Below are 56,314 nucleotides of genomic sequence, written 5' to 3'. Positions count from 1 at the left end.
TGTGGTTCATCACATAGGCCGCCTGATAGTCGGGATCGTCGCGGGTCACGCCGGGCAGTCCCAGCAGGATCGTCGTCTGGGGAACCGGGAGGTTCTTGAACACGTCCTTGCCATGCTCCGGCTCCAGATCGGCGATCTCGACCAGTGTGCCCGTTTCGGGAAGCGGTGCGAAGACATCGTCGAGAAGGGATTTGAGCGTCTGCGCATCGATCGCGCCGACGACGCCGATGGTGAGACCGTTTCTGGCCACGATCCTGTCGTGTTGCGCGGCGAGGTCTTCGGGGCTCAGGGCCGCGATCGTCTCGGCCGTTCCAAGAGTGGGGCGGGCATAGGGATGGTCTGCGAACATGGCTTCGGCAAGCGCGCGGCCGGCGATCGCATCCGGGTCGCTTTCGTTCCGCCGGGCCTGGGCCGACAGCTGGGTCTTCATCCGCTCGACCGCGACGTCATCGAAGCGCGGCTCGTTGAGCGCCAGCGCCAGCAATTGCGCAGCTTCCGGCAGGGTCGGGGTGAGGGTTCGCAGGCTGCCGTAGAACCGGTCCTTTCCGGTGCTGAAGCTGATGCTGACCGCCAGTTCCTCCATCCGTGCCTGGAAGGCCTCGGACTCCAGGTCGCCGGCGCCTTCATCCAGGGTCGCCGAGAGCAGCCGGGTGAGGCCTTCCTTGCCTTCGGGATCCTGTGCTGACCCGCCTTCGAAGGAAAAGTTCAGCGCTATGATGGGCACCGTGTGGTCTTCCACCAGCCAGGCTTCAATGCCCCTGGAACTGGTGACCTTCTGGATCTCCACGGCCGCTGCGAGCCGGGTCAGCCCCAGCATGACGGCCAGCGCCAGGACCAGGGTGGAAAGGGAATGCCGGAAAACGGTTGTCATGGTCATGGATCAGGACTTGTCCTTGAGGGGCGTTGTTTCGCTGAGGGCGGCGGCCGGTTCGTCCGGTGCGGTACGCAATTCCCCGACGACCGGCGGCGCGGTCAGATAGGCGCGGGCAGCCTCCAGCACATCCTCCGCTGTCACGGCCTTCACCTGCGACGGCCAGCTCTGGATGTCCTCGATGGTCTGGCCGGTGGCCAGGGCGCCGCCGAAAAGGCGGGCCAGTCCGGACTGGCTGTCCTGGGCGTAGATCGCGCTGGCAATCATGCTGTTCTTGGCGCGTTCGACTTCCTCTTCGCTCACGCCCGTTTCCAGAAGCAGCTGAATTTCCCGGGAGATGAGCTGTTCCATGTCCTCCAGCGTGTGGCCCGGGCGGGGAGTGGCATAGACCCCGAACCGGCCGTCATCCAGCGCGGTGCTTTGGTAGAAGGCTCCGGCACTGATGGCCGCTTTCTGATCCAGGACCAGGGATTTGTGCAGGCGGCTGGAGGGACCTTCGCCAAGGATATAGGAAAGCACATCGAGAGCTTCCGGCGTATGACCGGCGCCGGTGTTGCGGCTTGGCACGACCCAGGTTTCCGAGACGGACTCCTGCCGCACCCTGGCATCGGAAACCGCGATGCGCCGTTCGCCGGCAAGTGGCGGCTCCACCGGCCGGACGCGCGCGCCCGGTTCCGCCCGTCGGGCAACCTTGCCGTAGGTATCGGCGGCCAGCCTGCGCACTTCGTCGATATCGACATCCCCGGCAATGATCACCACGGCGTTGTTGGGGGTATAGAACCGGTCGTAGAACGCGATCGCCGAGTCCTTGTTCAACGCTTCGATCTCGCTTTGCCAGCCGATGACCGGAGAGCCGTAAGGATGGTTGACGAAGGTGATGGCGTTCATTGCCTCGCGCAGTTGCGAGCCGGGATTGCTGTCGACCCTCATGCGCCGCTCTTCGAGAACCACGTCACGTTCCGGGTCAACGACCGCATCGCTCAATACCAGATTCTCCATCCGGTCGGCTTCCAGTTCCATCATCAGCGGCAGGTGCTGTTTCGCGACCCGCTGGAAATAGGCCGTGTAGTCCGTGCTGGTGAAGGCATTCTCCTGACCGCCGCGTTCGGAGATGATTTTCGAAAATTCGCCGTTGGGATGTTTCTTCGTGCCCTTGAACATCAGGTGTTCGAGAAAATGGGCGACGCCGGACTGGCCTTCCGGCTCGTCTGCCGACCCGGCCTTGTACCAGATCATGTGGGTGACGACGGGAGCCCGCCGGTCGGGGATGACCACGACCTGCAGCCCGTTGTCCAGGGTGAAGCTTTCCAGGTTGGGAGCGATGATCAGCGGGCCATCCGCAGCGATCTCTGCGCGCGCCGTATCGGCCGGAAACAGGGGAACGGCTCCCAGCAGCATGGCCGGGAGCAGCAGCAGGGCTGCGGATCGTTTCAGCCGGGTGCGAAGGGAGGGGCGACACATCTTGTTGGGCAGGGTCACGTGCAGCTTCCGTTTCTTGTCTTTGTGCCCGCTGCTGTCCGGAACAGATGCGGCAGCAGCAGGTCTGGGGTCTTCGAATTCGGCGGCGTCGGCGGATCCGATTTTCCTGTTTGCAGCCGGTGGCCGGTCTTCAGCAGATCAAATGCAAAAAAGACCTCCGGGCTCCCCCTTCCATATAGGAAGGCGAGCCCGAAGGTCTCATTACAATTTCGTCATGAAAGGCCGGCGGGTCAGTTGCAGTATTCGGTATCGCCTTCCAGACACCGCGGATCCAGCGGTTTGGAATCGTAAATGTCGCGATTGCCCGCACGTTTGCTTTTCTTCACCACTTCCGGCATCGGCGCATCCGGCGAGGGCGTGCTGTAGTCGGTGGGCGGTTCCGTCAGGAATTTGCGTGTGGCAAGGCCATTCTGGTCAAGACCGGCCTGTTGCGCCTTCAGTTTCTGAAGACGCTCCCATTCCTCTTGCTGTTCGGCACGGGTGAGCTTGCTGCCCTCGGAGATATATGCGTCACGGCGCTCCGCTTCCACGTCCCGAGGCTGACCGGTGACGCCGGTGATCTTGAAACCGCGCATCTGCTCGGGCGACAGGGGCTCGCTGTTCATGCTGCCCACCTTGCCCGAACTGGCATAGAGCTCCTGAATTTCGGTGAGCTGCTGGTTTTCGCGCTGCTTCGGCCAGTCGGCGGAATTGACGCCGGCGACATTCGTCTCCGGTTCCGGAAGCTTCGTGGGCTCGGACGGCATCGCCAGAGGCGCGCGGGGTTTGTAGTCGATCGGCTTTTCATTCGGATCGACGGCACCCAGGCCCTTCATCACCGAATTGACAATGGCCACGTCGGGGGCTTGGCTTGTTCCGTCCGCAGCCTGACAGGCGGCCAGTCCGGCAAGAATTGCCAGCACCGCAGATTTCTTCACCAAAGCAACATTCGCCCGCAGCACGGCAGACTCCCCGAATTCTCGTTCACATACCGGCAGAGCTCTGCCGACAAACCGTCAATCCTGCCATAAACCGCTATTTTGCGGCTGAATTAGGACCACTTCGGACACTGTCATACAGGAGACCGGCCACACCCGCAACGATCCACACATCTGCCAGGTTGAAGACATACCAGGAAAAGCTGCCGAGGTGGAAATGCACGAAGTCGACGACGGCGCCGAATGCCAGCCGGTCGATGCCGTTGCCGAGGGCTCCGCCGATGACCAGTGCCAGGGAAAGAGCCACCAGCCTGCTGTGACAACGGCTGGACCAGACCCACAGTCCCACGGTAACGACCACCGTCAGTCCGGCGAGCAGCCAGCGCCCCAGATCGCTGTGCTGCTGGAACAGCCCGTAGGAGATGCCGCGGTTCCATACCAGAACGATATCGACGGCCGGCAGGAGCTGAACCGGACCGTTTTCCGCCAGTCCGAAACCATGCACGAGCCACAGTTTCGTTGCCTGGTCGAGAACGAGACCGGCCAGCGCGACCAGCAGCACAAGGTAACTGAAGCGGCCCCACAAGAGGGGCTGCTTCGGCTGTTGTTCAGGTGTTCCGTGCGGTTCACTCATCCCGGGGCGCCGGTCTGACGCCTCATGCGGCGCCATGGGCCGCGTCCCATTCCCGCAGGGCCTCGGCGTCGCGCAGGGTCACGTCCGGATAGTCCGGATCCGATCCGACTTCCGGCAGGATCTTCCAGGAACGGGCGCATTTGCGTCCTTCCGCCAGACCCGGAACGACGGCAACGCCCTTGGTGTCGTCCAGCGTGAAGGCACCTTCCGGAGCGGGGTCGGCCGACAGTGTCAGCTGGCTGGTGATGGCGATATCCGCCATGTCCCTGCCTTCGAGTGCCGCCATCAGGTCCGGATCGGTGACATGCACGACCGGATGGGCCTCGAGGGACGAGCCGATCCGCTTTTCCCGGCGTTCGATTTCCAGCGCGCCGGTGATCACCCGGCGCACGGTCTTGATCTTCGCCCATTTGGCCGCCAGCGCGTCGTCCTTCCACTGTGCCGGAACGACAGGGAACTGCTCCAGATGGACGCAGCTGTCGTCCCCGTAGCGCGAGGTCCATGTCTCGTCCATCGTGAAGGGCAGCATCGGCGCGAGCCAGGTAACGAGGCAGTCGAATATCTTGCCGATCACGAAAAGCGAGGCCTGACGGCGTACCGAGGAGGCCGCGTCGCAATAGAGCGCATCCTTGCGGATATCGAAATAGAAGGCCGACAGTTCCACCGTCATGAAGGTGAAGAGCTGATGGAAGATCTTCTTGTAGTCGAACTCCCGATAGGCGTCGCGGACCATGGCGTCGAGTTCCACCAGCCGGTGCAGCATCAGCCGTTCCAGCTCGGGCATGTCGGCATGGGCGACCTCTTCGCCGGTTGCATGAGCCAGGGAGCCGAGCATCCAGCGCAGCGTGTTGCGCAGCTTCCGGTAGCTGTCCACATTGGTCTTGATGATTTCCTGACCGAGGCGCTGGTCTTCCCAGTAGTCGGTCGATGCCACCCACAGGCGCAGGATATCCGCGCCGTATTGCTTGATGATGTCCTGCGGAAACACCTGGTTGCCGAGCGACTTGGACATCTTGCGTCCGTCTTCGGCCATGGTGAAGCCGTGGGTCAGCACCGCATCGTAGGGGGCGTGACCCCGGGTGCCGCAGCTTTCCAGCAGCGAGGAATGGAACCAGCCGCGGTGCTGGTCGGAGCCCTCCAGGTAGAGCACGTAGTCATTGCCGCCCGCGGGCTTGCGTTTCGGGTTCAGGTCTTCACGCTGTTCCAGAACGAAGGCATGGGTTGAGCCGGAATCGAACCACACATCGAGAATATCGGTGACCATGTCCCAGTCGGCTCCGGAATAGTCCTTGCCGAGGAAGCGCTCCTTCGCGCCCTCCGCGAACCAGGCATCCGCGCCTTCGCTGGCGATCGCATCCTGAATGCGGGCGTTGACCGCCTCGTCCTTCAGGATCTCACCGCTCTCCTTGTGGATGAAGACCGTGATCGGCACGCCCCAGGCCCGCTGGCGCGACAGCACCCAGTCCGGGCGGTTCTCGATCATCGACCGCAGGCGGTTCTGGCCGCTTCCGGGAACGAACCGTGTCTCGTCGATGGCTTTCAGCGCGCGGGTCCGCAATGTGTCGCCTTCGCCGCTCAGCGCCTTGTCCATATGGACGAACCATTGCGGCGTGTTGCGGAAGATCACCGGTTTCTTCGACCGCCAGGAGTGCGGATAGGAGTGGTTGAGGCGGCCGAGGCCGATCAGGTTGCCGCTTTCCTTCAGCTTCTCGATCACAGCCTTGTTGGCCTTGCCCTTCTCCCCCTTGTGGGTGATGACTTCGCAGCCCTCGAACCCCGGCGCGTCCTTTGTATAGAACCCGTCATCGGCGACCGTGAAGGGGATGGCCGTGTCGATTCCGCGCGCTTCCAGTGCGGCGCGGTTGTCCATCCAGATCTCGAAATCGTCCGTACCGTGGCCCGGCGCGGTGTGCACGAAGCCTGTGCCGGCATCGTCCGTGACGTGATCGCCGTCGAGCAGGGGAATGTCGAATTCATAGCCGCCAAGGTCCATGCCCGCCAGAGGATGGGCACAGGTCAGCGTTGCCAGTTCGTCGGCGGTGACGGCGCGCACACGGGCAAAGTCGGTGATCCGGGCATTCTTGAAGACATCGCCGGCAAGTGCGTCGGACAGGATCAGCTTGTCGCCCTGCTGAACCCAGTTGTCGTCCGGAAGGCCTTCCTGCGTCACTTCGTAGAGACTGTAGGCGATGCGCGAGGAATAGCTGATCGCCCGGTTGCCGGGGATGGTCCAGGGCGTCGTCGTCCAGATGACGACGGCGGCGTCCAGAAGCTCTTCGACGGCCGCGTCATCGCTGCCCCCCGCCGTGACCACCGGAAACTTCACCCAGATCGTGTCGGACTTGTAGTCCTGGTACTCGATTTCCGCTTCGGCGAGGGCGGTCTTTTCCACCACCGACCACATCACCGGCTTGGACCCCCGGTAAAGCTGGCCGGACATGGCGAACTTCATCAGCTCCTGCGCGATGATCGCCTCGCTCTCGAAACGCATGGTCAGATAAGGATTGTCCCAGTCGCCCTCGATACCGAGCCGCTTGAATTCCTTGCGCTGGACATCGACCCAGTGCTCGGCGAATTCACGGCATTCCTTGCGGAATTCGTTGATCGGCACCTCGTCCTTGTTCTTGCCCTTGGCGCGATACTGTTCTTCGATCTTCCATTCGATCGGCAGGCCGTGGCAGTCCCAGCCGGGAACATAGTTGCTCTCGTAGCCCATCATCTGCATGGACCGGGTCACGATGTCCTTCAGCGTCTTGTTGAGGGCGTGGCCGATATGGATGTTGCCGTTCGCATAGGGAGGGCCGTCGTGCAGGATGAACTTGTCCCGGCCCTTTCCCTGTTCGCGCAGCTTTTTGTAGATGCCCTGCTTTTCCCAGCGCGCCAGGATCTCCGGCTCTTTCTTGGGAAGACCGGCCCGCATGGGAAATTCGGTCTGCGGCAGGTTGAGGGTTTTTGAATAGTCGCGTTTGTCTGTCTCGGTCATCGTCAATTCGATCCGGTCGTCCGGGCATGGGGCCCGTGAGCTGTCTGCGGATGGGTGCCGGCCCGACGTCAGGCGGCATCGTGAAACTGGAGGAACCCGGTCCCTGGCGCCGCGCAGGCCGCGTCAGCCGAAGGCCGGGCAGGTAATTCGCGAAATTGCGGTCACCGTTGGTCCGGTGGCTATGAGAGCTTTGTTCTGCATGGCATGGGACATAGCAGCACTTCGCCGATGAATAAAGATGTTCCGGAACATCGGCGGCGGATTGTCCTGCCCGGGTGCGAAGGTGGACGCGCAGCCGGGCGCACGGGTAACCGAATGTGAATGTCTGTCGGGCAGGGTCGCGGCGAGGCGAACGGTATGACGGACGAAAACTGGCAGCTCATGGCATCTTCCCCCAAAGACACCCCGGACACCGCTGTGGCGGTGATGCGCACCGGCATCTGGCACCGGGTCGTGCGGTCCGGAGACCTGTTCACGTGGGACCGGATCGGCTTTGCCTGCCTGTGTTCGGCGATCGGTCTTGCCGCCGGCCTCGTGTGGATGCTGGCCATGCCCAACACCTTTGGCGCGCCGAACGGCACACTGCTGATGGATTATCTGAGTTTCTGGCTGGCTGGCGGACAGGCTCTGAAAGGCACGCCTGAACTGGCCTACATCCCGTCACGGTTCGCGGCCATCCAGCAGGCGTTTACCGGTTCCGACACGGTGTTCGGCTTCTTCTACCCGCCGACCTTTCAGCTTCTTCAGAGCGTTTTTGCCCTGTTGCCCTACAAGGCCGCCTTCGCCGCCTTCGTCGGCCTGACCTCCGCACTGCTGTGTCTGGCCTGCCGGATGATCGCCGGCCGCTGGCTTCTGGCCGCCTGTCTCATTCTCATTCCGGCTTGCGTCAACAATGCCTTTCACGGTCAGAACGCAGCCCTGATCGCAGCTCTTTATGCCTTTTTCCTGACAGGCGTGGAGCGGCAGAAAATGATCCTGGCCGGCATGGCGCTCGGCCTTCTGACCATCAAGCCGCAACTGGGCATTCTTGCGCCGGTTGCCCTGATCGCAAGCGGGAACTGGCGGACCTTCGTGAGCGCGTCGCTGACCACGCTGGTCTTCGCCGGCGCCAGCGCGGCGGTCCTGGGTGTCGGTGTCTGGCAGGCGTTCTGGCAACAGGCGCCGGTGGCGGCCGAGATGATGGAGCTGGGAGGTGTGGAATGGGGCAAGATGATTTCCGTTTACGGCGCCTTGCGCGTGCTCGGGTTTGCTCATGTCCCGGCGATGGTGGTGCAGGCGGTTGCGGGGCTCGCTGCGCTGGTGTGCGTCTGGCTCAGCTGGCGCCGGTCGCAGGCCATGGCCGTGCGTGCACCGGTCCTGGTCGGCGGCACCCTGCTGGTGACGCCCTTTGCCCTGTCCTATGACCTCACGCTCCTGGTGGTGCCCTGCGCCTTTGTGATCCGGGACGGTCTGAAATCCGGTTTCCTGCCGTATGACAAGGCCGTGCTCGCGCTGGTCATCGTGCTGTCCGCTTCCACCAGCCCATTGGCGATCTGGTTGGGGCTGCCCCTGGCGCCGCTGCTGCCGTTGATGGTGCTCTGGCTCGGAATACGCCGGCTGGACCCGCAAGCGCGCGCCCTCCGCGGTCAGGGCCGCTCTTCTCACACGTCCGCGACCGCGGGCTGAACCCTGGAATTCCGCTTGCGTTCCCGATGGGCGATATAGAGCCCGCTGCCGATGATCAGGGCGATGCCGATCCAGGTGGGGCCGTCCGGAAAATCCGAAAACACCAGATAGCCGAACAGGGTCGCGCTGACGATCTCGATATATTGCAGAGGGGCCAGCAGACTGGCGCTGCCGCGCTGAAAGGCGGCCACGACCAATCCATGCGCGCCGAAGGAGATGAGCCCGATCAGCACCAGAAGGCCGCTCTGACCACCGGAAGGCATCAGGAATTCCATGCCTTCGATCCCGGCCAGATTCGCGGCCAGGAGCGCGGTGCCGAGCAGCAGCGAACCGGACAGTCCGGCGCTGAACTGAATGGTCAGCAGACCGTCGGTCACGGGATAGAGCCGGTTGATGAGCAGATAGAAGGAAAACAGGAACGCCGTGACCACGGGCAGCAGGCTGACGAGGCCGATCTCGGCGAGATTGGGCCGCAGGATGATCACGGCGCCTACAAGGCCGACCAGAATGGCGGAAATCCGGCGGATGCCGACCTGCTCCTTCAGGATCAGGGCGGCGAGGATGGTCAGCACCATCGGTTCGATGAAGAAGATCGAGATTGCCGTGGCAACGGACATGAATTTCACGGCGGTGAAAAAACACAGGGATGCCGCGGCGAGAAAGATGCCGCGCAGGTAGTTGATCACCGGCTGCTGTCCGCGCAGATGTGCCAGTCGCCCGGTCACGACGGCCAGAACAAGGCTGATCAGGAACTGGAAGAAGAACCGGCCGAAGGTCACTTCAAGCGGCGGCAGGTCCTGCGACAGATATTTGGCGGTAATGTCCATGACCGGAAGGATCAGCATGGCGGAACTCATCAGCGCGATGGCCAGAAGCGGGTTCTGGTCGACGGGCAGGGAGGCTGCGGGCCGCGTCACGCAGTATCCCCCAGCAGCCGGGTATCGATTTCGGACAGAGGGCGAAGCGAGGCGAGGGCCGCCCGGGCTTCTGCGCTGTCCTGATCCATCTGGACGATCAGCGCCTCGGCACTGTCGAACTTTTCCTCGCCGCGCAGGTAGGACACCAGGTGAACCCGGAGCGTCTGTCCGTAAAGATCGCCGGAAAAGTCGAACAGGTGCACTTCGAACAGCGGCGCGCCGTTGTCGAATGTCGGACGGCGACCGTAGCTTGCCACGCCGTCATGCCAGTGTCCGCCGGCCCTGACCCTGACGGCGTAGATGCCGTGTTTGAGCGGGCAATCGTCTGCGAGCGCGAGATTGGCGGTCGGATAGCCCAGGTCCCGGCCGCGCTTGTCACCCTGCCGGACCTCCGTCTCGAAAAACCAGCGATACCCCAGAAGACCGTTCGCCTGCGCGACGTCGCCATGTGCCAGACAGTCGCGGATGCGGGTCGAGGAAATGATATCGGCGCCTTCATCCTCCTCGCGCTGGACGATGGTGACGCCGAAACCCCGGGTCGCGCCGGCTGTGCGCAGATAGTCCGGAGTTCCCTGGCGGGCCCGGCCGAAGTGAAAGTCGTATCCGGTGACCGCATGCGAAATGCCGAGGGTGTCGATCAGGATATCCTGGACAAAGGCATTCGCCTCGATCCCGGCGAATTCCTTTGTGAAAGGCAGTATCAGGACGCCGTCCAGACCGCACACGCGCAGCAATTCGATCTTTATGTCGCGCGGTGTCAGGCGGAACACGGGCTTCGACGGGTTGAAGACAGTCCGCGGATGCGGCTCGAAACTCATGGCGTAGACCGGATGGTGCGTGCCGTGACCGAGCCCCTGGGCCGCATCCAGCACGGCCCGGTGTCCCCGGTGGACACCATCGAAATTTCCGATGGCGACAATGCCGCCCTTCAGCTCAACGGGAAAACTGTCCAGCTTGTCGACAACCAGGAATTCGGAGGAACTGGACGGACTCATGCAGCAAACCTTCGCGCAAGTTGCCGGGCAGGAAGGCCGGGCGGGATCAGCAGGGCAAACGCGTCCGAGCGGTCACGCGCTCACGCTGGCGTGGAACCTGCCGTCAAGAAGAGAAAAGGTCAAGTTCAGCCATGCCGTGCAGGCCCGGGGAATCTGATCCGGTCCACGAGGCCTTCCCCTGAGGCAAGATGTCCATGACCTATCGCTGGTAGGACGGATCCGAGTCGCGGCTGGGGACCTTGACCAGCGCTTCCCCTTCCAGCACCACCGTCTCGCCCACGCTGCAAACGCAGGAAAGCCGGGCACGGTTTCCGCGCTCCATCAGTTCCTCCACCGTGACAACGACCTTCACGTCGTCGCCGATCTTGACCGGCGCCTTGAAATTCAGGGTCTGGGACATATAAATGGCGCCCGGCCCGGGGAGCCGCGTGCCCAGTACCGCCGATATCAGGCTGGCGGTATAAAGACCGTGCGCGATCCGCGTTTTGAACGGAGTTCTGGCCGCGAAATGTTCCGAAAGGTGAACCGGATTGCGATCGCCGGATACTTCCGCGAAGCCGACAACATCAGAAGAACTCACATGTTTGACCAGTTCTTCACTCATTCCCGTTTTCAGATCTTCAAAACAGAGTTTCTGTAGTTCCAGCATCGCGAATTCCGCCCTGACCTGTCATTTCCAAGCTCCGCGAACGCTAGGCATCACAAGGTTTTCTGGCAATTGTGCTTTGGGTGAAGAAAAAAGTGCTTGTTATTAACGGTCTTTTCAGGGGCTGCCGTTAGATTGCGTTGAGTGTGGGGAGGTGAGGACACAAATGGATGTGTCACTCTCCTTCAAAAGTCATAACGCGTTTCCACCGGCCCACGGCCAGGGGCCGCGCCAGTTGACAGTATGGAGTAGACAATGGCCCTTGATCTTCAGATGCCGGTCCTCGTGGTCGATGACTACAAAACGATGATTCGCATCATTCGGAACCTTCTGAAACAGCTCGGTTTCGAGGATATCGACGATGCTGCGGACGGCACCGAAGCTTTGGAAAAAATGAAACAGCGCCGTTACGGCCTGGTGATTTCCGACTGGAACATGGAACCGATGACCGGTTACGAACTGCTCAAGCAGGTTCGTTCCGACAGCGGCCTGAGCAAAACGCCATTCATCATGGTGACTGCCGAATCCAAAACGGAAAATGTTATCGCCGCCAAAAAGGCCGGCGTGAACAACTACATCGTGAAACCCTTCAATGCGCAGACGCTGAAGGGCAAGATCGAAGCCGTCTTCTCCGATTAACTTCTTGCGCCGGGCGGAGACTGGCCTTCGGGACACTCTCCGCCGGCGTCAGACGATTGTTCTGGATGGGCACGATCCTGTCGGGTCGGTCTTGGTGTTTCCGCAAGCTTTTAGCGGGCTTGACGATCGGTTCCGCAAGTCGGAGGACGCATTCAAAATGGAAAGGCTGGACCTCATGGCCAAGATGAAGCAGGAAAACGTCGCCAGGATAATCGACTTCCTGCAGGAAAACAAGAATCGGCAAGGCGAGGTTTCCCTGACCGACGTGATGCATCTCGCCGAGGTGATGTCGGGCTCGATGTTCGATTTCCTGTCGACCGTGCAGCCTGCTGTCACGGAAGAGCTGACGGCGATTGCCAGACAGATCACGCGCATGAAGGAGGAAATCTCCCAACTGCGCGCGAACGACATGACCACCAGCAAGATCCCCGATGCGGGCCGCGAGCTGGATGCCATCGTCGAGGCGACGGAAAACGCCACGAACACGATCATGGAAACGGCCGAGGAAATCATGGGGGCCGACACCAGCGATCCGGTCGCCTATCAGGAGCTGGTCAGCAACAAGATGATCAACATCTTCGAGGCCTGCACGTTCCAGGACATCACCGGTCAGCGGATCTCGAAGGTCGTGGAAACGCTTCGCTTCATTGACGAGCGGGTGTCGTCCTTCATCTCGCAGTTGCGGATCCCGGAAGATCTGGAAGCCGCGATGGAAGAAAGTGCCGATGAACGCCGCAAGCGCGAACTCATCCTGCACGGACCGCAACACACTGGGGAAGGCGTTTCCCAGGACGATATCGACGCCCTGCTCGGAGACGCGCAGTCGGACATCGACAAGCTGTTCGACTGATCGCACGTCGGTTGCATCAGGGGCAGACAGCCCCGGACATCAAGAATTCGAAACGGCTGCCGAACGGCAGCCGTTTTTATTTGCCGGCCGGTATCACCACACCAGTCGGGGCAGGGCGGCGCGCGCCCGCAGACCTTCTTCCGTCAGCCGGCTGCGGATCAGATGCTCTTCCGGCGCATCGCTCGGGCCGAAGTCCGAGGCGTGGATGCCCGCGGTGATGAAAAGGACATCGATATCCTGGGACACGGCCCCGCGGATATCCGTCGGCAGGCCGTCGCCGATTGCCAGCACGTCTTCCTTGCCGATCCCGTCGCCCCCGAGGGTCTCCAGGCGCTTCATCGCGGCCTGATAGATCGGCGCGTGCGGCTTGCCCAGAATGGTGACCTCACCGCCCAGATCCTCGTAAAGCCGCGCCAGGGCGCCTGCACACCAGACCAGCCGGTCGCCACGCTCGACGACAATGTCCGGATTGGCGCAGATCATCGGCAGTTTGCGGTCGGCCAGTTTCTGCAGGCGTTCGCGATAGTCGTCGGGTGTTTCCGTCTCGTCGTCGGCCAGGCCTGTGCAGCTGATCGCTTCGGCCTCGTCGTCATTGGCGGTGAAGGTCGCTTCCAGACCCCGGTAGAGCGGCTGGTCCCGGTTGGGGCCGATATGCAGCAGCGTCTTGCGGCCCTGTTCTATCAGAACATCCCTGGTAACATCTCCCGAGGTGACAATGCTGTCATAGGTCTGCGCCGGAACCCCCATGGAGGCGAGCATCTCGCCCACCTCCTTGGCCGGCCGTGGTGCATTGGTGATCAGGACGACCTTGCCTCCGGCTTCCTCGCGGTAGGCCCTCAGCGCCTTGTGTGCATCCTCGAAGGCCGTCACACCATTGTGCAGAACGCCCCAGACATCGCACAGGATGCCCTTGTAGGAGGGGGCGAGAGCACGGAGCCCGTCAGTCAGAAGTGGTGCAGAAGCGGTCATGGAGGGTCACCCGGATCACGAAAGGTCTGATAAGCTTTGCAAAGAATCGCAGCAAACTCGGCGCGGACCATATAGGAACATGTCGCAGTGCGAAACCGAGTAGAGAGAGTTTCATGCAGGTCAGGCAGCTTGGCGAACAGGTGATCAACCAGATTGCCGCCGGCGAGGTGATCGAACGTCCCGCCAGCGTGATCAAGGAACTGGTCGAGAACGCGGTGGATGCCGGGGCGTCGAACATCGAAATCGTGACGGCGGCCGGGGGCAAGACCCTGATGCGGGTGGCGGACGATGGCGAAGGCATGCGCCGGGACGACCTGATACTGGCGATCCGCCGCCACTGCACCTCGAAAATCTCCGACGACGACCTGTTCGACATCCGCACACTCGGTTTTCGCGGCGAGGCCCTGCCTTCCATCGGGTCGGTCGCGCGCCTTGCCATCCAGACCCGTCACCGGGACGAAGACCACGCTTGGGCAATTGCGGTCGAGGGGGGCAGGGAACAGCAGGCCATTCCGGCGGCACGCACCAGGGGCACCCAGGTCGAGGTGCGGGACCTGTTCTTTGCAACGCCCGCCAGATTGAAATTCCTCAAGTCCGACCGGGCGGAAGCTGCCGCGATCACCGAAATCGTCAAGCGCATCGCCCTTGCCTACCCGCGGATCGGATTCTCGCTCTCGGGCGCCGACCGTCAGCCGCAAAGCTGGCCGGCAGCCCGGGGCGACGAGCCGCATCTGGCGCGGATCGCGCAAATCCTCGGCCAGGATTTCGTCGACAACGCCATGGACATCGATGCCGAACGCGAAGGGGTTCGTCTGACCGGATTCGCGGGGCTGCCTACCCATCATCGCGGCAATGCGCAGAACCAGTTCTTCTATGTCAACGGTCGTCCGGTGAAGGACAAGCTGCTGCTGTCGGGCCTGCGCGGGGCCTATGCCGATGTGCTGGCGCGGGACCGCCACCCGGTTGTCGTCCTGTTTCTCGATCTCGATCCGGTGCAGGTGGATGTGAACGTCCATCCGGCCAAGGCGGATGTGCGCTTCCGCGATTCCCAGCTGGTGCGTGGGCTTCTCGTGGGGTCCATCAAACATGCCCTGGTCCGGGCCGGCCACCGCTCGTCCACCTCGAACGCTGCCGTCGCGCTCGATGCGCTGCGGGCGCAGCCGCCGGGCTATCGCGGGCCGGCTTCTGCGGGAAACCCTGTCTACGGGGCAGGAAACACCGCCGGACCGGCTTACGGCCAGACCGCCGGCGCCGCGCACTGGGATCCGCAGGCCTTCCGCCCGCTGGACGCAGCGGCTGCACCGGGCGCGGGAATGGCCGAACAGCCTCAGGCACCCTTTGCCGGGTCGGCCGGTTTCGACGCCTTCGGCGCGCCGTCGGCCGATGCCCGCGCCCATGAGGTGCCGGTGGAGATCGAAAAAACCCGGTTGCCGCTCGGTGCCGCGCGCGCCCAGGTGCACGAGACATACATCATTGCCCAGACCGGGGATGGGGTTGTCATCGTGGATCAGCACGCTGCGCATGAACGTCTCGTCTACGAACGTCTGAAGGAAGCGCTGGCGAAGAAGGAGGTCGCCCGGCAGATCCTCCTGATCCCTGAAATCGTCGAACTGCCGGAAGAAGACGCCGCCCGCCTGGCCGAGCGGTCGGAAGATCTTGAGAAGGTCGGGCTCTGCCTGGAGGCTTTCGGTCCCGGCGCAGTCGCGGTCCGGGAAACACCGGCGATGCTGGGCGACATGGACATTCAGGGCATGGTCAGGAATCTGGCCGACGAACTTGCCGAATGGGACACTGCCGAAGGTCTGAAGGAAAAGCTCGATCACGTGGCCGCCACCATGGCCTGCCACGGGTCGGTCCGCGCCGGCCGCCGCATGCGCCCGGAGGAAATGGATGCGCTGCTGCGCGACATGGAGGCGACGCCGCTCTCCGGCCAGTGCAATCACGGGCGCCCCACCTGGGTCGAGCTGAAACTGACGGACATCGAGAAGCTGTTCGGCCGAAAATAGACCGTTGGGAAGGCCGGCCACAGGGTTCCGACCGCACCATCAGCAGGAGACCGGATTTTGGCAAGCCGATCCGACAAACGGACAGCAGGGAGGTGGAAGTCCCTTGCCGGTCTGGCTGCCGTCCTGGCCATCGCCTACGCCATGGCTGCCGGATACATGTATCTCAACCAGCGCAGCTTCGTTTTTGTGCCTTCGGGAACTCTCGCCGATCCGGCCGAAAAGGGACTGGAAGAGGTCACGGTCGAAACCGTCGCCATGGCGGACGGGACGCCCGTGACCGTCTGGCGCGCGGAACCGGCGCGCGACGGCGCACCCACAGTGCTGTATTTTCACGGAAATTCCGGCAATGTCTCAACCCGGTGGGCCCGTTTCAGGCAGATCCTGGACAGCGGCTTCGGGCTCTACGCGCCTGCCTACCGGGGGTATGCCGGCAGCGGCGGAAGCCCGTCGGAAGCCGCGTTCATATCCGATGGACTGGAGCACTTCGACCGGTTGTCGGCGTCGCGAACGCCCATCGTCCTGCATGGCGAGAGCCTGGGAACCGGTGTCGCGACAGCGGTCGCCGCCCAACGCCCGCAGGCTGAACTTGTGGTTCTGGAAGCGCCCTATACGGCCCTCGTCGATCTGGCGTTGGAGAGCTATCCCTGGCTGCCGGTGAACCTGCTGATGAAGGACCCCATGCCCAGCCGCGAGCGCATCGGCGCCGTTGCCGCACCGGTGCTGATCGTTCACGGCACGGCGGATGGGCTCATTTCCGTCGAGCACGGCAGGGAGCTGTTCGAGCGGGCCACGGACCCCAGGCAGATCGTCATCCTGGAAGGGGCCGGACACGGAAACCTGTGGGACAACGGCCTGTGGTCCGCCGTCCTGAAAGCCCTGGGCCGGAAGGGATGACGGCGTTCCGCCAAAAGGCTTGAGCGCGGGCTCGGCCGACGAAAAAGCCCCGGACCGGCCGGTCCGGGGCTTTTGCACCCATCTTTCGGGAAGACTCAGAACGTGCGCTGTACGCGGAACGTCCCGTAAAGTTCATAGGTGTCGTCGAGACCGGAGGACTGGCTGAAGTCCAGATCGCGGTACTGCAGTTCCGGGCCCATGATGAAGCCGGACACCGGTTCCCAGACCACGTTCGCGGTTGCGTCCCACTGTGTGAAATCATAGGCGCCGGTACCGCCTTCCACGCTGTGGTAGCCGCCCTCGATATTGGCTTCGATGGTGTTGGTCAGCCCCAGATTGACACCGCCGAAGACGTTCCATGTCTTGGTGGTGTCTGTTCCGGTGCCGGTGTAGACCGCGTCGGTGATCCGGCTGTTCCAGCCGGTCGAGCCGTAGCCGCTGGCTCCGTCCGTATAGACACCCTGCAAGGCAATGCTGCCGCCGTTGGCCAGACCGCCGAAATTGACCTGGACACCGCCGCCGACGGCCCATCCGAGTTCATCTTCGCTGCCCACGGTGACACCGTTATAGGTCGCATTCGGGTAGACCTGATGCAAGGCGCCCATGACCTGGGCCTTGCCCCAACCCTGCTTGAGCCCGAATGCGGCGACAAAGTCCGGCATGCGGGTGCCGCCGTAGTCCTCGGTGCCGCCGTTCAGCCCGATGCTGGTGTCGCGGGAGGATCGGTCTTCGATTGCGAGCGTTGCATTGAAGCCGTTGCCGAAGGCGAAGGTATAGGCTGCCTGGTTGATCTTCCGGTCAGAGTAACTTTCGATCTGGGCGTTGAAGGCGTAGCCGGTGAAGAAGTCGAAGTTCGACTGGGCGCGGCCGGCCAGCAGTCCGCCCCACTGGATATAGGCCTTGTCGAGCGTGAAGGAGGAAGCGTTGTCGTTGGTGGCGGTTCCGTACATCTCGATAAAGGTGCGCAGCGTGCCGAATTCGGTCGCGGTGCGGGCATCGAGATAGAGATAACCGCGCGAACGCAGCTCGAGAGCATTGGTGTCGCGGTCACCCCAGGCGTTTTCGGATTTTCCGAAGTTCCTGAAACGGGTGTCGAAGCGGACGCGTCCGCCGACGCGCAGGCAGGTTTCGGTGCCCGGGATATAGTAGAACCGCGCTCCATAGGCATCGCAGATACGGACATAATCGACAGGTTCCGGAGCTACTGGCAGATCAGCAGCCTGAGCCGGGTTGGCCGCCGCCACGAAACCGGCGAATGCCCCAAGAACAGCAAGACGAGTCATTTGATACTCCGAAAAGAATGCGGATGTTTTCTCTGCCGAAAGATATGGCAGGTCAAATGAGCAATTGAATAACGCAGCGGACAAAAATGACGCTGGGGTACGGGTTTGGCGAAAGGTGTGGCTTTTGCGCCACGCGGCAACCCCCGGTTGCTTTGGCTGTTATCGTTTTGTCCGGAAGAAAGTCTTCAGCAAAGCAGCGGACCGTGTCTCGCCGAAACCGGAATAGACCTCCGGAGCGTGATGGCAGGTCGGCTGGCTGAAAAACCGGCTGCCATGGTCGACGGCGCCTCCCTTTTCGTCGGCAGCCCCATAGTAGAGGCGCCGTATGCGCGCGAAGGAAATCGCGCCCGCGCACATTGCGCAAGGCTCGAGCGTCACATGGAGATCGCAGTCCGCAAGGCGCTGCGAGCCGAGTTTGGCGCAGGCTTCGCGCAGGACAAGGACTTCCGCATGGGCGGTCGGATCATTCAGCTCAAGTGTCCGGTTGCCGTTCCGGGCAAGGACCCGGTCTCCCAGCACGACAACCGCGCCGACGGGAACTTCTCCACGGGCCGCGGCCATTTCCGCTTCTTCCAGGGCCAGATCCATGAAGGATGCCTGGTGTCCGTCGGTTTCCGGGCCGCTCATGGGATCTCGGATCTGAATGGTTCGATCAGCTTCATGGGGAATTGTTTAATTGGAAACAGGCGTCTCGTCAGCCCCGACGGCATAATTTCGCCCGGGAGAAGGGGGAGGTTCCTGGCCAGGAAACGGTTTTCTGCCATGATTGCTGAAAACAAGCGATTCCCGAAAGGCCCAAGCTCTGCTATGACGCGCGCATGACGACAAGAAAAACACCCCCCCGGCGCCCGGCCTCCGCAAAAGACCAGGGGCGCGACAAACGCACAGCCGAAAAACGCCGCGCGGCACCCAAGGAAGCGCCGAAGACCGCCGTGCCGGTTGTCGCACCCCGTGGCTCAGGCGACGCCGCCGACCGCGGCGAGCGGATCGCCAAGGTCATGGCGCGCGCCGGCCTGTGTTCCCGCCGCGAGGCGGAAACCTGGATCGAAAACGGCCGGGTCGAGCTCAACGGCAAGAAGCTGACCACCCCTGCGATCACGGTCACGCCCAACGACAAGGTGGTCGTGGACGGAAAGCTGTTGCCGACGCGCGAGCGCACGCGCCTCTGGCTCTATCACAAGCCGCGCGGCCTGGTGACGACCAACAAGGACCCGGAGGGCCGGCCGACTGTTTTCGAACGGCTGCCGGCGGAACTGCCGCGGGTGCTGACCGTCGGTCGTCTCGACATCAACACGGAAGGCCTTCTGCTCCTGACCAACGACGGCGGGCTGGCGCGCGTGCTGGAGCTGCCGGCAACCGGCTGGCTGCGGCGCTACCGGGTTCGCGCCTTCGGCAAGGTGACACAGGCTGATCTGGACGGATTGAAGGACGGCATCGCGATCGAGGGCGTTCTCTATGGCGCCATCGAAGCGACCCTGGACAAGGAACAGGGCGGCAACAGCTGGATGACCCTGGGGCTGCGCGAGGGCAAGAACCGGGAAGTCAAACGGGTGCTCGAACATCTGGGCCTGACCGTGAACCGCCTGATACGTCTGTCCTACGGACCGTTCCAGCTGATGGATCTGCCGGAAGGCGATGTCCGCGAGATCCGCGGGCGCGTCCTGCGCGATCAGCTTGGCGACACCCTGGCCGAAGAAGCGGGCGCCGATTTCGATGCGCCCCTGTTCCATGCGCCCAAACCGGAAGCGGAGAAGAAGGCCTCCGGCACGCGGCAGAAGCCCGGCCGTTCCGGCGAAGGACAGTCCGGCGAACGCCGTGAATCCGGCGGCCAGGGCAAATGGATGACCGCCCGTGAGGGCAAGACCGTGACCGACCGGCACAAGGCGGCGAAGTCCCGGCGCGCGGACACGGCGCATCCTGACGGGGAAAAGGACCGCAAGTCCGGCAAGCGCAAGCCGTCCGGACCGAAAAAGGAAAAGGTCTCGCCGCGCTCCCGTTTTCGCATGACCACCGACGCCAAGCCGCGCAAGGACTTCGGCGAGCAGCGCTTCAGTGCACCACCTCGCAAGATCTGGGGTGACGATGGCCTGGTGGAAGACAAGCACCAGGAAAGCCGCAGCGAAGCCGAGAAACGCGCCCGCAGCGGTCCGCCGAAAGGCGGCAAGGGACCGCGGGGTGGGGGCCGTTCGTGAGAATTGTTGCCGGACGTTTCAAGGGCGCGGCGCTTGCCGCGCCGAAATCGCAGGCGACCCGGCCGACAAGCGACCGGTTGCGGGAAACGATCTTCAACATCCTCGCCCACGGTCTTGACGTCGATCTTGACGGCATCCGGGTTCTTGACCTGTTCGCCGGTACCGGCGCGCTCGGGTTTGAAGCGATAAGCCGGGGCGCGCGCCATTGCACCTTTATCGAGGAAGGCACGCAGGCCCGTGGCGTGATCCGCCGGAATATGGAAGATCTCGGGCTGAACGGCGCCGCGAAGATCTTCCGCCGCGATGCGCTCCGCCTCGGCAGCGCCGGCAACATCGAACCTTTCGACCTGTTGTTCGCCGACCCGCCATATGACAAGGGACTGGGCGAGAAGGCGCTTGCCTCGGCTGCGGCCGGCGGCTGGCTGAAATCAGGCGCCATATGCGTTCTGGAAGAACGGGCCTCGGCCGCTATCGACATTCCCGAAGGCTTCCGGGAACGTGACCGGAGGCAGACGGGTGACAGCCAGGTGGTCTTTCTGGAATACGGCCCGGACGCGTAATACCAAAGACAGTTGATCGGGACTCATTTGACCGGCTTTGGAGGGTCTTCGGCAAGGCGCGTGTCGAAGCGCGATGCGGCCCATCGGGCGAGACGCGCAACGCCGCCCGGCGCGCCTGACCGGCAAGCGGAAAGAGATCTTCAAATGGGTTCCGATCAATTGTCTTTGGTATAATCGGATAGGGGTCAGCCGCCACCGGGCATCATGACATAGACCGTCTTGCGCATGGGCAGGCTCGCGCGGGTGACCAGCAGCGCCGGACCGTCCGCCCGGACGATCTCGTATCCGGCTTGCGTTGCCCTGCCCACGAAGCTCTGCAGGGCGCCCGCGAAATGGAAATGCATCGGGATCACCATGGCCGGGCCAATGCTGTCCAGTACGTTGATCAGGCTCTCGAGCCGCAGGGTCGTGGAATTGTCGATGGCCGCAAAGACGATGTCGATCTGCCCGAGCCGGGTCAGATCTTCCTGGGTCAGCTGTTGGTGCAGATGTCCCAGATGGGCAATACACAGATCCGCCACTTCGAAAATGAAGATGGAATTGCCCAGACGCCGGCTCTCCCCGTCCCAGCCGCGAATGTTGGTCTGGATATTGCGGATACGAACATCCTGGACGGTGAGGTCATGGTCGATCGGACCGCCCTTGGGATTCCAGCCGTAGAGGAGATGCTCTATCTCCGGGGCGGGATTGATCGAGAAATGGGTGCTGTGGGCGCCGTTCATGGTTGCCACCGTCGGCGGCAGTGACGGCTTTATGCTGTCATTGTAATCCGTCGCGATCCGGACGCCCGCCGGCGTTTCCAGTTCGAAGGTGGAGTGGCCGATATACCGGATCTGTAATTCGCCCGGCCCCAGTGCGGCCTGCCAAACTCGGGCTTCTCCGGGCATCGGACTCTTGTAGGGAGCCTCCGCAATCAGCTGACACACCGCATAGGCCGGGCCCGGCACCATCAACGCGACTGCGAACAGGGACGCTGTCAGCCGCGCAATGTGCCGCAAACTCGGGAAAGCGCCAGTACGTTCAGAAACGGTTGAAGCCATGATCCACCATCCGCAGTTCGATGCATCTGCTTTAAGTGTAGAGGGCGGTTCGGCGAGGGCAAGTCACTTTGATGACGGAACAGCACAAGTTTGAGGCAGCGGAGCCCGGAGACGCGCGAAAAGGGCCTCGACAGAGCCCGGCAAAGAAAAAGGCAACCGGCTTGCACAGAGTGGCTGTGAAGGCGGTTGCCTGAGTTGGGGGCAGGTGGGAGGAAGAACCAGCCCCTTTATCGGGTCTTTCTATACGCTGCGGAGACTGACCGGAGCCTTGCCTCTGCGTGAAACGTCGCTGATGCGGCTGTCGGTCTCCGTATCGGCGGCTGCGGCCTGCGAATGGATGAGTTCTCCGGCGTGTCCGGCTTCCATCGCCAGGGATTGCCGGCTGCACAGCTTGGCAAGCGATAGTCCCAGCCTGCGAAAATGTGCGCGCCGGTAGCAATAGACGACCAATGCCGCGCGCTGGCCTTCCGGAAGCTGGTTGCCGACGTCCGTTACCGCATTCAGGGTGGCGTCCAGTAACCGCTTGAGCAAGTCGTCCGATATTGGACAGTTATCCAAATCCATTGATCCCGTTGGCCGCATAGCCTTCTCCTAATAGAACAGGATAAGTATTTACTGGTTGTGTTAATGCTTTGTTAAACGTGACATCAAGTCTAATAAAAAGGATTTATCTCGTCGTTTATACGAGTGTTGCCTCTAAGTAACGGGTGTCCGTTCTTTTAGCAGTGTTTCGAGTTGTTCCTTCATCGCTTCTTTCAGGGGCTCAGCAGCATTTATAATGCGCTCCGCTTTCATGAAATCGAGAACGCGGGTCATGTCGGGCGCCGGCCGGATCAGGATATCCGGTTGATCCACCTTGAGTTTTTGGATCGTGATGGCCTGCATCAGGATTTGTGAGGCGCCGAACAGGGAATCCAGCATGCTGATTTCCTCCCTGTTCGGGCGCGGAACCGGGGCGCCGACCACATCGACCGCAATGACGATGTCGCAATTGCTGCGCAAGCCGTCAAAGGGCAGTGGATTAACGACGCCGCCATCGATCAGAATCTGGCCGTTCAGCTTCACCGGCCGGAAAATGGCGGGAATAGCGATGGAGGCGGCAATGGCCGGCAGGAGCGGACCCGATTCGAAATCGACTTCCTGACAGCCGTAGAAGTCGGTCGCATGTAGGCGAAGCGGGATCTTGAGATCCTCGAAGCGCTCCGGAAGATACTCCGCTATGAAGACTTCCAGCACGCGCTGCGGATCGAACTGAACGGGGCCGGGGCGGAACATGTCGGCGAACCGTCTGGGCCTGAGCTGCCACAGCCGGGACAGCACACTGTTGCGGTCAGCGAAGATTTCCATTGTCATCTTGCGTATGTCGCTGCCGCTGAGGCCGCTGGCATAGGCCGCGCCCATGATGGCGCCGATGGAGGTTCCGGCGATCTGGGCGGGTCTGAGACCAAGCTCGTCCAGTGCCTCAAGCACGGGAATATGTGCAAGGCCCCGGGCGCCGCCGCCGCCGAGTGCGAGGCCGATGCGGGGGGAAGGGGGAAGAACGGGCATGGTGTCAGCTTCCGGCTGCTGTTGGTCAGAGCATGTGGATCGGAGCCGACGGATTTCGATTGTCTGGGGTCACGGGCCCGGATCCGGTTCCTTATCGCCGGTTGAAGCACCGGGCGTCAAATGGAACGCGCTGAAGGGCAGGGTGGATCAGATGACGTAGTAAAGGTCGTCCGCGGATTCGGTCATCCAGTCCGTCATGCGGTCGAAGGTCATCGGTTTGGCGATCAGATAGCCCTGGATGGAAAAGTCGCCCATCATCCGCAGGCGGTCGTATTGCGCTTCCGTTTCCACCCCTTCGCACACGATCCCGATATTCAGGGAGCGCGCGAGATGGATGAGCTGGTTGACGACGGCTTCCTTTTTCGGGTCCTGAAGCATCTGGTTGGTGAAGGACTTGTCGATCTTCAATCCGTTTATCGGCAGGTCGGCAACATGGGTCAATGACGCGTAGCCGGTCCCGAAGTCGTCCAGTTCGATATGAACGCCGAGATTGTAAAGCTCCTCGAGCGCTGCCAGGTGACCGGACCGGTTGTCGCTCAGGAAAACGGATTCCAGAACCTCCGCGGTGATCCGGTCGGGATCTATATTGTATTTCACCATTGCTTCCTTGAAGTGCTCCGTGAGCAGTCCGGAAGACAGGTGGGCGGGGGAAATATTGATGGACACCCGTCCGAAGTCGAGCCCCGCATCCAGCCAGTGCCGCGCCGCGGCCAGGGCCGTATCGATGACGATCCTGCCCAGAACGGGAGCCAGATTGGTCTTTTCGACAATCGGCAGAAACTCGGCCGGGGACAGCAGTCCGCGGTCAGGATGCTCCCAGCGGACCAGCGCCTCGACACCGGTGATCGTCTGGGACCTGAGGTTGACCTGCGGCTGGAAGACCAGAATGAACTGGTCGTTCTTGACCGCCTCGTGAAGTTCCAGCTCGATCTTCGCCTCGATCTCGCTGTCGGTTTTCATGTCCGCCTTGAAGAAGGTGTAGCGGTCCTTGCCCTTTTCCTTCGACTGGTAGAGCGCCAGGTCCGCATTCACCAGCAAGGTGTCGAAATCATCGCCGTCCTCCGGACACAGGGCGATGCCCATACTGACCGTCGGCCAGAACTTCGTGCCGCTGAATTCCATCGGTGCGCGCATCAGCCGGCGCGCCCGTTCGCACAGTTCATTGGGATCGGACATGTCGCTGTTGGCCAGGATGACGAATTCATCCCCGCCCCAGCGGTAGGCCGTGCCCAGTCCGCGGCAGACCTGCCGCAGCCTGCGGCCGGTTTCCTCCAGGCAGTGGTCGCCGGCAAGATGGCCGAGTGTATCGTTGACCCGCTTGAAACCGTCCATATCCACATGAGCCAGAAACGCAGGCCGGTCGGAACGGGAGAAACGGGCTTTCGCGTCGCGCTGACATCCGGCGCGGTTCGACAGTTTGGTCAGCGGATCGAAATAGGCCAGGCGTTCCGCGCGGATCTTGGCTTCGCGGGTTTCGTTTTCCCTCTGCACCCGTTCGGAAACATCGTTCGCGATGGCGATGAACAGATCCCGCTCGTCGTCCTTGAGCAACTGGACCCGCAGGTCGACGGGATATTCCGAGCCGTCCTTGCGCCTGTGAAGGCTTTCCACGGAAAGGCTTTCCCGGGAGCCGTTCAGGAGCGGTGCCACATCCCGGCGGATGGACTCGGCATCATAGACCGGATTGATGTCCCATATATGCCGGGATTTGAGATCCGCGAGCTCGTATCCGAGATTACTGAGGGCGCATTTATTGGCATATTCGACAAGGAAGGTCTGCGTGTTCAGGATGAAGATCTCGTTCAGCGAGGACTCCAGGATATTCGCCAGCAGATTGTTGCGTCTTTCCGCCAGACGGCGGTCTGTATTGTCGTGGACCGTGCCGATGACCTTTGCCGCCTTGCCGTCCGGACCGGCCAGAACGTAACCGCGCATGTGCACATAGCGGGCTTCGCCGTTCTTCAGGACAAGCGTGTGCTCCAGATCGAACTCGCCGCAAACGGCAATCGCCCTGCTGATCACCGCCTCTTTGGTGATAGCTTCCTTTTCCGGAATCTGCGCGTGAATGTGGTCTTTAATCTCCGCGGCTGGCAGATCCTTGGGAATGGCCATGATCCGGTAGAACTCTTCCGACCCCAGAATGTCGTTTGTCGCGAGGTCCCGCTCCCAGCTGCCGATGCCGGCAATCCGCTGGGCTTCGGTGAGCTGAAAGGCGCTGTGCTCCAGCTTGCGCGTGTTGTCGCGCACTTCGGCTTCAAGACGTGACGTCGTCTCCTGAACGGCAGACTGCAACCTGGACAGCAGGCGGTGGATGATGGCCCAGGACAGGAGGGCCAGTCCGATACCCGCCATCAGTGAGAAGAGGGTCTGCCGGGCGAAGGCCCAGACATTGCGGGTCACATCCTTGACCAGAACAAGCCGGACGAAATGGTCCGCCCCGGTGACGGGTATGGGCAGGTCGCGGAGCACGAAGATCTTGCCGTCGTGCAGCGCGAAACGATTGCCGGCGTCAATTTCGCCCGAGCTGGTAATGGAGCCGATGTCCAGGCCGCCCGGCGCCAGGCCGCCGATATGCGCATACTGGAACCTGCTGCCGCCGAGATCGTGGTTCCCCCCGGTCTCCGTCACCTTGACGATCTGCGCATCGACCGCGGAACTGATAAAGGCAAGCGGGTTCTCGATGTCGATCGCGAGCTTGAGGTAGCCGAGCAGCTTGGCGCCGGAAATCAGGGGGCGGAAGATGCTGACGACAATCTCTCCGTTCGGCCCGAGCTCGATGCCGTTGGTGCGCCGGGACAGGTTTGTGCTCAGGTCGCTCTGGAAGGAGACGGGACCGGAGGCATATCTGCTGTCGACGGAGTGTCCTATGGAGTTCGGGTCGAGCGCGCGGTAGATGAGATTATGGTCCGCGCCGTAGATCGTGAACTCGGCAATCTCCAGCCCGTCCGGGGGGCGGGCGAAAACCCGATCGGCGATGGTTCTCGTTTCACTGGCATTCTTGTCCCGGATGGCCGCCTGCAGCGCCGTGTCGGCGCCGATTGTGCTGATGGCCCGGTCGAGTGTTTCGGTCCCGAGCGCTTTCTGCCGGGTAAGCAGTCTTTCGACGGTCCGTACCAGCCGTTCCTGCGGTTCGTTCATGCTCCGGTACGCGGACATGATATTCTGAAGGGTCAGGACGGCGACGGTCAGCGCGAAGACGGTGAGAAAAACGGTTCTGAGCGGCTTTTCAAACTGGACGTCTTCACCGCAGCACCAGCGTGCAAGGATCCGGTCGAGACGCGTGCGTCCCCCCCGAAGGCGATGCCGTCTTTCGGGAAGGTCCTGTCTGTCGCCTGTTTCCTGCTTTCCCACTCGAATTACCCGTGCCCCTGAGCAGCGTGCGTCCTGTACCGTTCGGCCAGATTGTCCGTTGCGTCGTACCCCACCGGATCGCGACGGACTGGCGCAAACCGCCAATGCCATTTTTCTCAATAGCGGCGAATGGTTAAATTGTTTTGAACATGTTTCTTAAAAAAGGTTAATTGATTGACTGAATTTATTACAAATAATCAGGACGGTGTTCAAATCAGGTCAAATTTCCAAGTTAACTATATGTATAAAATTTAATTACTTTAAGTTAGAAATGATCCTGCGGTGAAAAATCTTTGCAATGCCTCGCTCGTGCTCTCCGGCGCTTCTTCAGGAAGGAAATGTCCGCACGGCAGGATCTTTCCGATGGCTTTCGGGCACCAGATCCGCCACGCCGCCAACGGGTCATCCACACTGGTCGCAATGCCCTTGTCACCCCACAGGGCGAGCAGGGGCAGGTCGATCCTGTTGCCCGCTTCCAGGTCCGCCCTGTCATGGTCGTAATCGATCGTCGCGCCGGCCCGGTAGTCCTCGCAGGTTGCGGAAATCCGGTCCGGATCGCAGAACCAGTCACGATTGTGGGCAAGCGCTTCCGCGGAAAAGCAGGACAGCGTCTTGTCGCCGGTCCAGCTTGCCAGGGTGTGTTCCAGAAAGCGGACCGGAGACGCGGCGATGAGTTTTTCAGGGAAGGGGGCGGGCTGCGCCAGGAACATCCAGTGATAGATCTTCAGCCCGAAGGTCCGGTCCATCCTGTCCCAGTAATCGGAGGTCGGCAGGATGTCGAGAACCGCCAGCCGTTCGATTGCTTCCGGATGATCCAGTGCCAGCCGGTAGGCGACCCGTCCGCCGCGGTCGTGACCGGCCAGAAAGAAGCGCCGGTGGCCGAGCACGTTCATCAACTCGGTGAAGGCGCCCGCCATGGCGCGTTTGGAATAGGCCGCATGATCATCGCTCAGCGGCGGCACGGAGGATCTGCCGTAGCCGGGCAGGTCGGGCAGGATCAGGGTGAAGTGTTCTGCAAGACGGGGCGCAATCGTGTGCCAGATGACATGGGATTGCGGATAGCCGTGCAGCAGGAGAAGCGGCGGGCCGGAACCGCCGACCCGGCAAAACAGCCGCGCCGTGGCCGTTTCGACAGTGATGCTCTCGAAGCCGGGAAACAGGTCCGGCAAATCGGTTCTCAAACGCTCGGACCCCCTTGGCTGCGTCCCGGCACTTTCTGCATGAATTAAAGCATCACGAGGGCCTTGCGTCAGCCGGTCTTTTCACGCGCCACGGCCCGCCAGCCGATATCGGTCCGGCAAAAGCCCTCCGGCCAGTCGATTGCATCAATGGCATCATAGGCCGTCTTCCGGGCCTCCTGGACGTTCGATCCGAGTGCGGTCACATTCAGAACCCGGCCGCCGTTGGCCAGCAGGCGTGCGCCATCCATCTTCGTTCCGGCATGAAAGACTTCGAGACGGTCCGAGGCGAGCGGTTCCAGGCCGCGGATTTCCGTACCCTTGGCATAGGTTCCCGGATAGCCTCTGGCCGCCATCACAACGGAGATCGCGGCCTCGTCGCGCCAGCGTGCCGAAGCGGTCGCGAGCGTGCCCTCGACGCTGGCCAGGAGAAGATCCAGCAGGTCGCTTTTCAGCCGCATCATCAGCACCTGGCATTCCGGGTCGCCGAAGCGGGTATTGTATTCGATGAGCTTCGGTCCCTCCGCCGTGATCATCAGGCCCGCATAGAGCACGCCCTTGAAGGGGGTGCCGCGTTTGGCGAGGGTGGCGATCGTCGGCTCGATGATCGTCTTCATGACCTCTGCGATCAGCGGGTCGGTCAGTACCGGCGCGGGGGAATAGGCGCCCATGCCGCCGGTGTTGGGGCCCTCGTCACCGTCGAAGGCGCGCTTGTGGTCCTGCGCGGTCGCCAGGGCCAGGGCGTGCGTTCCGTCCGAAAGCACGAAGAAACTGGCTTCCTCGCCCTGCAGGAAATCCTCGATGACGACTTCCGCTCCGGCGGCGCCGAAGGTGCCTTCAAAGCAGGCGGTGACCGCCTCCTCGGCTTCCGCCAGGCTCATGGCGACGACAACACCCTTTCCGGCGGCAAGTCCGTCGGCCTTGACGACGATGGGTGCACCCTTTTCGCGAACATAGGCCAGGGCGGCATCGCGGCTGTCGAAACGACCGTAACCGGCGGTGGGAATGCCGGCCTCGTCACACACACCCTTGGTGAAGGCCTTCGAGCCTTCGAGCTGCGCGGCGGCTTTGCTTGGCCCGAACGCCTTCAGCCCGGCCGCTTCCAGATCGTCCACCAGACCGGCAACCAGGGGCGCTTCCGGCCCGACCACCACCAGATCGATGCCTTTGTCCTTGCAGAAGCCGATGACGGCCTGATGGTCGGCAACATCCAGATCGCAGAGCTCTGCCACCTGGGCGATGCCGGCATTTCCCGGAGCGGCGTAAAGCGCGGTCAGTCGCGGAGATTTCGCCAGCGCCCAGGCCAGGGCATGTTCGCGGCCACCGGATCCGATGAGGAGAAGTTTCATGAATGTCCAGTCTCAAAAGCAGGTTGACGCCGCGCGGCGGTTTCTTGCCGGCAGCGGCAGGTCGGATTTGATGCCGCGCGGTCTATCACGCCGGCCGGTATGCCGCAAATGTTGCATGGGGAAGGGTGGCGCTGGAAACATCCGGAATGCGTTCGCTCGCCCACGACCGCTCGGCGGGGCGGAGTGAATTGTCAGGCAGCGCCAGCCGGGGGCGTGGCGTTTTCCTTGAAATCGCGGAATTCGAAAGCGATCGTCAGCGGACAATCGGCGTTGAACGCGAATCGCCCGGCATCGAAGGAGTGTTCCGTGCGGATGGAGACGCTGTCTTCCGCAAGCGGCATGCCGTTGATATGGAGCTTGGACCAGTTGTCCACCCACACCTCGCCGAGGATACTGCGGGTGCCTGACGACCCGATCGTGCTCTCGTGAAGAGCCTGTCCGCCGCTCCCGTCCGGTGGCGGCTTCCGGGCAAAGGCCGCGGCGGGAACCGCTGCCAGCCCAAGTTCGATCGCGACAACGAATTTGATGGTAAGAATTGCGGAAAATTTCACAACGTGCTCCATCTGTTGCTCTCGGCTGGGGCACCGTGACGTCTTGCAAGGCGAAATTCACCTTTGCTCGCGGTACGAAGTGCCGAAATATACCGGCGGCGGCTGCAAGGGCCGCCAGATCTGCAGAACTCGGATGGGCAGGAAAATGTTTTTTTCAACCAAGGACACAGGCCCGGTCGCCGATGCGGTCAGGCAGCATTGGGTCGACACGCGGCTTCCGGCGGCCTTGCGCCCCTATGCGCGTCTGGCCCGCTGGGAGCGTCCCATCGGCTGGTGGTTGCTGTTGTGGCCATGCTGGTGGTCCGCCGCCCTTGCCGCGATTGCCGCAGGTCACGGCTGGCCGAATCCCTGGCATCTGGTGCTTTTTCTGGTAGGGGCCGTGGCCATGCGCGGAGCAGGCTGCACCTATAATGATCTCGTCGATGTGGATATCGACGCACAGGTCGCGCGCACCCGCTCCCGGCCCATTCCGGCCGGACAGGTGACGAAGAACCAGGCACGGATTTTTCTGCTGCTGCAAGCCGTCGTCGGACTGGCTGTCCTGCTGCAGTTCAACAGCTTCTCGATCGGTCTCGGTGTCGCCTCGCTGATCCCCGTCGCCATCTACCCTTTCATGAAGCGGATCACCAACTGGCCCCAGCTTTTTCTGGGCTTCGCCTTTTCCTGGGGCGCGCTGATGGGCTGGGCGGCGGTGTTCGGATCGCTGGGCTGGGCACCCGTCCTGCTTTATCTCGGCGGCATCTGCTGGACCATCGGCTATGACACCATCTATGCCCATCAGGACAAGGAAGACGACGCGCTGGTCGGCGTCAAATCGACGGCGCGCCTGTTCGGCGAGCGCACCAAACCGGCCCTCATCGCGCTCTATAGCCTGGCGACGCTTCTCTTCATGACCGCGGCCATGCTGGCGGACGCCGGACCGCTGGCTTTTGCAGGCATCCTCGCCGGTGTCCTGCATCTGGGCTGGCAGATCGTCGTTCTGGATATCGACGACGGCGACCAGTGCCTCAGACTGTTCCGCTCCAACGGCACCTATGGCTGGATCCTGTTTGCCGGATTTTGCGCCGATGCGCTGGTGGCGTGGTTGTGATCAGTCTCCGGAAATTGCAAAAAAGCCCCGCGATGCGGAGCCTTCGGACAATCGGATCAGCCGGGTTTTCCGACCGGCGCGTCAGGTTCGCGCGATGATCTCGCGTTCATTCCTGAACACGGCCGTGTCCTGAGCCGGGCGGCCCGGCATGCGGCGGTTGAGGAAGCGCGGACGGCGGCCTGTCAGGAGGCGCAGCTTGCGGCGCGGGGCCGGAGTTGCCGAAGGCCTGGCGCTGTAGGCATCAATCGGTTTCACCTTGCCGCCCAGATCGCAGACCAGCATCGGCAGGTTCAGGGTCTGTGCCCAGCGGCTCCACAATGCGGCCAGTTCGTCCGAGGTTTCGGTTTCGGCGAGCGTGATCGACAGGGCGCTGTCCGGATGTTTCAGGATCAGCGCCGCCACGATGTCGCCGGGCGCCGCACCCGGAACGATCCTGACCATGACGCCGTCAAACCCTTGAGCGGGAACGACGACAGTGACCGGAACGCCGCCGACCCGCCGCTTGATGATCGCCCTGTCGCGATCGAGAACGATGTCTGCGGGAAGTGCAGGGGTACCCGGTCTCGTTTCCAGTCGTTGCTGGAAATGGGCTGGCAGGCAACCGGGATGCGGCATCGTTTGTGCGCCACTCCCGGTTGCTCCAGTTTCCTGTATTTCTGTTTGACGTCTCAAATGACTCTCCACCGGACCTTTTGGTCTCTCGATGGGGTCAAGTTACGGGACAAAGGTCGTGAAGCACTTAAGAGACACGGTTAAAAAAGTCTGATTTTAAAGAGGGTTACCGGAATGTAAGTGAGGCGGTAACACCTGATTCACCTGTGTGGCAGACGGCGATGTCTGCAATTCATGCGCGAATGTCCCGCCGAGGGGTGCCAATGGCAGCCCTGCGCGGATCCGGTCCTCCCCTTCGGACGGTTCGACCCTGGCGCGTACTTCGAACCGGAAGGGGCGGGGGGCAATGTCTTGCCGGAAGGACCGGCGGAATTGTCCTTCCCGGGCCGGACCGGATGGGCACAGATTGTTGGGAACCCGATCCGGCGGTTGCAGGCCGCCGGTGCGAAGCGTAAACAACTGCCGAAGCAAAAGGCGGAACCTATGTCGGAACTGATTGATCAAAGCGAATTGCAGTCTCGGGCTGCACGTCTTGTGGAAGCGGCCCGCAAGGCCGGGGCCGATGCCTGCGACGCGGTGGCGGTCACCGGTGTCTCGCTGGGCGTGGAGGTTCGGGAAGGCAAGCTGGAGGAAACCGAGCGCGCGGAAGGCGACGATGTCACGCTGCACGTCTTCGTCGGCAAACGCACGGCGGCGGTCTCGGCCAACCGTCTGGACGATCCCGCCGGTCTGGCCGAACGCGCCGTGGCCATGGCGAAGGTCGCTCCGGAAGATCCCTATGCCGGCCTTGCCGATCCGGAGCTGCTGGTGAAGGATTTCCCGAAACTGGATCTTCTCGACACGAAGGAAATGACGGCGGAGGACCTTGGCCGGATAGCGCTGGAGGCCGAAGCTGCCGGCCTTGCCGTCCCCGGGGTCAGCAAATCCGGGGGCGCGGGCGCCTCCTGGCGTCTTGGCGGTGTCGTCCTGGCCACCAGCCACGGGTTCCAGGGGTCCTACATCTCGTCGCGATACGGCATGTCCATGACGGCGGTTGCCGGCGAGGGCACCGGCATGGAGCGCGACTATGATTTCGACAGCCGGACCTATTTCGAGGACCTGGAATCGCCCGCAGAGATCGGCCGCCGGGCCGGAGAACGTGCCGTGCGCCGCCTCAATCCGCAGAAGCTCTCCACCCGGACAACCAACGTCATCTATGAATCGCGCGCCGCGCGCAGCATTCTTGGTCATCTGGCGGGGGCGATCAACGGCGCTTCGATCGCGCGCAAGACCAGTTTCCTCAAGGACCGGATGGGCGAACAGATTTTCGCGCCCGGTATCCGGGTCACCGACGATCCCTTCAAGCGCCGGGGTGCCGCGACCCGCCCATTCGACGGCGAAGGAACGCGCGCCGAGGTTCTCGACGTGATCGCCGACGGCGTCCTGCAGCACTGGTTCCTCGACGGCGCGACGGCCCGCGAGCTCGGGCTGCAGCCCAACGGCCGCGCCCATCGCAGCGGCAGCGGAACGTCTCCGGGCGCCACCAACATCACGCTGATGCCGGGTGAAAAAAGCCTGGAGGAACTGATGGCGGAAGCCGGCGAGGGCCTGCTGGTGACCGATCTCATCGGGCACGGCGTCAACGGCCTGACCGGGGACTACTCCCGCGGGGCAGCCGGCTTCTGGTTTGAAAAGGGGGAAATCGTCGAGCCCGTCAGCGAAATCACCATCGCCGGCAATCTCAACGACATGTTCAGGCGGCTGGTGCCGGGCAGCGATCTGGACAACCGCTATTCCACCGCGACACCGTCGATCATGATTGAGGGAATGGCTCTTGCCGGAAACTGATAAAGGCAATCCCGGCCCCGAGACGGACATGCGCCTTCTGGAAACGGCGGCGCGGCAGGCCGGGGAGCTGGCCCTGGGCTATTTCGGCCAGGACCCGGAAACCTGGTTCAAGGGCAACAAGTCCCCCGTGTCGGAGGCGGATCTTGCGGTCGACAGGTTTCTGGCGGAGGAACTGCTAGGGGCGCGTCCCGATTACGGCTGGCTGTCCGAGGAAACCGTCGATGATCCGCAGCGTCTCCAGTGCGACCGTGTGTTTATCGTCGATCCGATCGACGGAACCCGTGCCTTTCTGGCCGGCGGTGACGAATGGACCGTGTCCATTGCCGTGGTCGAGAACGGCCGGCCGGTCGCCGGAGCCGTGTTCTGTCCGATCCGCGAGGAAATGTTCCTGGCAAGCACAGGCGGCGGGGCCTGGCTCAACGGCCGGCGGATGGCGGTTTCAGACCGTGACAGCATCGAAGGGGCCAGTCTGAGCGGGCCGCATTCGATTGTCGCCAATCAGGACGTGATCGCGGCAGGATTTGTCCGCGCGGAAATCCTGCGTTCGCTCGCCTACCGCCTGGCAACCGTGGCGGCCGGACGGGTGGATGTGGGCGCGGCCCGCGGCGGACCGAGCGACTGGGACCTTGCGGCGGCCGATCTTTTGGTGCAGGAAGCAGGCGGACATCTGACCGACCTGTCCGGACAGCACCTGACCTACAACCGTGCGAAGACCGGGCATCCGGCCCTGGTCGCAGCTCCTCAAGCGCTGATCGGGCCTGTGTGCGATGCACTCCGGGTCCTGGTCAAATGAACAGCCGAGTGACGAACAGCGAGAATCTTCATGAGTGAAAACGACAGCCCGAAACAGCTTTTGCATCTCGTGTTTGGCGGTGAGCTGGAATCGCCGGATGGCGTGACCTTCCGCGATCTGGACGAGCTGGATATCGTCGGCATCTACCCGAACTATGCCGAGGCCTACAAGGCCTGGAAGTCGAAGGCACAGTCGACGGTCGACAATGCGCACATGCGTTATTTCATTGTTCACATGCACCGCCTGCTCGATCCGGATTCGGAAGACTGAGCAGTCGCGTTTTCGGGCGACAGGAAAAATGATCAAACGCCTCGGCCGTCAGCCCTGGGTTCTGTCGGGTGTGGGCACCCTGCTCGCGACCTATCTGAAGCTGGTCTACCGCACCAACCGCTTTGTCGTGGACCCGGAAGGGATCTATGACAGGATGGAACCGCATCTGCCGGTCATTGTCGCCATGTGGCACGGGCAGCATTTCATGGTGCCATTCGCCAAGCCTTCCCAATGGCCGGCAAAGGTCATGATCTCGCGCTCCGCGGATGGCGAGGTGAATGCCATCGCAGCCCGCAAGCTCGGGCTCGGCCTGATCCGGGCTTCGGGCGGCAGGAATGCCCGCCAGATCCGGAAACGGGGCGGCATGCGCGGCTTCATCGAAGCGCTGAGAGCCCTCAAGGACGGCTATACCATCGCCATGACCGCCGATATTCCCAAGGGGCCGGCGCGCAAGTCGGGCGTGGGCATCGTGCAGCTGGCGAAACATTCCGGCCGGCCGATCCTGCCCGTGGCGGTGGCGACCAGCCGCAGCATCGAGCTCAACAGCTGGGACAGGGCGAGCGTCAATCTTCCCTTCGGGCGCGGCAGCATCGCCGTGGGCGAATTGATCCAGGTTCCGGCCGAGGCCGGAGACGAGGAGCTGGAAAGCTACCGCGCACAGGTGGAGGACGGTCTCAATGCGGTCACCCGGCGTGCCTATGAACTGGTCGGAAGGGCGGATGGCTAGATCCGCTTGCTGTAGCTTTAGATAGGGAATGGGAGACATGCAGGCCAGGCGGCGCCCCGTGCTCATCAGCGCCTATCGGACCCTTGCCCGGGCCCTCGGACCCCTGTTCCATCTTCTTTTCTGGTGGCGCAGCCGCTCCGGCAAGGAAGTCGCCTCCAGGAAGGGCGAGCGCTTCGGCCGGTCGGCACAGGCGCGTCCCCCCGGACATCTCATATGGATCCATGCGGCAAGCGTCGGCGAGACCATGTCGGTCCTGCCCTTGATCGAGGACCTGTGCGCTGCGGGCAACCGGGTGCTGCTGACGACGGTGACCGTGACGGCGGCCGATCTTGCCGCAACGCGCCTGCCGGACGGCGCGCTGCATCAGTTTGTCCCCTACGACGCGCCGGGACCCCTGACGCGGTTTCTCGATCATTGGTCCCCCGATCTGGCAATGGTCGTTGAATCGGAGATCTGGCCGTGCCTGTTCGATGAACTGCGCAGCCGGAAGCGGCCATTCATCCTGCTGAACGGCCGGCTTTCGGACAGTTCTCACAGGAACTGGTCGCGGTTTCCGGCCGTCGCCGGGTATATTTTCGGCTGCCTGGACCTGGTACTGGCCCAAAGCGACGCCGACGCCGGACGGTTCCGGAGCCTCGGTTGCGAAAGGGTGGAGACGCCGGGAAACCTGAAGTTCGACGCCGGAGTGCCGGAGGCGGAGGACGCGGAAATACTGGGGCTTCGCACGCAGATAGGCGATCGTCCTGTCTGGCTTGCGGCGCTGACCCATCCGGGCGAAGATGAAATCGCGCTTCGGGCCGCTGTCAGGCTTTCGGAGGAATTTCCGGACCTGCTGCTCGTCCTGGTCCCGCGTCACCCGGCCCGTGCCGATGACATTTCCAGGCTGATCGGCGAATATGGCCTGACCTCGGCCCGCCGGAGCGCGGGGGAGACAATCGCACCGTCCACCCGTGTCTATCTCGGAGATACACTTGGTGAAATGGGACTTTTCTACAGGCTGGCACCGGTGACCTTTCTCGGCGGCTCCTTCACGGACGTGGGCGGACACAATCCTGTGGAGGCCGCTCTCGCCGGATCCGCGCTGGTGACCGGGCCGCAGGTTGCCAATGCGCGCGCCGTCTACAAGGAGTTCTGGGCGGGCAGGGCAGCATTGCGGGCTTCGCACCCGGAAGATCTGGCGGACATGGTCGCGGGACTGCTGCACCGGCCCGAAGATGCCCGCCATCAGGCGGAGCGGGCCAGGGCACTTGTCGAAGCCGGTCGGGGCGCGCAGGAGAAAATCCTGCAGTTTCTGCAGCCCTATCTGAAGGGTCCTGCCGGAGACCGGAAACCGGAGGCGGAGCGTGAGCAAGGCGCCTGACTTCTGGTGGAAACCCGGGTTTTCCCTGTCGGCGCTGCTGCTGGCACCCGCCGGCTGGATCTACGGTCTGCTCTCCGGACGCCGCATGCTGACACGAGCGAAGGCGAAAAGCAGGCTGCCCGTCATCTGTATCGGCAATTTCGTGGTCGGTGGTGTCGGCAAGACGCCTTTCGCGATCGAACTGGCGTACCGGCTGCGGGAGGAAGGCTACAGGCCGGGGTTTCTTCTGCGCGGCTACGGCGGCCGGGAAAAGGGGCCGCTGCTCGTGGCCGGTGAGGTCCACGGTGCCGGCGATGTCGGAGATGAAGCGTTGCTGCTGGCGCGCTACGGGCCGACGGTGATTTCCCGCAACCGGCCGGCGGGAGCGGCGCTGGCGGAACAGCAGCCGATCGATGTGCTGCTGATGGATGACGGCTTTCAGAACCCCGCCCTTGCCAAGGATCTCAGTCTGGTGCTGGTTGATTGCGCAACCGGCTTCGGCAACGGACATTGTCTGCCTGCCGGTCCCTTGCGTGCCCCGGCGCACAAGCAGATCCTCAAGACCGACTGTCTTGTTCTGGTGGGCGAGGGCGTTGCGGCCGAACAGGCCGTTCATCTTGCCGGACGCAGGGCGCTGCCGATCCTGCATGCCCATTTGCGACCGCAGCCGAACGGGGAGCTCGACGGGCGCAAGCTCTTCGCTTTCGCAGGGATCGGCCGGCCAGAGAAATTTTTCGCCTCGCTCAAGGCGCTGGGCTACCAGGTGAAACAGACCCGCGCCTTTGCCGATCACCACTCCTATTCGGAGGCCGATGTCCGCGCCCTTCTGACGGAGGCGGAAGAGGCGAACCTGCAACTGGTCACGACCGCCAAGGATATGGTCCGGCTGGAGACATCGGACGGAGAACTCTTCCACTGGATCGCGTCAACGGCCCAGGTCCTCGACCTGCGGATGGACATCGATGACGAGGACAGGCTGATCGGGTTGATCAGGGAAACGCTGCGTAAACGCAGTTTTCAGCAGTAGGAAACGGGGAAAGGGTCAGGCCGACTTGCGCAAGTTGGCGATGATCCGGGCCATCGTCTGGAGGAAGCGGTCTCGCTCGGCCTGCGAAAGGCCTGCAAGGGCGGCGCCGTTGACCGAGGCGGCGGCGCTCTTTGCCGGTTTCTCGAGTGCCCGTGCCCTCGGTGTCAGCCAGACGGACTGCGACCGGCGATCCTCCGGGTGCGGCTTGCGGGTGATCAGACCGTCCCGCTCCATGCGAGCCAGCGTATTGGCCATCGTCGCCTGTTCCACATCCAGCCTCAGTACCAGATCGCGCTGTGTAAGGCCTTCTTCCGTCCACAGTTCGAGAAGGGTCATGAACTGTGCGGGGGCGAGACCGAGCGGCGCGATTGTTTTGTGAAGCGCAATCGCAAACAGCCGTGCCATGTGATTGGCGAGATATCCCGCCGAACGATCTTTTTCGAAGTCCATTGCCGCAACTTATGTGTTGATAGCAGGCTATTCAATTGCTATTTACATAGCATGCTATTTAATAAGATAGCTTGCTATGTAAAATGACAGGGCTCTGGAGAAACACATGTTGAAACGCTTGCATGCCATTGCCGGAGGGGTGGCCCTCCTGTTGATCATCCTCTTCTGGATGTCGTCATTCGCGGTCGAAGTGTTCGGAAATTCCGCGTCGATCATCGTTGTGAAAGCCGCAATTCTGTGGGGGATGCTCGCATTGGTGCCGGCGCTTGCCATAGCGGGTGCCTCCGGGATGATCCTGGGGCAGGGATGGAAGTCCCGTCTGGTGGCGCGCAAGCAGCGGCGCATGCGGATCGTCGCCGCGAACGGTCTGACGATCCTTCTGCCGTCGGCCTTTTTCCTTGCGTTGCGGGCAGGTGATCCCGACGGCTGGTTCTACGCAGTGCAGGTGCTGGAATCTGCCGCCGGCGCGGTGAATGTCACGCTGCTCGGCTTGAACATGCGGGACGGCCTGGCGCTCGGGCGTCCTGCCTTCAGGTGACCGGAAGAAGGCGTCCGGTTGTTTCAGGACCGGTCGGGTTCGGGACGTACACCGATCTCGGCCGGTCACATCCACGATCGACTGGGCGAAATCAGGCGGATTTGACTTCCAGATAGCGCTTCATCGAAGCCTTGGCATCGACATAGGCTTCCTGATGCTCGACAGACCAGTATTTCAGCTCGTCGAGCGGGATCGCAGCGCCTGTCACGGCGCAGCGCACGTAGGTGCCCGGTGCTTCCACCTGATAGTCGCCGTCCAGATAGCGGACGCGCGCTTCGCTCGGGATACGCGGATTTTCGTAACGGTTCATCATCTGATCGGTTCCAGGCGGTCTAACGACAGCACCTTCTAAGCCGAAACAACGTTTCAGGGCAAGCCGCGCGGCTGCCGGCAATCCTGTCAGCGTGGTCCGGCGTTATTTCCGGCGGGCCGCCGTCCGGCTTGTCATCGCCGCGCCGAATTGCGGCCGGACGATATTCTCATCGCTCTGCATGGACGGCAGGGGTGGCCCGGAGACCGAACCGGACCGGGCAAGTACCTCCGCGAGGCGCGGATGAAGTCCGTCGCCACGCGCGGCCGCAAGCGCGTGAAAGGACAGGAGCGGGGGCCGGTCGTCTGATGGGGGCATGATCTTGCACCTTTTGCGCCTCATTCGGGCAGGGAACCTGTCGGTCCCGGTTTGCGGCTGGCCCGGGATCTCGGCGAGTGGAACGCATCAATCTGTTTTGCAATGCGGTATAATATGATTATTTAACTCAGGTTTAAATTTTCGCAAGTGGAATTCCGAGTTTTACGGATGATTTATGCGACAGAAACCCTATGTTGAGGGGAAACCAGCGATAACAACTCCGGTCAGGGCAGCTGACAACTCCGGGCGACGGCGATTGCAAGCCGGTCACGAACAGGCCCGGGCCGGCCGGAGGCAGACAGGACGCACGCATGACGATTTCCACCACCGATCTTATCGAATCTTCCGGCCTCGGGCTGGAGACGGCCAAAAGGATCACCGCGGAAGCGCTATCCGGCGCCGATGATGGCGAACTCTTCGTTGAATACCGCCAGAGTGAGGGGCTGGTGTTCGACAACGGCCGCCTGAAAGGGGCCAACTACGATACGGCCCAGGGGTTCGGCCTGCGGGCGGTTGCCGGCGAAGCTGCCGGATACGCCCATGCGGGTGATATCTCCGAAGGCGCTCTTAAGCGGGCGGCAGAGGCGGTCAGTGCGGTCAGGAAGGGATATTCGGGTACCTATGCGGCGCCCCCGGCCCGGACCAACCAGTCGCTTTATACGGACGTAAATCCGCTCGGCGGGCCGAGCTTCGAGGAAAAGGTCAGACTGCTGCAGGAGATCGACGCCTATGCACGGGCGAAGGATCCGCGTGTGCGTCAGGTCTCCGCCACTCTGGCCGCGTCCTGGCAGGTGGTCGAGATCCTGCGCGCCGACGGTCATCTGGTGCGCGATGTCCGGCCGATGGTGCGCCTCAACATCTCTGTCGTGGCAGGCAATGACGCGCGTCAGGAAAGCGGCTCCTTCGGCTGCGGCGGCCGCGAAGGCTTCGAACGTTTCATCACCACGGAAAACTGGCAGGGCGGCGTCGACGAGGCGCTGCGCCAGGCCCTGGTCAATCTGGACGCGGTTCCGGCTCCCGCCGGCACCCTTGACGTGGTTCTCGGCCCGGGCTGGCCGGGCATCCTCCTGCACGAAGCAGTGGGGCACGGTCTGGAAGGCGATTTCAACCGCAAGAAGACCTCCGCTTTCGCCGGTCTGATGGGCCAGCGTGTCGCTGCGCCCGGTGTCACCATCGTCGATGATGGCACCATTCCGGATCGGCGCGGATCCCTGACCGTGGATGACGAGGGAACGCCGGCCGGCCGGACAATGCTGATCGAGGACGGCATCCTCAAGGGTTACATGCAGGACCGCCAGAACGCCCGCCTGATGGGCATGGAGCCGACCGGCAACGGCCGCCGCCAGTCCTATGCGCATATTCCGATGCCACGCATGACCAATACCGTGATGATGGCCGGCGACAAGGATCCGGAGGAAATTCTCGCCTCCGTCAAGGACGGTCTTTATGCGGTCGCCTTCGGCGGCGGACAGGTCGACATCACCTCGGGCAAATTCGTGTTCTCCTGCACCGAGGCCTACAGGGTCGAAAACGGCAAGGTCGGCGCACCGGTCAAGGGAGCGATGCTGATCGGCAACGGGCCGGACGCCCTGACGCGGGTCTCGATGATCGGCAACGACATGGAGCTGGACCCGGGCATGGGCACCTGCGGCAAGCAGGGGCAGGGCGTGCCCGTCGGCGTCGGCCAGCCGTCCATGCGCATCAACGAACTGACGGTCGGCGGCACGGCGGTCTGACACTGCCTGCGACGGCCTGGCGGAGGATGCGCTGCTGGACGCCGCGCTGGATTTCTTAACGGCAAAGCGCGTATCCTTTGCAAAGCAATGATGCGCCGGGGCCGCTCGCGGTGGAACCCGGCGGCAGTGCTCCGGAACGTCAAGGTCGATCACTGTCCTGCCCCAAGGCGACCCCACCCTGGGGCAGGCTGATCTGAGGAGAGAGAATGGCCGCAGAAAGTGCGCCCCCGTTTTTTGCCGAATCGATAGTGTTTCTGGCGGCGACAGTTGTGGCTGTTCCGATCGCCAAAAGGCTGGGCCTCGGGTCGGTGGTGGGCTATCTGGCGGCGGGCGCGATGATCGGGCCGCACGGCCTCCGGCTCCTCGGTTCGGGCGAGGACGTGCTGCATGTTGCCGAACTCGGCGTTGTCCTGCTTCTCTTCGTGATCGGGCTGGAGCTGGATCCGCAAAAGCTCTGGCGAATGAAAAGGGACATTTTCGGTCTGGGGACGGCACAGGTGCTGCTTACCGGGATCACGCTCTATGCCGTCGGCCGCTTTGCCGGCTATGCGAATACGACCGCACTCGTCGCCGGATTCGGCCTTGCCCTGTCTTCCACCGCATTTGCCTTGCAGATCCTGCAGGAACGCGGGCAGCTGTCTTCTGCCTACGGCCAGAGGGCGTTCGGGATCCTGCTGCTTCAGGACATCGCGATCGTCCCGCTTCTGGCCATGGTTGCCGTCCTGGGGGCGGGGGACGGGCCGGCGACGGCTTCCGATATCGGCCGGGAGGTCCTGGTCGTCGTGGCCGCCGTTGCCGTGGTGATCCTCACGGGCCGCTATCTGGTTTCACCGATCTTCCATTTGCTGGCGGCAAGCCGTGCCCGGGAGGTCATGCTCTCGGCTGCGCTTCTCGTGGCGCTCGGCAGTGCGGGCATTGTTCATGCCGTAGGGCTTTCCATGGCGCTGGGCGCGTTTCTGGCTGGCGTCCTGCTCGCCGAATCCAGCTTCCGCCACACGCTTGAAGCCGATATCGAGCCTTTCCGCTCCCTGCTCATGGGGCTTTTCTTCGTCGCGGTCGGCATGTCGCTGGATGTCTCTCTCGTGGCGGAGACCTGGTCGGTCGTTGCCGCAGGCGTGGCCATTGTCATGCTGGTCAAGGGAGGCTTTCTGTGGGGGCTCGCCCGCGTCACCGGCTCGTCGAATTCCGACGCGCTGCGGGTCGCGGTGACCCTGCCGCAGGGAGGCGAGTTCGCTTTCGTGCTGTTTACCGCCGCCGTCGGCAACCGGCTTCTGGACTACCAGACCTCCAATCTGCTGACCGCGATTGTCATTCTCTCGATGCTGCTGACACCGCTTGCCTGCCTAGGCCTCGACAGCCTTGCGGCCAGGGTGAAGGCACGCGGCGTTGAAAACCCCTCGATCGAGACATTCGAGGAAGCAATGCCGACAGTTCTGGTCGTCGGATTCGGTCGTTTCGGCATGGTGGTCGCGCAGATCCTGACGTCGGAGGGGCTTGAAATCACGGCCATCGACAATCGTCCCGACCGCATCGCCTACGCCCGCAAGCAGGGGTACAAGGTCTATTACGGCGACGCGACCCGTGCCGATGTGCTGGCTGCGGCAGGCGCGGGCAAGGCGGCGCTCGTTGCCATGTGCATCGAGAACGACAAGGTGATGGCCAAGGCCATCGATCTTGTCCGGGAAGGCTTTCCCGAGGCGTTGATCTTCTGCCGGGCGACGGACCGGGCGCATGTGCTGGATCTCACGCGGCGCGGGGTCGATTTCCAGATTCGCGAAACCTTCGAGTCGAGCGTCGTGTTCGGCCGGGCAGCGCTGGAGGCACTCGGCACGCCGCTCGACCGCATCGACCAGATCGAGGAAGACGTCCGCTATCGGGACGAGGAACGTCTGGCGATGCAGCTTGCCGACGGCATCTATGCGGGCGCCGACCGTCTTCACCGGGTGACGCCGCGAAAGCCTGCCGAGGACAAGCAGGACATTCCCGCGGAATGAAAAAGGCGCCGCAACCGGCGCCTTTTTCATGTGGATGGAACGATCCTGAAACTCAGGGCAGGGCGTCGAAACCTGCGGAAAATCCGTTCAGAGAAATCGGAATGCCGATGCCTTCTTCCGGTGTCTGGAAGATGATGAAGGTCGCCTGTGCCCCGGTCTGCAGTTTCGTGAGCAGATCGTCTTCGAGGATCACTTCCGCGATACAGCCGTTCGGCAGGCAGCGGACGAAACCGGCGCGCCCGATATCCGCATTGTCGACACGCAGCCCGAGACCCGAAGGCAGCAGGACGCCGAGCGGCGCAAGCACCCTCAGGATGCGGGCCTGCTTGTCGGCGGTCTTGAGAACGATCACCGACAGGCCGACATTCTCACGGTCCGCGGCGGTCACATTCTGGATGAGTGCGCATTGTTCGCTGGCGGCACCCGGAGGTGTGTCGCAGCGCATCTGCCAGTCTCCATGCGCGGAGCGCACCTCGCCCTGCGCCAGGACGGGAAGCGTGCCTTGCGTCAGGGAGGCGAGAAGGAGTCCCGCGGCGGCGGCGATTCTGAACAGAACCGGCCTGGAGCGCCCGGCCGGGCGGGCGGAGATGGGCTTCGGCAAATGGGCTGACAAGAAATCCTCCAGTCAATCGGTGTCCGATCCGTTCAGAGCCGTCCGGCGGCAAAAGGCGCCCGGTTCCGCGAATCATGGTGTTATCCCGGCCAGACATTGCCGCATGACGGCGCGTGTTTCCAGTCTCACCGGGGCAGGAAGCTCATGCGTAGGCGGTTTTTTTGTCGAAAATCTGCCTGTCCTTGACGCCAGTCAAACAAGGCGGAGCATTTGGCGGCTGTGAAAAGTGGGAAATTCCGTTGCAGCCCGGCGTATCTTGTGGTTTTTGTGCGGCATGCAGGTGTCGGCGGGGTGATGCGGCACATCGCCGCTCTGGCCGATTGTAGCCATCGCCCTTGATACCAGTTTGTGGTTATAGTTCCGGCAATCTGATAATCCTGTCCGAAGTGAGGACGCGGCAAAATGGGCTTGCGAAGCTGTGCCAAGCCCGTTACTGCCGCACTTGATTGGACCGGATCACTGGACCGGGACTTAATGTATGCGCCGCATCTCATGCGGCTGAGGGAAGGGAGCGCGGACGTGAAGGCAGTCTTCAAGCGTCTCATGACTATAGCCGGATTGGCGGCGACCATTGCTGGAGTGTCAACTGCGGCCTTGGCAGCTGAATCCGGTATGAAAGAGTGGCAGCTCGGATTTCAGGACTCGGTGACGGACGTGATGGACGACATCACGTGGTTCAACAATTTCACCCTGGTCATCATCACGGTCATCACGCTGCTGGTGCTGGCGCTGCTTCTCATCTGCGTTTTCCGCTTCGGTTCGAAATCGAACCCGGTACCGTCCCGGACATCGCACAACACGATGATCGAAGTGGTCTGGACGATCGCCCCCATCCTGATCCTCGTCGTGATCGCGATCCCGTCGTTCCGCCTGCTCTACAAGCAGCTGGACATTCCGGAATACGACATGACCATCAAGGCCACCGGTTACCAGTGGTACTGGGGATATGAATATACCGACGAGGGCATGGGCGAACTGTCCTTCGACTCCCTCATGGTTCCGGACGACGAACGCCAGGCTGTCGCCGAAGCGCGCGGCGTGACCCTGAAGGAAGTGCCGCGTCTGCTGGCCGTCGATTACGATCTTGTCATTCCTGTGGATACCACCGTGAGAATGCAGGTGACCTCGGAAGACGTGATCCATTCCTTCGCGATGCCGTCGTTCGGCGTCAAGGTCGATGCCATCCCGGGCCGATTGAACGAGACCTGGTTCCACGCCCGCCAGGAAGGCGTCTTCTACGGCCAGTGTTCGGAACTGTGCGGCAAGGATCACGCCTTCATGCCGATCGCCGTGCGTGTTGTCTCTCCGGAGCAGTTCCAGACCTGGGCAGCTGCCGCCCAGGACGATCTGGACACCGCCAACGAACAGCTGATGGCGTCGATCGCGGCGGACAGGAAGCTCGCCGTGACGGGCCGTCTGGAAGAAATCTCCGTCGCCGCGAAATAACGCGGCGGCAAGCCTATTGGGCGATGCGCGCGATGACACGCAGCGCCGCTGAGAACGACTAGAGAGGGAGCCGAAAATGGCTGCGACCGAAGCACATGCTGCACATGACCATCCGACAGGATGGCGCCGGTGGGTCTATTCGACCAACCACAAAGACATCGGCATCATGTATCTCATCTTCGCGATCATTGCAGGGATCATCGGCGGCGCGCTCAGCGTCGGCATACGCATGGAACTGCAGGAACCGGGCATGCAGATCTTCGCCAATGCGCATATCTTCAACGTCTTCACGACCGCGCATGGTCTGATCATGATCTTCTTCATGGTCATGCCGGCCATGATCGGGGGCTACGCCAACTACTTCGTGCCTATCATGATCGGCGCGCCGGACATGGCGTTTCCGCGGATGAACAACATCTCCTTCTGGCTGCTTCCGCCGGCCTTCCTGCTTCTGCTCCTGTCGCTGTTCGTCGAAGGCCCTCCGGGCGGTAACGGCACCGGCGGCGGCTGGACCATCTATCCGCCGCTTTCCACTTCCGGTCAGCCCGGCCCGGCCATGGACATGGCGATCCTGGCGCTGCATATCGCCGGGGCGTCGTCGATCCTTGGTGCGATCAACTTCATCACGACAATCTTCAACATGCGTGCTCCGGGCATGACCATGCACAAGATGCCGCTGTTTGCCTGGTCGGTCCTGATCACCGCGTTCCTGCTGCTTCTGTCCCTGCCGGTTCTGGCGGGCGCCATCACCATGCTGCTGACGGACCGTAACTTCGGAACCACCTTCTTCAATCCGGCCGGCGGCGGCGATCCGATCCTGTTCCAGCACCTGTTCTGGTTCTTCGGCCATCCGGAAGTGTACATCCTGATCCTGCCGGGCTTCGGCATCATCAGCCACATCATCTCCACCTTCGCCCGCAAGCCGATCTTCGGGTATCTGGGCATGGCCTATGCCATGGTCGCCATCGGTGTCGTCGGCTTCATCGTGTGGGCACACCACATGTATACCGTCGGCATGTCCGCCGACACCCAGGCCTATTTCGTGGCGGCCACGATGGTCATCGCGGTTCCGACCGGGGTGAAGATCTTCTCCTGGATTGCCACCATGTGGGGCGGGTCCATCGAGTTCAAGACGCCGATGGTCTGGGCCATAGGCTTCATCTTCCTGTTCACCGTCGGTGGTGTGACGGGCGTTCAGCTCGCCAATGCGGGTCTCGACCGGTCCTTCCACGACACCTATTACGTCGTGGCCCACTTCCACTACGTCCTGTCTCTCGGTGCCGTGTTCGCGATCTTCGCGGCCTGGTACTACTGGTTCCCGAAAATGTTCGGCTACATGTATAACGAGACGATCGGCAAGCTCCATTTCTGGATCACCTTCGTGGGCGTGAACCTGGTGTTCTTCCCGCAGCACTTCCTGGGACTCAACGGCATGCCGCGCCGTTATGTCGACTATCCGGATGCGCTGGCCGGCTGGAACTTCGTTTCCTCCATCGGCTCCTACATTTCCGCCTTCGCGGTCCTGGTGTTCCTCTTCGGTGTCGTCGAGGCTTTCGCCAAGAAGCGTGCCGTCGGAAACAATCCGTGGGGCGAGGGCGCGACGACGCTGGAGTGGACACTGTCGTCTCCTCCGCCGTTCCACCAGTTCGAGACCCTGCCGCGCATCAAGTGATCCGTGGCTGGAGGATCCGTCCTCCGGATCGACATCAGCACCGCGCCGGACTCCGGCGCGGTGCCTACTGTAATCGACTGCCCGGGCGCTGTGCTGCCCCTTGCGCCGCGTGAAAACGCGCGAACCGCAAAAACAAAAGAAGTCAAAGGACACGCCCATGTCGCTCGTTGAGCGCCAGGATACGATCAGCCAGGACAGCGCCGTCTGGGACGGCGGTATGGGATCGGTGAGCGACTATGTGGCGCTCCTGAAGCCGCGTGTCATGTCGCTGGTGATCTTCACCGCCTTCGTCGGCCTGATGCTGGCACCCGGTTCCGTGCATCCGGTACTGGGCGCGGTGGCGATCCTGTGCATTGCCATCGGGGCAGGGGCGTCCGGCGCACTGAACATGTGGTATGACGCCGACATCGACCGGATCATGTCGCGCACCCGCGGCCGTCCGATTCCGACCGGTAAAGTCACCGGTGACGAAGCCCTGGCTTTCGGGATCACCCTGTCCATCGGTTCCGTGGTCACCCTCGGCCTGCTGGTCAACTGGTTCGCGGGCGCCTTTCTTGCCTTCACGATCTTCTTCTACGTGGTCGTCTACACCATGTGGCTGAAGCGTTCGACACCGCAGAACATTGTCATCGGCGGCGCTGCCGGGGCGTTTCCGCCCATGGTCGGCTGGGCATCGGTCACCGGGTCCGTCAGCCTGGAAAGCTTCGTGCTTTTCCTGATCATCTTCATGTGGACGCCGCCGCACTTCTGGGCGCTTGCCCTCTTCAAGAGTGTCGATTACCGCGCCGCCGGCGTGCCGATGCTGCCGGTGGTCGCCGGAGAAACCAGCACCCGGCACCACATTCTGGTCTATTCCGTCCTGCTCGCGCCGGTTGGCGTCGCGCCCTATCTTCTCGGTTTCGCGGGACCTGTCTACGGCGCCGCCTCGGCACTGCTCGGACTGGCTTTCCTGGTGCTTGCAGCCGATGTGTGGCGCAAGCGCGACGGCGACCGGGCCCGTCAGGCCTGTGTGCGCCTCTTCAAGTATTCCATCTTCTATCTGTTCATGCTCTTCGCCCTGCTTCTTGGCGAAAGCCTTGTGGCGGGAGTGTGAACCGATGGCGGGAGAAGAACCGGGCATCACGCTGACGGATGAGCAGAAAAGGAAACGCCGCGCCAGATCGATCGCGATCGCCGTGGTTCTGGGCGCACTTGTCGTCCTTTTCTATGTGGTTACCATCGTCAAGCTGGGACCGGGCGTCATAGACCGGCCGCTTTGAGGAAGACACAGTGAGCAGACAGCAGAGCACTCCCAACCTCTCCCGCAGCAACCGCACGGTCGCGATTGCCTGTGGCGGTGTGTTCGCCATGATGGTCGGTGCCGCCTATGCGGCCGTGCCGCTCTACAATCTGTTCTGCAGCGTGACGGGCTTCGGAGGAACGACGCAGGTCGCCGACGCGGAAAGCGACATGGTCATCGACCGGACGATCACCGTGCGCTTCGACGGCAATGTCAATCATGCGCTGCCCTGGAAATTCCGGCCCGTGCACCGCTCCGTCACGCTGAAGATGGGCGAGACCGCCCAGCTCCTCTATGAGGCGACCAGCACGGGAACGGAGCCGACCGTCGGCACGTCGACGTTCAACGTGTCGCCGCCGACTGCGGGGATCTACTTCAACAAGCTGCAATGCTTCTGCTTTACCGAGCAGCGGCTCGAAGCCGGCGAAACCGTCGAGATGCCGGTCGTCTTTTTTGTCGACCCGGATATGGACAACGATCCGGAACTGAAATCGGTGAAGGAAATCACTTTGTCCTACACCTTCTTCCCGGTAGAACAACCGGAACGTCCTGTTGCGGCAAGGGTCGATAAGCCCGCTGCTGAAACGAACCTTTAAGTAATTGCGCGAGACCGCGCTTGAGATGACTGCGTTTGGGGAGCTTGCCGATGGCTGAGGCACATACCAAAAACCACGATTACCACCTGGTGGAACCTAGTCCGTGGCCGTTCATTGCGTCCATTGGCGCCTTCATCATGGCGCTCGGCGCCATCGGCTTCATGAAGTACGGCCAGGACACGGAATTCGTGCTTCTCGGCATCGACCTGACGGGCTGGGGCCTGTTCGCTGTCGGCATGCTGATCATTCTTTACGTGATGTTCGGCTGGTGGCGCGATACCATCCGCGAAGGCCGCGAGGGCCATCACACCCGTGTGGTGACCCTGCATCTTCGCTATGGCATGCTGCTCTTCATCGCATCGGAAGTGATGTTCTTCGTTGCCTGGTTCTGGGCCTATTTCGATGCGTCGCTGTTCACCGGCGAGGCCATCCAGTATGCCCGCGTCGAAGCGACGGGCGGTCACTGGCCGCCGGAAGGCATCGAGACCTTCGATCCCTGGCACCTGCCGCTGCTCAATACGCTGATCCTGCTGTGCTCCGGCACCACGGTCACCTGGGCACACCACGCGCTGCTGCATGATGATCGCGAAGGCCTGAAATGGGGGCTGACCCTGACGGTGATCCTCGGTGTGATCTTCACCATCTGCCAGGCCTACGAATATGCCCATGCCGCCTTCACCTTCGACGGCAACATCTATGGCGCGACCTTCTTCATGGCGACCGGGTTCCATGGTTTCCACGTCATAGTCGGAACCATTTTCCTGCTTGTGTGCCTGATCCGCGCGACCATGGGCCAGTTCACATCGCAACACCATTTCGGCTTCGAGGCTGCCGCCTGGTACTGGCATTTCGTCGACGTCGTCTGGCTGTTCCTGTTCGTCTCCATCTACATCTGGGGCGCAGGTACTCCGGCCGCTCACTAGAGCGTCCTGCGTTCGCTTGAACGCGGGCAGGACGCTCCGGATCCTGCCGCGTTCACATGAGCGGGCGGACAAGACGGGGCGGTCTCACCAGGGTCCTGAAAGCGCCCGATCCGGCAACCGGATCGGGCGCTTTCGTTTCCGGAACAAGTTATGAGGCAGGATATGGAAGACAAGGCACATTTTCCTCCGGTCAATCCGGTTACCGCAGGTCTTTCCGGCAAATGTCCGCGTTGCGGCCAGGGAAAGCTCTTTGACGGTTTCCTGTCCGTGAAAAAGTCCTGCGCGGCCTGTGGTCTGGATTTTTCCTTCGCAGACAGCGGCGACGGCCCGGCGGTCTTCGTCATCATGATTGTCGGCTTCATTGTCGTCGGTCTGGTCCTGTTCGTCGAACTGAGCTTTCAGCCGCCGATCTGGGTGCATCTTGTCCTGTGGCTGCCGCTGACCGTCATTCTGGCGGGCGGCGTCCTGCGGCCCCTGAAGGGATTGATGATTGCCCTGCAGTTCCGTCACAAGGCCGAGGAAGGCCGTCTCGATGATGGCGAGAATTCCTAGAAACGCAGGGCGAAAACTGCGCGCATAACGCACGAAGGCAGATCCCGTCATGGGGCCAGTTCGAAAACTGCTCATTCCTTTCATAGCCGCCGCGCTTGCGCTGCTGGTACTGCTCAAGCTGGGCTTCTGGCAGCTCGACCGGCTGGCCTGGAAGGAAAATCTCATCGTCCAGGTGGAAGAAGGCGTGTCGCATGCGCCCGTAGAAGCGCCGGGTCCGTCCGAGTGGCGCGACCTCGCGGAAGCTGACGACTATCGCCATGTCGCGGTGACCGGTGCGTTTCTGCCGGGATCGGTTTTCTACTACACCGCCTTGGGCAATCCGGCCGGACCCGTTGGTGGCCCTGGCGTGATGACCTACGCGCCGTTCCGAACGACCGAAGGCTGGGTCGTGCTGGTCAATCGCGGGTTCCTGCCCCAGGGGCTGGATGGCGAGCACCAAAGGCTGGCGCTGCAGCCTCCGGAAGGCACGATGGAACTGACCGGTCTGTTGCGCTTGAGCGAAAAGCCGAACTGGACGACGCCGGAGACGGACCCCGCCGACAACATCTGGTTCGCCCGCGATACCTGGGCCATGGGAGAGGTTCTGGGTGTGGACCCGGCTGAGCTTGCCCCCTACAGCATAGATCTAGACGCGGAATTCACCCCGGCCGGTGGCCTGCCGCAGGCGGGCGAAACCATCGTCCGCTTCAAGAACGACCACCTCGGCTATGCGCTCACCTGGTTCGGACTTGCCGCGACCCTTGTCGGCGTTTTTCTGACTTATGCAATTGGCGTCATCTGGCCTCGCAGCGGCAAGGAAAGGGCTGATCTCTGATTTCGATCATGCCCTTCTTGTGCGTCGGATATGAACCCGATTGGCCTTGAATTGGCCGGGCACTTTGTTTGCGTACAACCGAACGCGTCGTGTTACTTGCGCTCAGCCAAGCGCTTCGAGGATGGCTGCTGCGCCGGTTTTTGTGGCATCGCCCGGGCTATCCTCGATGGCAAGGAAGGTCACGACACCGTCCTTCGCGATCAGCGCGAAGCGCTGCGAGCGGACGTGACCGAAGATCGGCGCCGGCCCGAGGCCGAGGCCGGCCGCTTCGACGAATTCGGCAGCCGTATCGGACAGGAAGGTGATGTTTCCACCGGTGTTGGAGGCCTTCTGCCAGGCATCCATGACGAAGACGTCGTTGACCGAGACGACAGCGATCGTGTCGATCCCCTTGTTCTTCAGCGTTTCCGCATGTTCCACGAAACCGGGCAGGTGGTTCATGTGACAGGTGGGGGTGAAAGCGCCGGGCACGCCGAAGAGAACGACGGTCTTGCCGGAAGTCAGATCGCTCACCGACATCTCGCCGGGCCCGTCGGCGGTCATGGTCTTGAACGTGGCGTCCGGAAGGCGGTCCCCAACCTTGAGTGTCATGGCAATCATTCCTTGTGTGTGTCGCCTGAATAAAGCGGTGCATTCCCGTGAACAGATAGAGTGTTCCGGTGCATCCGTCGAGGGACGCACCGGCAAAATGCAGCCTCTGCTCGGTTCCGGACTTGCCGCCGTGTCAGATGAGGTGGGGGCTGCAGGGCTATTTCACCCAGCCGGGGTCCACCGGCTGAAGGTGTTCAATGGCCTTGCCCCCGGCTGACAGGACGAGCCTGAGCGTGTTGTCTTCGTCGCTGACCGCAAGGCCCCGGGTCGGCAGTTCCCAATAGGCCTCGCCTTCCGTGTGAGCGGTCAGTTCCGGCAGGCCGATGAAGGACCCTTCCGGCCCGGCGGCGAACAGCTCCGGCGTCTCGTCTCCCGCCACCTTGGCCCTGATGACAAGCCTGTCGCCCTCCGAGGTCGGGACGACCGAAGTGATGTCGAGGTCGTCGTTTCCGCCGGTCACGGGAACGGCGGCGAGATTCCGGGCAATGAGCTTTGCCGCGATCATGTCGGCCCGGGTTTCCGGGGTCAGATCAAGCGAGAGTGAGGCGTCGCCCGGCACGCAGATCTCGTTGCAGATGCCGAAAAAGACGTCGATGGAGAGCCGGACGGGTTTCTGCGCGGCTTCGGGGAACACCTGCATCGGCAGCACGATGCCGCCGTGATAGACGATCGACCGGGAAAACCCGTCGTCATGATGTTCGGGAACCGGATAGAGGATCTCCAGATCCCCGATGTTGTCGGCATCCGAAAGGGTGATCCGGGGCGGGATGCCGGCCTCGCCCGGAGAGCGCCAGTAGGTGTGCCAGCCGGGGTCCAGAAGAAATTCCAGTCCGGCCTGGTACTGGCCGTTTTCCAGCGGCCCGGAGGCGATCAGCCGCACGGCCCCGCCCTGGACCTCGGTCCAGTCCGTCATGGCGGCCTGGGTGGGGGAGGCGGGCGTCAGCAGGAAGAGAAAGAGTATCAGGGCAATCCGTTTCATGCGTTCAGTGCTACACGAGTTTCGCGCAAGCGTCATGGGCAAGAGTGTCCCATCCGGGTCATATCCTCGTGACGGCATCGTGAGACGTTTCGCAGATCTCCCGGTCGGAGGAAAGCAAGCCTGGCAGCCCGCCCGGATCGGCAAACAGACGTTAACAAACCCTGTCAAAGAGGCTATGCTTGCAAGAAGGCAGAGGGCGTCAACAAAAAAAGAGGTGCGCATGGCCGGAACCGAAGCAGCAGACACGCTGGAAGGCCAGTTTCTGATTGCAATGCCGAGCATGGCAGACAGCCGGTTCGAACATTCTGTCATCTTCCTGTGCTCTCATTCCGAGCAGGGAGCCATGGGGCTGGTGGTCAACCAGGTTGCCCGTCATCTTTCCCTTGAAGAGTTGCTGATTCAGCTGGATATCGTCAATGACGACAGCGCCATCCGGTTGCCGGCCCGGGTGCGCGACATGAACGTTCACAAGGGCGGTCCGGTCGAGGTGGAGCGCGGTTTCGTGCTTCACAGCGATGATTTCACCCTGAACCAGTCCACGCTCACCATCGAAAACGGCATCTGCCTGACTGCCACGCTTGAGATTCTCAGGGCCATGGCCACCGGCACCGGCCCCTCCCAGGCCATGCTGGCGCTCGGTTATGCGGGCTGGGCGCCCGGACAGCTGGAGAACGAGATCCAGTCCAACGGCTGGCTGACAGCCCCCGCCGATCCCGACATCCTCTTTGACCCGGATTTCGAATCCAAGTGGCATCGCGCGCTCGCAAGCCTGGGAATTGACCCGGCCATGCTCTTTTCCGAAGCGGGCCACGCCTGAGCTCAGGCCTGCGGGGAACGGGCGCCGGCCATGTCCGGCACGGTCATCCTTTTAGCCAAAAGCGACTTGCGCTTGAATGTTATGGCGCGTAAGTCGCAAGGGTGGCATGGTTTGTTTCAAATCCGGCGGGTTTCAAGTAGGCTGTGGGTCTGGCCGTCCGGTCATGCGGGTCGAGGCCCAGCGAAAAAGGTCGATACAAAAGGGAAGTGACGCGGTGAAATATAGCAGTACGCGCGGTGAGGCACCTGTCCTGGAATTTTCCGATGTCCTGCTCCAGGGGCTCGCTCGCGACGGTGGCCTTTATCTTCCAGATACATGGCCGCAATTCGACGCCGACACTATCGCCTCCTTCGCCGGAAAATCCTACCAGGACGTCGCTCTTGCCGTCATCAGCCCGTTCATCGGCGATGATATTCCGCAAGATGATCTCAAGGCCATGATCGATGACGCCTATGCCGGCTTCCGGCATCCGGCGATCACGCCGCTGGTGCAGAGCGGGCCGAACACCTTCATTCTCGAACTCTTTCACGGACCGACGCTCGCCTTCAAGGACGTGGCGATGCAGCTTCTCGGCCGGATGATGGATTATGTGCTGACCCGCCGCGGGCTGCGCGCGACCATCGTGGGCGCCACGTCGGGCGACACCGGCGGCGCGGCGATCGAGGCTTTCCGCGGCCGTGAGAGGACGGACATCTTCGTCCTGTTCCCGGACGGACGCGTGTCGAATGTCCAGCGCCGCCAGATGACGACGGCGACCGAGGACAACGTCCATGCGCTGGCGCTTGCCGGAAATTTCGACGACTGTCAGGCGATCGTCAAGGGCATGTTCAACCATTTCGCCTTCCGCGACCGGGTGGCGCTTTCCGGGGTCAACTCGATCAACTGGGCCCGTATTCTCGCGCAGATCGTCTATTATTTCGTAGCCGCCGCCGCGCTCGGCGCACCGCACAGAAAAGTGTCCTTCACGGTGCCGACGGGCAATTTCGGGGATATCTTCGCCGGCTATGCGGCGAAGAAAATGGGGCTTCCGGTCGAAAAGCTGGTCGTGGCGACCAATGTGAACGACATTCTGGCGCGGACGCTCGAAACCGGCCGTTATGAAAAACGCGGCGTGACTGCGACGATTTCACCGTCCATGGACATCCAGGTGTCCTCGAATTTCGAACGCCTTCTGGCAGAAGTCTGCGGCCGGGACGGCGCGGCGGTCCGGCGGATGATGGAACAGCTGTCCCAGTCCGGCAGCTTCGGCATCGACAACGCTCCGCTGGAGGCCATGCGGTCCGTCTTCGGAGCGGGCCGCTGCAACGAGCAGGAGACGGCCGCCACCATAGCGCAGACCTGGAAGGAAACAGGTTATCTCCTCGATCCGCATACCGCCATCGGTGTGCATGTTGCGAAAGATCACGATGACGGCTCGGTTCCGATGGTGGTTCTGGGCACGGCGCATCCGGCAAAGTTCCCGGATGCTGTCGAAAAGGCCTCCGGCATCCGGCCGGAATTGCCTGAAAATCTCAAAGACATGATGATTGCGGAGGAGCGCCAGCAGGTATTGGCAGCAGACCAGGGCGTGGTGGAACGATTCATCGAAGATCACGCCCGGGCCGTCACCGCCGGGGTGTAGCTATATGAATGTAAAAACAACTGTTCTCGACAACGGACTGACGGTCGTCACCGACCAGATGCCGCATCTGAAGACCGCGGCACTGGGGGTATGGGTCCGCACGGGATCCCGGGTGGAATCGGTGGATCAGAACGGCATCACCCATCTGCTGGAACATATGGCTTTCAAGGGGACGAAGTCGAGAACGGCGCGCGGAATCGCCGAGGAAATCGAGGCGGTAGGCGGCGAGCTGAACGCCTCGACCAGTATCGAACACACCAACTACTATGCCCGTATCCTGGCCGAAGACATGCCGCTTGCGGTCGATATTCTGGCCGATATCCTGCAGAATTCCACCTTCGACGCGCAGGAACTGGCGCGCGAGCAGCATGTGATCCTTCAGGAAATCGGCGCGGCGAACGACTCCCCCGACGACCAGGCCTTCGACCTGTTCCAGGAAACCGCCTGGCCGGACCAGGCGATCGGACGTCCGATCCTGGGAACGCCGGAAACGGTGAAAGGCTTCAACCGCGATGCGCTGAACGCCTATCTTGCCGACCGCTACCGGGCGCCCGACATGGTTCTGGCCGCCGCCGGCGCGGTCGATCATGAGGCGTTCGTGGCACTGGCGAGGGAAAAATTCGGCGGCTTCAACAGCGAGCCCGCTTCCCGGGAATCCCAGGCCCGTTATCGTGGCGGCGAAACCCTGCGCGTCAAGGACCTGATGGAAGCACAGGTTCTGATCGGTTTCGAAGGCCGTCCCTACAAGTCGAAGGACTATTACGCGATCCAGATCCTGGCGTCCGTTCTGGGCGGCGGTATGTCGTCGCGCCTGTTCCAGGAAATTCGCGAGAAACACGGCCTTTGCTATGCCATCTACAGTTTCCACTGGGCGTTTTCGGACACCGGCCTGTTCGGTCTGCATGCGGCGACCAGTCATGACGATCTCGGCGCCCTGATGCCGATGATCGCCGACGAACTCGTTGCCGCCACCCGGACCATCTCCGAGGAGGAAGTGGCCCGGTCCCGTGCCCAGATTCGTGCGGGACTGATGATGGCTCTGGAAAGCCCGGCGGCGCGGGCGGGGCAGATCGCACGGCAGATCCTGGTCCATGGCCGCGTGCTCCTTCCCGAGGAGATCTCCAGCAAGATCGAAGCCGTCACCGCGGCCGATATCCGCCGGGTCGCGCACGAAACCTTCGTCGGGGCAACGCCCACCCTGACCGCCATCGGCCCGGTGGACGGTGTCATGACTGCGGCCGAACTGGCGGAAAGGTTGCAGCAGGACCCGGTTCTGCGGGCAGCTTCAATGTAGGACGCGGAGAGCGGGGCATGTCGCTGCTACGGCCGGGATCTTCAACGGACGCTGAACTGCTGATCGAGGCAGGCGGCTACTACCTGCGCCCGCCGATCATGTCCGATTTCAGGAACTGGGTTGAATTGCGTGCGGAAAGCCGCGCCTTCCTGAAACCCTGGGAGCCGCTCTGGCCGTCCGACGACCTTACCAAGACAGGCTTCCGCCGTCGGCTGCGCCGCTATTCCAGGGATCGCAAGGAAGGCCGCAGCCTGTCTTTTCTGCTCTTCCGTGCCCGCAGCGATGACATCCTGGGAGGGCTGACCCTGAGCAACATCCGGCGCGGCGTCAGCCAGACGACAACGCTCGGCTACTGGATGGGCCAGAGACATGCGGGAAAAGGGCACATGTCGGCGGCCGTCGCCATGATCTTGCCTTTTTGTTTCGACGTTTTGGGCCTGCACCGAATAGAGGCAGCTTGCCTGCCGTCCAACATGCCGTCCATCCGGCTGCTTGAAAATGCCGGGTTCCATCGTGAAGGTTACGCGCGCAACTATCTGCTGATCAACGGTAGCTGGCAGGATCATCTG

55 protein-coding genes (2 of these 55 running past the window's edge) are annotated in these 56,314 nt (G+C 62.3%); 30 read left to right on the top strand and 25 right to left on the bottom strand.

Annotation, left to right across the window (positions count from 1 at the left end; all coding sequences use genetic code 11):
* The 5 genes from DCO57_RS04355 to ileS form a co-directional block, all read right to left on the bottom strand.
* Positions 1-877 carry the 5' portion of a pitrilysin family protein gene (locus DCO57_RS04355; protein WP_116697613.1) on the bottom strand. The gene continues 452 nt to the left of window position 1, outside the view, so the window shows 877 of its 1,329 coding nt (coding positions 1-877); it begins with the start codon at positions 875-877; its stop codon lies off the left edge, out of view.
* Positions 878-880: 3 nt separating this feature from the next.
* Entirely contained in the window at positions 881-2,269 is a 1,389-nt protein-coding gene (locus DCO57_RS04350; RefSeq protein WP_116697747.1) for a pitrilysin family protein, read from the bottom strand.
* Positions 2,270-2,580: 311 nt separating this feature from the next.
* Positions 2,581-3,270, bottom strand: a complete 690-nt coding sequence (locus DCO57_RS04345) for a hypothetical protein (protein ID WP_133192625.1) — start codon at positions 3,268-3,270, stop codon at positions 2,581-2,583.
* 94 nt (positions 3,271-3,364) lie between these two features.
* A complete protein-coding gene (gene lspA, locus DCO57_RS04340) occupies positions 3,365-3,901 on the bottom strand; it encodes a signal peptidase II (RefSeq protein ID WP_116697611.1) in 537 nt (178 codons plus the stop codon).
* Positions 3,902-3,923: 22 nt separating this feature from the next.
* The gene (gene ileS / locus DCO57_RS04335) at positions 3,924-6,884 is read right to left on the bottom strand and encodes an isoleucine--tRNA ligase (RefSeq protein ID WP_116697610.1); all 2,961 of its coding nucleotides are present in this window, start codon (positions 6,882-6,884) and stop codon (positions 3,924-3,926) included.
* 357 nt (positions 6,885-7,241) lie between these two features.
* On the opposite strand from ileS, the gene DCO57_RS04330 reads away from it, so the two are divergent.
* Positions 7,242-8,549 carry a glycosyltransferase family 87 protein gene (locus DCO57_RS04330; protein ID WP_165814631.1) on the top strand — a complete coding sequence of 436 codons (1,308 nt, stop codon included), beginning with the start codon at positions 7,242-7,244 and terminating at the stop codon, positions 8,547-8,549.
* Here the strand turns inward: DCO57_RS04330 and DCO57_RS04325 are convergent.
* Both DCO57_RS04325 and DCO57_RS04320 read right to left on the bottom strand, forming a co-directional pair.
* A complete protein-coding gene (locus DCO57_RS04325; protein ID WP_208977786.1) occupies positions 8,525-9,466 on the bottom strand; it encodes a DMT family transporter in 942 nt (313 codons plus the stop codon). The two genes, DCO57_RS04330 and DCO57_RS04325, sit on opposite strands and share 25 nt — an antisense overlap.
* A complete protein-coding gene (locus DCO57_RS04320) occupies positions 9,463-10,461 on the bottom strand; it encodes a bifunctional riboflavin kinase/FAD synthetase (RefSeq protein ID WP_116697608.1) in 999 nt (332 codons plus the stop codon). Before DCO57_RS04320 ends, DCO57_RS04325 begins: the two co-directional genes overlap by 4 nt.
* Between DCO57_RS04320 and DCO57_RS23485 the strand changes: the two genes are divergently transcribed.
* Positions 10,460-10,618 carry a hypothetical protein gene (locus DCO57_RS23485; protein ID WP_165814630.1) on the top strand — a complete coding sequence of 53 codons (159 nt, stop codon included), beginning with the start codon at positions 10,460-10,462 and terminating at the stop codon, positions 10,616-10,618. The two genes, DCO57_RS04320 and DCO57_RS23485, sit on opposite strands and share 2 nt — an antisense overlap.
* 42 nt (positions 10,619-10,660) lie before the next feature.
* On the opposite strand, the gene DCO57_RS04315 is transcribed toward DCO57_RS23485, so the two are convergent.
* A complete protein-coding gene (locus DCO57_RS04315) occupies positions 10,661-11,110 on the bottom strand; it encodes a MaoC family dehydratase (protein WP_116697607.1) in 450 nt (149 codons plus the stop codon).
* Between the two features lie 252 nt (positions 11,111-11,362).
* Between DCO57_RS04315 and DCO57_RS04310 the strand changes: the two genes are divergently transcribed.
* Positions 11,363-11,746, top strand: coding sequence for a response regulator (locus DCO57_RS04310; RefSeq protein WP_103221220.1), 384 nt, complete (start codon positions 11,363-11,365; stop codon positions 11,744-11,746).
* A gap of 157 nt (positions 11,747-11,903) precedes the next feature.
* Positions 11,904-12,596 (top strand): protein phosphatase CheZ, encoded by a 693-nt coding sequence (locus DCO57_RS04305; RefSeq protein WP_208977785.1) that lies wholly within the window; start codon positions 11,904-11,906, stop codon positions 12,594-12,596.
* A 93-nt stretch (positions 12,597-12,689) separates the two neighbouring features.
* Here DCO57_RS04305 and DCO57_RS04300 read toward each other — a convergent pair whose 3' ends face one another.
* Positions 12,690-13,565: a TIGR01459 family HAD-type hydrolase gene (locus DCO57_RS04300; RefSeq protein ID WP_116697606.1), complete on the bottom strand. Its 876-nt coding sequence runs from the start codon at positions 13,563-13,565 to the stop codon at positions 12,690-12,692.
* Positions 13,566-13,678: 113 nt separating this feature from the next.
* On the opposite strand from DCO57_RS04300, the gene mutL reads away from it, so the two are divergent.
* Positions 13,679-15,571 (top strand): DNA mismatch repair endonuclease MutL, encoded by a 1,893-nt coding sequence (mutL, locus tag DCO57_RS04295; RefSeq protein ID WP_116697605.1) that lies wholly within the window; start codon positions 13,679-13,681, stop codon positions 15,569-15,571.
* Positions 15,572-15,628: 57 nt separating this feature from the next.
* Positions 15,629-16,465 (top strand): alpha/beta hydrolase, encoded by an 837-nt coding sequence (locus tag DCO57_RS04290; protein ID WP_208977784.1) that lies wholly within the window; start codon positions 15,629-15,631, stop codon positions 16,463-16,465.
* Positions 16,466-16,560: 95 nt separating this feature from the next.
* Here DCO57_RS04290 and DCO57_RS04285 read toward each other — a convergent pair whose 3' ends face one another.
* Together DCO57_RS04285 and DCO57_RS04280 are read right to left on the bottom strand one after the other, a co-directional pair.
* The gene (locus DCO57_RS04285; protein ID WP_116697604.1) at positions 16,561-17,748 is read right to left on the bottom strand and encodes a porin; all 1,188 of its coding nucleotides are present in this window, start codon (positions 17,746-17,748) and stop codon (positions 16,561-16,563) included.
* Positions 17,749-17,907: 159 nt separating this feature from the next.
* Positions 17,908-18,375: a nucleoside deaminase gene (locus tag DCO57_RS04280; RefSeq protein WP_165814629.1), complete on the bottom strand. Its 468-nt coding sequence runs from the start codon at positions 18,373-18,375 to the stop codon at positions 17,908-17,910.
* A 191-nt stretch (positions 18,376-18,566) separates the two neighbouring features.
* Here DCO57_RS04280 and DCO57_RS04275 point away from each other — a divergent pair, with 191 nt between their 5' ends.
* A complete protein-coding gene (locus tag DCO57_RS04275) occupies positions 18,567-19,940 on the top strand; it encodes a pseudouridine synthase (protein ID WP_116697603.1) in 1,374 nt (457 codons plus the stop codon).
* Positions 19,937-20,500 carry a 16S rRNA (guanine(966)-N(2))-methyltransferase RsmD gene (gene rsmD, locus DCO57_RS04270; protein ID WP_116697602.1) on the top strand — a complete coding sequence of 188 codons (564 nt, stop codon included), beginning with the start codon at positions 19,937-19,939 and terminating at the stop codon, positions 20,498-20,500. Before DCO57_RS04275 ends, rsmD begins: the two co-directional genes overlap by 4 nt.
* Positions 20,501-20,685: 185 nt before the next feature.
* Here rsmD and DCO57_RS04265 read toward each other — a convergent pair whose 3' ends face one another.
* The 7 genes from DCO57_RS04265 to DCO57_RS04235 all read right to left on the bottom strand — a co-directional run bounded on the left by DCO57_RS04265 (position 20,686) and on the right by DCO57_RS04235 (position 29,517).
* Positions 20,686-21,540: an MBL fold metallo-hydrolase gene (locus tag DCO57_RS04265; RefSeq protein WP_208977783.1), complete on the bottom strand. Its 855-nt coding sequence runs from the start codon at positions 21,538-21,540 to the stop codon at positions 20,686-20,688.
* Positions 21,541-21,780: 240 nt separating this feature from the next.
* Positions 21,781-22,071: a hypothetical protein gene (locus DCO57_RS04260; RefSeq protein WP_208977782.1), complete on the bottom strand. Its 291-nt coding sequence runs from the start codon at positions 22,069-22,071 to the stop codon at positions 21,781-21,783.
* A 165-nt stretch (positions 22,072-22,236) separates the two neighbouring features.
* On the bottom strand, positions 22,237-23,088 hold the full coding sequence (locus tag DCO57_RS04255; RefSeq protein ID WP_116697601.1) for a patatin-like phospholipase family protein: 852 nt from the start codon (positions 23,086-23,088) through the stop codon (positions 22,237-22,239).
* 147 nt (positions 23,089-23,235) lie between these two features.
* Positions 23,236-26,439, bottom strand: coding sequence for an EAL domain-containing protein (locus DCO57_RS04250; RefSeq protein WP_208977781.1), 3,204 nt, complete (start codon positions 26,437-26,439; stop codon positions 23,236-23,238).
* Between the two features lie 260 nt (positions 26,440-26,699).
* A complete protein-coding gene (locus DCO57_RS04245) occupies positions 26,700-27,620 on the bottom strand; it encodes an alpha/beta hydrolase (RefSeq protein WP_116697599.1) in 921 nt (306 codons plus the stop codon).
* 68 nt (positions 27,621-27,688) lie between these two features.
* Positions 27,689-28,966 carry a phosphoribosylamine--glycine ligase gene (gene purD / locus DCO57_RS04240; RefSeq protein WP_116697598.1) on the bottom strand — a complete coding sequence of 426 codons (1,278 nt, stop codon included), beginning with the start codon at positions 28,964-28,966 and terminating at the stop codon, positions 27,689-27,691.
* Positions 28,967-29,157: 191 nt separating this feature from the next.
* On the bottom strand, positions 29,158-29,517 hold the full coding sequence (locus DCO57_RS04235; protein ID WP_133192624.1) for a hypothetical protein: 360 nt from the start codon (positions 29,515-29,517) through the stop codon (positions 29,158-29,160).
* A gap of 145 nt (positions 29,518-29,662) precedes the next feature.
* Here DCO57_RS04235 and ubiA point away from each other — a divergent pair, with 145 nt between their 5' ends.
* Positions 29,663-30,607 (top strand): 4-hydroxybenzoate octaprenyltransferase, encoded by a 945-nt coding sequence (ubiA, locus tag DCO57_RS04230; RefSeq protein ID WP_116697740.1) that lies wholly within the window; start codon positions 29,663-29,665, stop codon positions 30,605-30,607.
* Positions 30,608-30,688: 81 nt separating this feature from the next.
* Here the strand turns inward: ubiA and DCO57_RS04225 are convergent, their stop codons facing one another.
* On the bottom strand, positions 30,689-31,222 hold the full coding sequence (locus DCO57_RS04225; protein WP_116697596.1) for a DUF6101 family protein: 534 nt from the start codon (positions 31,220-31,222) through the stop codon (positions 30,689-30,691).
* A 480-nt stretch (positions 31,223-31,702) separates the two neighbouring features.
* On the opposite strand from DCO57_RS04225, the gene DCO57_RS04220 reads away from it, so the two are divergent.
* Genes DCO57_RS04220 through lpxK form a run of 6 tightly spaced genes read left to right on the top strand, consistent with a single transcriptional unit; the run spans position 31,703 to position 37,202 of the window.
* A complete protein-coding gene (locus tag DCO57_RS04220; protein WP_116697595.1) occupies positions 31,703-33,046 on the top strand; it encodes a TldD/PmbA family protein in 1,344 nt (447 codons plus the stop codon).
* On the top strand, positions 33,033-33,839 hold the full coding sequence (locus DCO57_RS04215; protein ID WP_347876548.1) for a 3'(2'),5'-bisphosphate nucleotidase CysQ: 807 nt from the start codon (positions 33,033-33,035) through the stop codon (positions 33,837-33,839). Before DCO57_RS04220 ends, DCO57_RS04215 begins: the two co-directional genes overlap by 14 nt.
* 30 nt (positions 33,840-33,869) lie before the next feature.
* On the top strand, positions 33,870-34,109 hold the full coding sequence (locus tag DCO57_RS04210; RefSeq protein WP_116697593.1) for a DUF4170 domain-containing protein: 240 nt from the start codon (positions 33,870-33,872) through the stop codon (positions 34,107-34,109).
* Between the two features lie 28 nt (positions 34,110-34,137).
* The gene (locus DCO57_RS04205; RefSeq protein WP_116697592.1) at positions 34,138-34,836 is read left to right on the top strand and encodes a lysophospholipid acyltransferase family protein; all 699 of its coding nucleotides are present in this window, start codon (positions 34,138-34,140) and stop codon (positions 34,834-34,836) included.
* A gap of 37 nt (positions 34,837-34,873) precedes the next feature.
* The gene (locus DCO57_RS04200) at positions 34,874-36,196 is read left to right on the top strand and encodes a 3-deoxy-D-manno-octulosonic acid transferase (protein WP_116697591.1); all 1,323 of its coding nucleotides are present in this window, start codon (positions 34,874-34,876) and stop codon (positions 36,194-36,196) included.
* On the top strand, positions 36,180-37,202 hold the full coding sequence (gene lpxK, locus DCO57_RS04195) for a tetraacyldisaccharide 4'-kinase (RefSeq protein WP_116697590.1): 1,023 nt from the start codon (positions 36,180-36,182) through the stop codon (positions 37,200-37,202). Before DCO57_RS04200 ends, lpxK begins: the two co-directional genes overlap by 17 nt.
* Positions 37,203-37,217: 15 nt before the next feature.
* Here lpxK and DCO57_RS04190 read toward each other — a convergent pair whose 3' ends face one another.
* A complete protein-coding gene (locus DCO57_RS04190; protein WP_116697589.1) occupies positions 37,218-37,652 on the bottom strand; it encodes a MarR family transcriptional regulator in 435 nt (144 codons plus the stop codon).
* Positions 37,653-37,758: 106 nt separating this feature from the next.
* On the opposite strand from DCO57_RS04190, the gene DCO57_RS04185 reads away from it, so the two are divergent.
* Positions 37,759-38,190 carry a hypothetical protein gene (locus DCO57_RS04185; protein WP_116697588.1) on the top strand — a complete coding sequence of 144 codons (432 nt, stop codon included), beginning with the start codon at positions 37,759-37,761 and terminating at the stop codon, positions 38,188-38,190.
* A 91-nt stretch (positions 38,191-38,281) separates the two neighbouring features.
* Here the strand turns inward: DCO57_RS04185 and DCO57_RS04180 are convergent, their stop codons facing one another.
* Positions 38,282-38,503, bottom strand: coding sequence for a DUF2093 domain-containing protein (locus DCO57_RS04180; RefSeq protein ID WP_116697587.1), 222 nt, complete (start codon positions 38,501-38,503; stop codon positions 38,282-38,284).
* Positions 38,504-38,605: 102 nt separating this feature from the next.
* Positions 38,606-38,818 carry a hypothetical protein gene (locus DCO57_RS04175; RefSeq protein ID WP_133192623.1) on the bottom strand — a complete coding sequence of 71 codons (213 nt, stop codon included), beginning with the start codon at positions 38,816-38,818 and terminating at the stop codon, positions 38,606-38,608.
* A 311-nt stretch (positions 38,819-39,129) separates the two neighbouring features.
* Here DCO57_RS04175 and tldD point away from each other — a divergent pair, with 311 nt between their 5' ends.
* On the top strand, positions 39,130-40,554 hold the full coding sequence (gene tldD / locus DCO57_RS04170) for a metalloprotease TldD (RefSeq protein ID WP_116697585.1): 1,425 nt from the start codon (positions 39,130-39,132) through the stop codon (positions 40,552-40,554).
* A 206-nt stretch (positions 40,555-40,760) separates the two neighbouring features.
* A complete protein-coding gene (locus DCO57_RS04165) occupies positions 40,761-42,548 on the top strand; it encodes a monovalent cation:proton antiporter-2 (CPA2) family protein (RefSeq protein ID WP_116697584.1) in 1,788 nt (595 codons plus the stop codon).
* A 52-nt stretch (positions 42,549-42,600) separates the two neighbouring features.
* Here the strand turns inward: DCO57_RS04165 and DCO57_RS04160 are convergent, their stop codons facing one another.
* Positions 42,601-43,092, bottom strand: a complete 492-nt coding sequence (locus tag DCO57_RS04160; RefSeq protein ID WP_244287880.1) for an invasion associated locus B family protein — start codon at positions 43,090-43,092, stop codon at positions 42,601-42,603.
* Between the two features lie 681 nt (positions 43,093-43,773).
* On the opposite strand from DCO57_RS04160, the gene coxB reads away from it, so the two are divergent.
* The 8 genes from coxB to DCO57_RS04125 all read left to right on the top strand — a co-directional run bounded on the left by coxB (position 43,774) and on the right by DCO57_RS04125 (position 50,443).
* Complete coding sequence (gene coxB / locus DCO57_RS04155) at positions 43,774-44,607, top strand: cytochrome c oxidase subunit II (protein WP_244287877.1); 834 nt, start codon at positions 43,774-43,776, stop codon at positions 44,605-44,607.
* A gap of 76 nt (positions 44,608-44,683) precedes the next feature.
* Positions 44,684-46,279 (top strand): cytochrome c oxidase subunit I, encoded by a 1,596-nt coding sequence (gene ctaD / locus DCO57_RS04150; RefSeq protein ID WP_116697583.1) that lies wholly within the window; start codon positions 44,684-44,686, stop codon positions 46,277-46,279.
* 157 nt (positions 46,280-46,436) lie between these two features.
* Entirely contained in the window at positions 46,437-47,372 is a 936-nt protein-coding gene (locus DCO57_RS04145; protein ID WP_116697582.1) for a heme o synthase, read from the top strand.
* A 4-nt stretch (positions 47,373-47,376) separates the two neighbouring features.
* Complete coding sequence (locus tag DCO57_RS23480; protein ID WP_165814628.1) at positions 47,377-47,538, top strand: hypothetical protein; 162 nt, start codon at positions 47,377-47,379, stop codon at positions 47,536-47,538.
* A 10-nt stretch (positions 47,539-47,548) separates the two neighbouring features.
* Positions 47,549-48,154 carry a cytochrome c oxidase assembly protein gene (locus DCO57_RS04140; RefSeq protein WP_116697581.1) on the top strand — a complete coding sequence of 202 codons (606 nt, stop codon included), beginning with the start codon at positions 47,549-47,551 and terminating at the stop codon, positions 48,152-48,154.
* A 50-nt stretch (positions 48,155-48,204) separates the two neighbouring features.
* Positions 48,205-49,077: a cytochrome c oxidase subunit 3 gene (locus DCO57_RS04135; protein ID WP_116697580.1), complete on the top strand. Its 873-nt coding sequence runs from the start codon at positions 48,205-48,207 to the stop codon at positions 49,075-49,077.
* Positions 49,078-49,239: 162 nt separating this feature from the next.
* Positions 49,240-49,629, top strand: coding sequence for a DUF983 domain-containing protein (locus tag DCO57_RS04130; protein WP_116697737.1), 390 nt, complete (start codon positions 49,240-49,242; stop codon positions 49,627-49,629).
* A 49-nt stretch (positions 49,630-49,678) separates the two neighbouring features.
* Entirely contained in the window at positions 49,679-50,443 is a 765-nt protein-coding gene (locus DCO57_RS04125) for an SURF1 family protein (protein WP_116697579.1), read from the top strand.
* Between the two features lie 102 nt (positions 50,444-50,545).
* On the opposite strand, the gene DCO57_RS04120 is transcribed toward DCO57_RS04125, so the two are convergent.
* Positions 50,546-51,034 (bottom strand): peroxiredoxin, encoded by a 489-nt coding sequence (locus tag DCO57_RS04120; RefSeq protein ID WP_116697736.1) that lies wholly within the window; start codon positions 51,032-51,034, stop codon positions 50,546-50,548.
* 157 nt (positions 51,035-51,191) lie between these two features.
* On the bottom strand, positions 51,192-52,013 hold the full coding sequence (locus DCO57_RS04115; protein ID WP_116697578.1) for a protein-disulfide reductase DsbD domain-containing protein: 822 nt from the start codon (positions 52,011-52,013) through the stop codon (positions 51,192-51,194).
* Between the two features lie 220 nt (positions 52,014-52,233).
* Between DCO57_RS04115 and DCO57_RS04110 the strand changes: the two genes are divergently transcribed.
* The 4 genes from DCO57_RS04110 to DCO57_RS04095 form a co-directional block, all read left to right on the top strand.
* Positions 52,234-52,830 (top strand): YqgE/AlgH family protein, encoded by a 597-nt coding sequence (locus DCO57_RS04110; RefSeq protein ID WP_116697577.1) that lies wholly within the window; start codon positions 52,234-52,236, stop codon positions 52,828-52,830.
* Between the two features lie 214 nt (positions 52,831-53,044).
* Positions 53,045-54,451, top strand: a complete 1,407-nt coding sequence (gene thrC, locus DCO57_RS04105; RefSeq protein ID WP_116697576.1) for a threonine synthase — start codon at positions 53,045-53,047, stop codon at positions 54,449-54,451.
* Between the two features lie 4 nt (positions 54,452-54,455).
* Positions 54,456-55,745, top strand: coding sequence for a pitrilysin family protein (locus tag DCO57_RS04100; RefSeq protein WP_116697575.1), 1,290 nt, complete (start codon positions 54,456-54,458; stop codon positions 55,743-55,745).
* A gap of 17 nt (positions 55,746-55,762) precedes the next feature.
* Positions 55,763-56,314, top strand: partial view of a GNAT family protein gene (locus DCO57_RS04095; protein ID WP_116697574.1) — the 5' portion only. 87 nt of this gene lie beyond the right edge of the window; only the first 552 of its 639 coding nucleotides appear in the window; its start codon is at positions 55,763-55,765; its stop codon lies beyond the right edge, outside the window.

Origin of the sequence: Labrenzia sp. 011 (assembly GCF_003075075.1) — a bacterium.
Classification (GTDB): Bacteria; Pseudomonadota; Alphaproteobacteria; order Rhizobiales; family Stappiaceae; genus Roseibium.
The sequence above is the reverse complement of the archived record's forward strand: the minus strand, read 5'-3'. Positions and strand labels throughout refer to the sequence as shown.

Excerpts from the sequence above, each read along its gene's own strand:
- mutL (WP_116697605.1), top strand. The coding sequence starts at position 13,679 with ATGCAGGTCAGGCAGCTTGGCGAACAGGTGATCAACCAGATTGCCGCC.
- lspA (WP_116697611.1), bottom strand. The coding sequence starts at position 3,901 with ATGAGTGAACCGCACGGAACACCTGAACAACAGCCGAAGCAGCCCCTC.
- DCO57_RS04190 (WP_116697589.1), bottom strand. The coding sequence starts at position 37,652 with ATGGACTTCGAAAAAGATCGTTCGGCGGGATATCTCGCCAATCACATG.
- DCO57_RS04125 (WP_116697579.1), top strand. The coding sequence starts at position 49,679 with ATGGGGCCAGTTCGAAAACTGCTCATTCCTTTCATAGCCGCCGCGCTT.
- DCO57_RS04285 (WP_116697604.1), bottom strand. The coding sequence starts at position 17,748 with ATGACTCGTCTTGCTGTTCTTGGGGCATTCGCCGGTTTCGTGGCGGCG.
- DCO57_RS04310 (WP_103221220.1), top strand. The coding sequence starts at position 11,363 with ATGGCCCTTGATCTTCAGATGCCGGTCCTCGTGGTCGATGACTACAAA.
- DCO57_RS04300 (WP_116697606.1), bottom strand. The coding sequence starts at position 13,565 with ATGACCGCTTCTGCACCACTTCTGACTGACGGGCTCCGTGCTCTCGCC.
- DCO57_RS23480 (WP_165814628.1), top strand. The coding sequence starts at position 47,377 with ATGGCGGGAGAAGAACCGGGCATCACGCTGACGGATGAGCAGAAAAGG.
- DCO57_RS04265 (WP_208977783.1), bottom strand. The coding sequence starts at position 21,540 with ATGGCTTCAACCGTTTCTGAACGTACTGGCGCTTTCCCGAGTTTGCGG.
- DCO57_RS04135 (WP_116697580.1), top strand. The coding sequence starts at position 48,205 with ATGGCTGAGGCACATACCAAAAACCACGATTACCACCTGGTGGAACCT.
- tldD (WP_116697585.1), top strand. The coding sequence starts at position 39,130 with ATGACGATTTCCACCACCGATCTTATCGAATCTTCCGGCCTCGGGCTG.
- DCO57_RS04185 (WP_116697588.1), top strand. The coding sequence starts at position 37,759 with ATGTTGAAACGCTTGCATGCCATTGCCGGAGGGGTGGCCCTCCTGTTG.
- DCO57_RS04330 (WP_165814631.1), top strand. The coding sequence starts at position 7,242 with ATGACGGACGAAAACTGGCAGCTCATGGCATCTTCCCCCAAAGACACC.
- DCO57_RS04205 (WP_116697592.1), top strand. The coding sequence starts at position 34,138 with ATGATCAAACGCCTCGGCCGTCAGCCCTGGGTTCTGTCGGGTGTGGGC.
- DCO57_RS23485 (WP_165814630.1), top strand. The coding sequence starts at position 10,460 with ATGCAGCAAACCTTCGCGCAAGTTGCCGGGCAGGAAGGCCGGGCGGGA.
- DCO57_RS04175 (WP_133192623.1), bottom strand. The coding sequence starts at position 38,818 with ATGCCCCCATCAGACGACCGGCCCCCGCTCCTGTCCTTTCACGCGCTT.
- DCO57_RS04350 (WP_116697747.1), bottom strand. The coding sequence starts at position 2,269 with ATGCTGCTGGGAGCCGTTCCCCTGTTTCCGGCCGATACGGCGCGCGCA.
- DCO57_RS04120 (WP_116697736.1), bottom strand. The coding sequence starts at position 51,034 with ATGACACTCAAGGTTGGGGACCGCCTTCCGGACGCCACGTTCAAGACC.
- DCO57_RS04115 (WP_116697578.1), bottom strand. The coding sequence starts at position 52,013 with ATGAAACGGATTGCCCTGATACTCTTTCTCTTCCTGCTGACGCCCGCC.
- DCO57_RS04275 (WP_116697603.1), top strand. The coding sequence starts at position 18,567 with ATGACGACAAGAAAAACACCCCCCCGGCGCCCGGCCTCCGCAAAAGAC.
- DCO57_RS04130 (WP_116697737.1), top strand. The coding sequence starts at position 49,240 with ATGGAAGACAAGGCACATTTTCCTCCGGTCAATCCGGTTACCGCAGGT.
- DCO57_RS04210 (WP_116697593.1), top strand. The coding sequence starts at position 33,870 with ATGAGTGAAAACGACAGCCCGAAACAGCTTTTGCATCTCGTGTTTGGC.
- coxB (WP_244287877.1), top strand. The coding sequence starts at position 43,774 with ATGAAAGAGTGGCAGCTCGGATTTCAGGACTCGGTGACGGACGTGATG.
- ctaD (WP_116697583.1), top strand. The coding sequence starts at position 44,684 with ATGGCTGCGACCGAAGCACATGCTGCACATGACCATCCGACAGGATGG.
- DCO57_RS04320 (WP_116697608.1), bottom strand. The coding sequence starts at position 10,461 with ATGAGTCCGTCCAGTTCCTCCGAATTCCTGGTTGTCGACAAGCTGGAC.
- DCO57_RS04200 (WP_116697591.1), top strand. The coding sequence starts at position 34,874 with ATGCAGGCCAGGCGGCGCCCCGTGCTCATCAGCGCCTATCGGACCCTT.
- DCO57_RS04145 (WP_116697582.1), top strand. The coding sequence starts at position 46,437 with ATGTCGCTCGTTGAGCGCCAGGATACGATCAGCCAGGACAGCGCCGTC.
- ubiA (WP_116697740.1), top strand. The coding sequence starts at position 29,663 with ATGTTTTTTTCAACCAAGGACACAGGCCCGGTCGCCGATGCGGTCAGG.
- DCO57_RS04110 (WP_116697577.1), top strand. The coding sequence starts at position 52,234 with ATGGCCGGAACCGAAGCAGCAGACACGCTGGAAGGCCAGTTTCTGATT.
- DCO57_RS04305 (WP_208977785.1), top strand. The coding sequence starts at position 11,904 with ATGGAAAGGCTGGACCTCATGGCCAAGATGAAGCAGGAAAACGTCGCC.
- DCO57_RS04165 (WP_116697584.1), top strand. The coding sequence starts at position 40,761 with ATGGCCGCAGAAAGTGCGCCCCCGTTTTTTGCCGAATCGATAGTGTTT.
- DCO57_RS04180 (WP_116697587.1), bottom strand. The coding sequence starts at position 38,503 with ATGATGAACCGTTACGAAAATCCGCGTATCCCGAGCGAAGCGCGCGTC.
- DCO57_RS04280 (WP_165814629.1), bottom strand. The coding sequence starts at position 18,375 with ATGAGCGGCCCGGAAACCGACGGACACCAGGCATCCTTCATGGATCTG.
- DCO57_RS04220 (WP_116697595.1), top strand. The coding sequence starts at position 31,703 with ATGTCGGAACTGATTGATCAAAGCGAATTGCAGTCTCGGGCTGCACGT.
- DCO57_RS04225 (WP_116697596.1), bottom strand. The coding sequence starts at position 31,222 with ATGCCGCATCCCGGTTGCCTGCCAGCCCATTTCCAGCAACGACTGGAA.
- purD (WP_116697598.1), bottom strand. The coding sequence starts at position 28,966 with ATGAAACTTCTCCTCATCGGATCCGGTGGCCGCGAACATGCCCTGGCC.
- ileS (WP_116697610.1), bottom strand. The coding sequence starts at position 6,884 with ATGACCGAGACAGACAAACGCGACTATTCAAAAACCCTCAACCTGCCG.
- DCO57_RS04255 (WP_116697601.1), bottom strand. The coding sequence starts at position 23,088 with ATGCCCGTTCTTCCCCCTTCCCCCCGCATCGGCCTCGCACTCGGCGGC.
- DCO57_RS04100 (WP_116697575.1), top strand. The coding sequence starts at position 54,456 with ATGAATGTAAAAACAACTGTTCTCGACAACGGACTGACGGTCGTCACC.
- DCO57_RS04315 (WP_116697607.1), bottom strand. The coding sequence starts at position 11,110 with ATGCTGGAACTACAGAAACTCTGTTTTGAAGATCTGAAAACGGGAATG.